53 protein-coding genes, 1 pseudogene and 1 riboswitch are annotated in these 57671 nt (G+C 41.7%); of the genes and pseudogenes, 20 read left to right on the top strand and 34 right to left on the bottom strand.

Features of this window, described 5'->3' with window-relative positions; translation table 11 throughout:
• Window positions 1–56 precede the first annotated feature (56 nt).
• Both gcvH and gcvT read right to left on the bottom strand, forming a co-directional pair.
• Entirely contained in the window at window positions 57–446 is a 390-nt protein-coding gene (gene gcvH / locus V7K79_RS26035; RefSeq protein ID WP_069072677.1) for a glycine cleavage system protein GcvH, read from the bottom strand.
• 124 nt (window positions 447–570) lie between these two features.
• Entirely contained in the window at window positions 571–1707 is a 1137-nt protein-coding gene (gene gcvT, locus V7K79_RS26030; protein ID WP_335051851.1) for a glycine cleavage system aminomethyltransferase GcvT, read from the bottom strand.
• Window positions 1708–1909: 202 nt separating this feature from the next.
• Here gcvT and V7K79_RS26025 point away from each other — a divergent pair, with 202 nt between their 5' ends.
• Window positions 1910–2407: a pentapeptide repeat-containing protein gene (locus V7K79_RS26025; protein WP_335051812.1), complete on the top strand. Its 498-nt coding sequence runs from the start codon at window positions 1910–1912 to the stop codon at window positions 2405–2407.
• Window positions 2408–2509: 102 nt separating this feature from the next.
• Here the strand turns inward: V7K79_RS26025 and V7K79_RS26020 are convergent, their stop codons facing one another.
• The 6 genes from V7K79_RS26020 to nfi form a co-directional block, all read right to left on the bottom strand.
• The gene (locus V7K79_RS26020) at window positions 2510–4276 is read right to left on the bottom strand and encodes a tetratricopeptide repeat protein (RefSeq protein WP_335051810.1); all 1767 of its coding nucleotides are present in this window, start codon (window positions 4274–4276) and stop codon (window positions 2510–2512) included.
• A 445-nt stretch (window positions 4277–4721) separates the two neighbouring features.
• Entirely contained in the window at window positions 4722–5252 is a 531-nt protein-coding gene (locus V7K79_RS26015; RefSeq protein ID WP_335051808.1) for a hypothetical protein, read from the bottom strand.
• Between the two features lie 525 nt (window positions 5253–5777).
• Window positions 5778–6509 carry a class I SAM-dependent methyltransferase gene (locus V7K79_RS26010; protein ID WP_335051806.1) on the bottom strand — a complete coding sequence of 244 codons (732 nt, stop codon included), beginning with the start codon at window positions 6507–6509 and terminating at the stop codon, window positions 5778–5780.
• Between the two features lie 329 nt (window positions 6510–6838).
• Window positions 6839–8797, bottom strand: coding sequence for an FHA domain-containing protein (locus tag V7K79_RS26005; protein WP_335051804.1), 1959 nt, complete (start codon window positions 8795–8797; stop codon window positions 6839–6841).
• A gap of 68 nt (window positions 8798–8865) precedes the next feature.
• Entirely contained in the window at window positions 8866–9417 is a 552-nt protein-coding gene (locus V7K79_RS26000) for an FHA domain-containing protein (RefSeq protein WP_335051802.1), read from the bottom strand.
• A gap of 107 nt (window positions 9418–9524) precedes the next feature.
• Window positions 9525–10190, bottom strand: a complete 666-nt coding sequence (gene nfi, locus V7K79_RS25995; protein ID WP_335051801.1) for a deoxyribonuclease V — start codon at window positions 10188–10190, stop codon at window positions 9525–9527.
• A 241-nt stretch (window positions 10191–10431) separates the two neighbouring features.
• On the opposite strand from nfi, the gene V7K79_RS25990 reads away from it, so the two are divergent.
• The 3 genes from V7K79_RS25990 to V7K79_RS25980 all read left to right on the top strand — a co-directional run bounded on the left by V7K79_RS25990 (window position 10432) and on the right by V7K79_RS25980 (window position 14275).
• On the top strand, window positions 10432–10950 hold the full coding sequence (locus V7K79_RS25990; RefSeq protein WP_335051799.1) for a hypothetical protein: 519 nt from the start codon (window positions 10432–10434) through the stop codon (window positions 10948–10950).
• Between the two features lie 148 nt (window positions 10951–11098).
• Window positions 11099–12259 carry a hypothetical protein gene (locus tag V7K79_RS25985; protein ID WP_335051797.1) on the top strand — a complete coding sequence of 387 codons (1161 nt, stop codon included), beginning with the start codon at window positions 11099–11101 and terminating at the stop codon, window positions 12257–12259.
• A 318-nt stretch (window positions 12260–12577) separates the two neighbouring features.
• Window positions 12578–14275, top strand: a complete 1698-nt coding sequence (locus V7K79_RS25980; protein WP_335051795.1) for a TonB family protein — start codon at window positions 12578–12580, stop codon at window positions 14273–14275.
• A 41-nt stretch (window positions 14276–14316) separates the two neighbouring features.
• Here V7K79_RS25980 and V7K79_RS25975 read toward each other — a convergent pair whose 3' ends face one another.
• The 3 genes from V7K79_RS25975 to V7K79_RS25965 all read right to left on the bottom strand — a co-directional run bounded on the left by V7K79_RS25975 (window position 14317) and on the right by V7K79_RS25965 (window position 19440).
• A complete protein-coding gene (locus V7K79_RS25975) occupies window positions 14317–15480 on the bottom strand; it encodes a PepSY-associated TM helix domain-containing protein (RefSeq protein WP_335051793.1) in 1164 nt (387 codons plus the stop codon).
• Window positions 15481–15510: 30 nt separating this feature from the next.
• Window positions 15511–18237: a TonB-dependent siderophore receptor gene (locus V7K79_RS25970; RefSeq protein WP_335051791.1), complete on the bottom strand. Its 2727-nt coding sequence runs from the start codon at window positions 18235–18237 to the stop codon at window positions 15511–15513.
• Window positions 18238–18429: 192 nt separating this feature from the next.
• Window positions 18430–19440: an AraC family transcriptional regulator gene (locus V7K79_RS25965; protein ID WP_335051789.1), complete on the bottom strand. Its 1011-nt coding sequence runs from the start codon at window positions 19438–19440 to the stop codon at window positions 18430–18432.
• A 309-nt stretch (window positions 19441–19749) separates the two neighbouring features.
• Between V7K79_RS25965 and V7K79_RS25960 the strand changes: the two genes are divergently transcribed.
• Window positions 19750–20715, top strand: coding sequence for an aldo/keto reductase (locus tag V7K79_RS25960; protein WP_335051787.1), 966 nt, complete (start codon window positions 19750–19752; stop codon window positions 20713–20715).
• A gap of 34 nt (window positions 20716–20749) precedes the next feature.
• Here the strand turns inward: V7K79_RS25960 and V7K79_RS25955 are convergent, their stop codons facing one another.
• The 3 genes from V7K79_RS25955 to lpxA all read right to left on the bottom strand — a co-directional run bounded on the left by V7K79_RS25955 (window position 20750) and on the right by lpxA (window position 24459).
• Entirely contained in the window at window positions 20750–22015 is a 1266-nt protein-coding gene (locus V7K79_RS25955) for a DNA cytosine methyltransferase (protein WP_335051785.1), read from the bottom strand.
• A 238-nt stretch (window positions 22016–22253) separates the two neighbouring features.
• Window positions 22254–23423 (bottom strand): lipid-A-disaccharide synthase, encoded by a 1170-nt coding sequence (lpxB, locus tag V7K79_RS25950; protein WP_335051783.1) that lies wholly within the window; start codon window positions 23421–23423, stop codon window positions 22254–22256.
• A 217-nt stretch (window positions 23424–23640) separates the two neighbouring features.
• A complete protein-coding gene (gene lpxA / locus V7K79_RS25945) occupies window positions 23641–24459 on the bottom strand; it encodes an acyl-ACP--UDP-N-acetylglucosamine O-acyltransferase (RefSeq protein ID WP_335051781.1) in 819 nt (272 codons plus the stop codon).
• Window positions 24460–24461: 2 nt separating this feature from the next.
• Here lpxA and V7K79_RS25940 point away from each other — a divergent pair, with 2 nt between their 5' ends.
• Entirely contained in the window at window positions 24462–24599 is a 138-nt protein-coding gene (locus tag V7K79_RS25940; protein WP_335051779.1) for a hypothetical protein, read from the top strand.
• A 173-nt stretch (window positions 24600–24772) separates the two neighbouring features.
• Here the strand turns inward: V7K79_RS25940 and fabZ are convergent, their stop codons facing one another.
• The 4 genes from fabZ to purC form a co-directional block, all read right to left on the bottom strand.
• Window positions 24773–25303 (bottom strand): 3-hydroxyacyl-ACP dehydratase FabZ, encoded by a 531-nt coding sequence (fabZ, locus tag V7K79_RS25935; protein WP_335051777.1) that lies wholly within the window; start codon window positions 25301–25303, stop codon window positions 24773–24775.
• A 98-nt stretch (window positions 25304–25401) separates the two neighbouring features.
• Window positions 25402–26247 carry a UDP-3-O-acyl-N-acetylglucosamine deacetylase gene (lpxC, locus tag V7K79_RS25930; RefSeq protein WP_335051775.1) on the bottom strand — a complete coding sequence of 282 codons (846 nt, stop codon included), beginning with the start codon at window positions 26245–26247 and terminating at the stop codon, window positions 25402–25404.
• 189 nt (window positions 26248–26436) lie between these two features.
• Window positions 26437–29106 carry a BamA/TamA family outer membrane protein gene (locus tag V7K79_RS25925; protein ID WP_335051773.1) on the bottom strand — a complete coding sequence of 890 codons (2670 nt, stop codon included), beginning with the start codon at window positions 29104–29106 and terminating at the stop codon, window positions 26437–26439.
• A 175-nt stretch (window positions 29107–29281) separates the two neighbouring features.
• Window positions 29282–30019 (bottom strand): phosphoribosylaminoimidazolesuccinocarboxamide synthase, encoded by a 738-nt coding sequence (gene purC, locus V7K79_RS25920; RefSeq protein ID WP_335051770.1) that lies wholly within the window; start codon window positions 30017–30019, stop codon window positions 29282–29284.
• Window positions 30020–30651: 632 nt separating this feature from the next.
• Between purC and V7K79_RS25915 the strand changes: the two genes are divergently transcribed.
• Window positions 30652–30927, top strand: coding sequence for a DUF7219 family protein (locus V7K79_RS25915; protein ID WP_335051768.1), 276 nt, complete (start codon window positions 30652–30654; stop codon window positions 30925–30927).
• Between the two features lie 54 nt (window positions 30928–30981).
• Here V7K79_RS25915 and V7K79_RS25910 read toward each other — a convergent pair.
• The 5 genes and pseudogenes from V7K79_RS25910 to V7K79_RS25890 form a co-directional block, all read right to left on the bottom strand.
• Window positions 30982–31503 (bottom strand): annotated as a pseudogene (locus tag V7K79_RS25910) (adenylate/guanylate cyclase domain-containing protein); the annotation flags it as partial.
• Between the two features lie 103 nt (window positions 31504–31606).
• Complete coding sequence (locus V7K79_RS25905; protein ID WP_335051767.1) at window positions 31607–32737, bottom strand: glycosyltransferase family 4 protein; 1131 nt, start codon at window positions 32735–32737, stop codon at window positions 31607–31609.
• Window positions 32738–32743: 6 nt separating this feature from the next.
• Entirely contained in the window at window positions 32744–33388 is a 645-nt protein-coding gene (locus V7K79_RS25900) for a DUF4291 domain-containing protein (protein ID WP_335051765.1), read from the bottom strand.
• 12 nt (window positions 33389–33400) lie between these two features.
• Window positions 33401–34555 (bottom strand): NAD-dependent epimerase/dehydratase family protein, encoded by a 1155-nt coding sequence (locus tag V7K79_RS25895; RefSeq protein WP_335051849.1) that lies wholly within the window; start codon window positions 34553–34555, stop codon window positions 33401–33403.
• A gap of 130 nt (window positions 34556–34685) precedes the next feature.
• Entirely contained in the window at window positions 34686–35213 is a 528-nt protein-coding gene (locus V7K79_RS25890; RefSeq protein WP_335051763.1) for a hypothetical protein, read from the bottom strand.
• Between the two features lie 313 nt (window positions 35214–35526).
• On the opposite strand from V7K79_RS25890, the gene V7K79_RS25885 reads away from it, so the two are divergent.
• The 3 genes from V7K79_RS25885 (at window position 35527) to V7K79_RS25875 (ending at window position 37962) form a co-directional block, all read left to right on the top strand.
• Window positions 35527–35880: a hypothetical protein gene (locus tag V7K79_RS25885; RefSeq protein ID WP_335051761.1), complete on the top strand. Its 354-nt coding sequence runs from the start codon at window positions 35527–35529 to the stop codon at window positions 35878–35880.
• A 78-nt stretch (window positions 35881–35958) separates the two neighbouring features.
• Window positions 35959–37470, top strand: a complete 1512-nt coding sequence (ycf46, locus tag V7K79_RS25880; protein WP_335051759.1) for a stress-responsive protein Ycf46 — start codon at window positions 35959–35961, stop codon at window positions 37468–37470.
• Between the two features lie 141 nt (window positions 37471–37611).
• Window positions 37612–37962 carry a DUF1257 domain-containing protein gene (locus V7K79_RS25875; RefSeq protein WP_094350625.1) on the top strand — a complete coding sequence of 117 codons (351 nt, stop codon included), beginning with the start codon at window positions 37612–37614 and terminating at the stop codon, window positions 37960–37962.
• Between the two features lie 104 nt (window positions 37963–38066).
• Here the strand turns inward: V7K79_RS25875 and V7K79_RS25870 are convergent, their stop codons facing one another.
• Window positions 38067–38453: a hypothetical protein gene (locus V7K79_RS25870; protein WP_335051757.1), complete on the bottom strand. Its 387-nt coding sequence runs from the start codon at window positions 38451–38453 to the stop codon at window positions 38067–38069.
• Between the two features lie 264 nt (window positions 38454–38717).
• Here V7K79_RS25870 and V7K79_RS25865 point away from each other — a divergent pair, with 264 nt between their 5' ends.
• Window positions 38718–39104, top strand: a complete 387-nt coding sequence (locus V7K79_RS25865; RefSeq protein WP_335051755.1) for a hypothetical protein — start codon at window positions 38718–38720, stop codon at window positions 39102–39104.
• Window positions 39104–39529: an HNH endonuclease gene (locus V7K79_RS25860; protein WP_335051753.1), complete on the top strand. Its 426-nt coding sequence runs from the start codon at window positions 39104–39106 to the stop codon at window positions 39527–39529. Before V7K79_RS25865 ends, V7K79_RS25860 begins: the two co-directional genes overlap by 1 nt.
• A 37-nt stretch (window positions 39530–39566) precedes the next feature.
• Here V7K79_RS25860 and V7K79_RS25855 read toward each other — a convergent pair whose 3' ends face one another.
• A complete protein-coding gene (locus tag V7K79_RS25855; protein WP_335051751.1) occupies window positions 39567–39953 on the bottom strand; it encodes a retropepsin-like aspartic protease in 387 nt (128 codons plus the stop codon).
• Window positions 39940–40203, bottom strand: coding sequence for a DUF5678 domain-containing protein (locus V7K79_RS25850; RefSeq protein WP_335051749.1), 264 nt, complete (start codon window positions 40201–40203; stop codon window positions 39940–39942). The genes V7K79_RS25855 and V7K79_RS25850 overlap by 14 nt, the downstream gene beginning before the upstream one ends.
• A gap of 234 nt (window positions 40204–40437) precedes the next feature.
• Between V7K79_RS25850 and V7K79_RS25845 the strand changes: the two genes are divergently transcribed.
• A complete protein-coding gene (locus V7K79_RS25845; RefSeq protein WP_335051747.1) occupies window positions 40438–41622 on the top strand; it encodes an AbrB family transcriptional regulator in 1185 nt (394 codons plus the stop codon).
• Window positions 41623–41704: 82 nt separating this feature from the next.
• On the opposite strand, the gene V7K79_RS25840 is transcribed toward V7K79_RS25845, so the two are convergent.
• The 3 genes from V7K79_RS25840 to glsA form a co-directional block, all read right to left on the bottom strand.
• The gene (locus tag V7K79_RS25840) at window positions 41705–42199 is read right to left on the bottom strand and encodes a hypothetical protein (RefSeq protein WP_335051745.1); all 495 of its coding nucleotides are present in this window, start codon (window positions 42197–42199) and stop codon (window positions 41705–41707) included.
• Between the two features lie 43 nt (window positions 42200–42242).
• Window positions 42243–43313, bottom strand: coding sequence for an FAD-dependent monooxygenase (locus tag V7K79_RS25835; RefSeq protein WP_335051743.1), 1071 nt, complete (start codon window positions 43311–43313; stop codon window positions 42243–42245).
• Window positions 43314–43511: 198 nt separating this feature from the next.
• A complete protein-coding gene (gene glsA / locus V7K79_RS25830) occupies window positions 43512–44486 on the bottom strand; it encodes a glutaminase A (protein WP_442938972.1) in 975 nt (324 codons plus the stop codon).
• 897 nt (window positions 44487–45383) lie between these two features.
• Here glsA and V7K79_RS25825 point away from each other — a divergent pair.
• A complete protein-coding gene (locus tag V7K79_RS25825; RefSeq protein ID WP_335051742.1) occupies window positions 45384–46487 on the top strand; it encodes a septal ring lytic transglycosylase RlpA family protein in 1104 nt (367 codons plus the stop codon).
• A 36-nt stretch (window positions 46488–46523) separates the two neighbouring features.
• Here the strand turns inward: V7K79_RS25825 and V7K79_RS25820 are convergent, their stop codons facing one another.
• Window positions 46524–46664: a hypothetical protein gene (locus V7K79_RS25820; protein ID WP_335051740.1), complete on the bottom strand. Its 141-nt coding sequence runs from the start codon at window positions 46662–46664 to the stop codon at window positions 46524–46526.
• 64 nt (window positions 46665–46728) lie between these two features.
• On the opposite strand from V7K79_RS25820, the gene V7K79_RS25815 reads away from it, so the two are divergent.
• Window positions 46729–48333: a bifunctional pantoate--beta-alanine ligase/(d)CMP kinase gene (locus V7K79_RS25815; RefSeq protein WP_335051738.1), complete on the top strand. Its 1605-nt coding sequence runs from the start codon at window positions 46729–46731 to the stop codon at window positions 48331–48333.
• A gap of 278 nt (window positions 48334–48611) precedes the next feature.
• Here V7K79_RS25815 and V7K79_RS25810 read toward each other — a convergent pair whose 3' ends face one another.
• Window positions 48612–49004, bottom strand: a complete 393-nt coding sequence (locus V7K79_RS25810) for a hypothetical protein (protein WP_335051736.1) — start codon at window positions 49002–49004, stop codon at window positions 48612–48614.
• A gap of 761 nt (window positions 49005–49765) precedes the next feature.
• On the opposite strand from V7K79_RS25810, the gene V7K79_RS25805 reads away from it, so the two are divergent.
• From V7K79_RS25805 to V7K79_RS25790, 4 genes are all read left to right on the top strand, one after another.
• Window positions 49766–50368, top strand: coding sequence for a superoxide dismutase (locus V7K79_RS25805; RefSeq protein ID WP_335051734.1), 603 nt, complete (start codon window positions 49766–49768; stop codon window positions 50366–50368).
• 261 nt (window positions 50369–50629) lie between these two features.
• Window positions 50630–50836 (top strand): hypothetical protein, encoded by a 207-nt coding sequence (locus tag V7K79_RS25800; protein WP_334914787.1) that lies wholly within the window; start codon window positions 50630–50632, stop codon window positions 50834–50836.
• 79 nt (window positions 50837–50915) lie between these two features.
• The gene (locus tag V7K79_RS25795) at window positions 50916–52052 is read left to right on the top strand and encodes an AIR synthase related protein (protein ID WP_335051731.1); all 1137 of its coding nucleotides are present in this window, start codon (window positions 50916–50918) and stop codon (window positions 52050–52052) included.
• A 455-nt stretch (window positions 52053–52507) separates the two neighbouring features.
• Window positions 52508–53194 carry a PHP domain-containing protein gene (locus V7K79_RS25790; protein ID WP_335051730.1) on the top strand — a complete coding sequence of 229 codons (687 nt, stop codon included), beginning with the start codon at window positions 52508–52510 and terminating at the stop codon, window positions 53192–53194.
• 346 nt (window positions 53195–53540) lie between these two features.
• On the opposite strand, the gene V7K79_RS25785 is transcribed toward V7K79_RS25790, so the two are convergent.
• The 3 genes from V7K79_RS25785 to cobG all read right to left on the bottom strand — a co-directional run bounded on the left by V7K79_RS25785 (window position 53541) and on the right by cobG (window position 56431).
• Window positions 53541–54245: a precorrin-2 C(20)-methyltransferase gene (locus tag V7K79_RS25785; RefSeq protein ID WP_335051728.1), complete on the bottom strand. Its 705-nt coding sequence runs from the start codon at window positions 54243–54245 to the stop codon at window positions 53541–53543.
• A gap of 2 nt (window positions 54246–54247) precedes the next feature.
• Window positions 54248–54874 (bottom strand): precorrin-8X methylmutase, encoded by a 627-nt coding sequence (locus V7K79_RS25780; protein ID WP_335051726.1) that lies wholly within the window; start codon window positions 54872–54874, stop codon window positions 54248–54250.
• Window positions 54875–54940: 66 nt separating this feature from the next.
• Window positions 54941–56431, bottom strand: coding sequence for a precorrin-3B synthase (gene cobG / locus V7K79_RS25775; protein WP_335051724.1), 1491 nt, complete (start codon window positions 56429–56431; stop codon window positions 54941–54943).
• A gap of 60 nt (window positions 56432–56491) precedes the next feature.
• Window positions 56492–56575, bottom strand: a riboswitch (adenosylcobalamin-variant (AdoCbl-variant) riboswitch).
• Between the two features lie 642 nt (window positions 56576–57217).
• Between cobG and V7K79_RS25770 the strand changes: the two genes are divergently transcribed.
• The gene (locus V7K79_RS25770) at window positions 57218–57604 is read left to right on the top strand and encodes a hypothetical protein (protein ID WP_335051722.1); all 387 of its coding nucleotides are present in this window, start codon (window positions 57218–57220) and stop codon (window positions 57602–57604) included.
• Window positions 57605–57671 lie beyond the last annotated feature (67 nt).

Below are 57671 nucleotides of genomic sequence, written 5' to 3'. Positions count from 1 at the left end.
AAGGGAGAAAATTTTAGCTTGTCCTCCTTGTCCCCTCATCCCCCACTCCCTACTCGTTACTCTCCTTCTACTTGGGCGCGATACTCATCTGCTGTCAAGGCATCCTCAACTTCGCCAGGGTCATTGACACGCACTTTCAAAAACCACCCTTCCCCGTATGGGTCTTCTGACACTTCTTCAGGAGAATTAATTAAAGCTTCGTTGCGTTCTATAACAGTGCCTGTTACTGGCGAATTCAGTTCTTCAACGGCTTTCACTGATTCAATTGTGCCAAAGTTTTCTCCCCTGGTAAGAGCGTCGCCAATTTCTGGCAGTTCCAAAAAGACGATATCACCCAATTCATGTACGGCAAACTCAGTAATGCCAATGGTGGCAATTTCACCATCGATTCGCACATATTCATGAGAATCCAGGTATCTGAAATCTTGAGGATATTCAAAAGACATATCACTTCCTCTCCCTTCTCAAAAAAATTATTTCCTTAACAGTCATCCAAGTTATATCTGGTCATGAACCTTAGTGTAGTTGAATAACTCACAACACATTATTCCTCAAAAACCTTGGCGCTTATCAGTTGATAACACGATTTTTTGACCGATAAAAGGGACGTTTAACTATAACTGCTGGATAAGCTTTGCCGCGAATTTCGACTTCTAGCTGCTGATTGACAGTTGCTAGCTGGGTGGAAATGTAAGCTAAGGCAATGGGATAACCTAGTGTAAGTGACAGAGTGCCACTAGTAACTTCTCCCACAACTTTACCTGCGGATAACACTTGATAACCATGACGGGCTATGTTGCGTCCTTGGGTTTGCAAACCTACCAATCGGCGCTGCACTCCAGCGGCTTTTTGTTGTGCTAAAACTTCCCGACCAATAAAATTGCCTTTAGTATCTAAATGAACTAGCCACCCCAAACCTGCTTCTAAGGGTGTGGTGATTTCATCGATATCTTGTCCGTAAAGTGCCATCGCTGCTTCTAGCCGCAGAGTGTCTCTCGCACCGAGTCCACAGGGGATAACACCACTTTTATGTAGCGTTTGCCACAATTCTACTCCCACATTCGGGTCTACCATCACCTCAAAGCCATCTTCTCCGGTGTAACCTGTGCGGGCCAAAAAGGCAGGTTTACCTAGTAGGGTCGCTTCTAAATGTCCGAAGGCTTTAATTGGTTGTAAGTCTTCTTGCACTAATGGCTGGAGGTATTTAATCGCTTTTGGCCCTTGCACGGCAATTAAGACTTTATCTGGTGAAAGGTCTTGGAATTGTAATTTATCCAAGTCAAGGTGTTGCAATAGCCATGCTTTATCTTTACCAGAAGTTGCTGCATTGACTATGATGAATGCCTTTTGTATACCAGTGGTGTCTTCACCTTGATAATAAACAATGATGTCGTCAATAATTCCGGCTTGGGGATTTAACAATACGGTATATTGTGCTTGGCCGGGTTGCAAACGACTCAAGTCGGAAGGCACTAGTGGCTGGAGTTGGGAAATCAGGTTTTTACCTTGGAGAGTAAATTTGCCCATGTGGGAAATATCGAACATTCCGGCTGTATTTCTTACAGCCTCGTGTTCGCGGCTAATTCCACTAAATTGCACGGGCATTTCCCAGCCGCCAAAGCTGGTAAGGCGTGCTTTGAGTTCTAAACCCAGTTGATATAAGGGGGTTCGCGCCAGAGATTGGGCGTTGTCTTCTTGATTAGCCACAGGTAATTTATTGCGATCGCACCTCAACATCTATCATCCTACGAGAGATTAGGGAAGAGGGGATAAGGGAGAGGTGACAGGGGACAGGGGACAAGGGGACAGGGGATAGGAAATAATCTGTACCCTGTAACCTACACCCTATTCCCTTCTGTAAGGTTTAATAGTTAATGGTGAAAGTGTTGAGATTTATTAAGAAGAGATTATGAAATATTGGCGACTGTTAGCTAGCTTTGTCTTAGCTATGGTTCTTTTTTTGTTCCCCCTATCGGCACAAGCTGCAAGTTCTTCCAGTATTACCCGTTCTGTGGGTAATGATGAGCTTAAGGGCAAGGATTACTCTGGTCAAAGCTTAATTGGTAATGAGTTTACCAATCTCAAATTAGAAAATGCTAATTTTAGCAATACTGACTTACGTGGTGGCGTATTTAACAGTAGTGTATTAGAGGGAGTAAATCTGCATGGTGCTGATTTTAGTGAAGGCATAGCCTATTTAACGAAGTTTAAGGATGCTGATTTAAGTGATGCTGTGTTGACTGATGCAATGATGTTACGTTCTACTTTTGATGGCGTAGATATAACAGGTACTGATTTTACAAATGCAATTTTAGATGGAATACAAGTGAAAAAGCTTTGTATTAAGGCAAGTGGTGTGAATTCTAAAACTGGTGTGGAGACTCGCAAATCTTTAGGATGTAAGTAAATTTTAACCCCTCTTCTTCGCTAGTGGAGAGGGGAAAATTTTTTGACGAATTACGAATTACGAATTACGCGCAGCGATCGCGTAGCGTGCCGGAGGCGATCGCTAGTGATATGCTTCTCTTAAAAAGCTGGCATGATTTGCCCGAACCGTCATAGTTGTCGGATGGCTCATACCTAAAGTCCGTTCGCAAATTTTCAAAGCTTTCTCAAATAAGGGTTTGGCTTTCCTGTAGCGTTTTGTATAACGGTAAAGTGCTGCTAGATTGTTCAGGCTAATGGCGACATCAGGATGGTTATTTCCCAGCAGCTGTTTACTGAGTTCTAAAGCTTGCTGATACAAAGGTTCGGCTTGCTTGTAACTTCCTGTAGATTCGTAAAGTTGTGCTAAGTTGTTCAGACTGGTGGCAACATCAGGATGGTTATCTCCTAGCAAGCGTTTTCTCAGTTTTAATGCTTGTTTGAGTAGGGGTTCAGCTTCACTGTAGCGTCTTGTATAACAGTACAATGCTCCTAAATTGTTCAGACTCGTGGCAACATGGGGATGTTCTTCTCCTACTAGGCGTTTCCACAGTTCTAAAGCTTGCTCATACAAAGGTTCGGCTTCGCTATAGCGTCCTGTAGATTCGTAGATTAATGCTAAATAGCTGAGGCTAGTGGCGACATCGCTATGTTCTTCTCCTAGCAGGCGCTTTCTCAGTGCTAAAGCTTGCTCAAGCAAGGGTTCGGCTTCGCTGTAGCGTCCTGTAGATTCGTAGAGTAATCCTAAATTGTTCAGACTAGTGGCGACATCGATATGTTCTAAACCAAGACGATTTTGAGTTATTTCTACACACCGTTGCAACCAAGGTTCTGCATGCTGATAAAGTCCTTGAGCTTGATAAAACCAGGCTAATTTGGTAAACAGAGTAATTAGATTTTCATCGCCCAGATATTCAGATAGGTAAGTTGCAACTTCTGTAATGTGCGGGATATGTGGAGTGATGTTGAGAATGTCTTCAGGGTTAACCTGTTGCGGAATTAGCTTTGCTACCTCTAACATCATGGCTGCAAATTTAGTTTTTGCTTCATCCGCTTCACCTGACTTATCCAACTTCATTTGGAAAAGTTGCCGAATCTGTGGATTTAGACGATAAATTCCTTTACTTTTCTGTTGTAGCAAATGTAATTCTAGTAAATCGGCTATGGCTTTCTCGTTGAGTTGTTGTTTTTTGTCATCTTCTACTGTCTCAACAGATAGAGGTATGTCAGCTAAAGCACACAAACTTAGCAAACAGCCAAAGCTTTGGGCATTTTCATCCAACTGTTCCCAACTCAATTCAAAGGCTTCAACTACACCGTATTCATCAGGGATCAATGAGTTAGTATTGACTACTAGTTTATGTTCCACTCGTTTCTTCTCTAGCCGCTTCAGCAGTGTTTCCAGAGACAAGTTTGGCATTTTATCTAGATATCGTCCCACTAACTCTAACGCTAAAGGCAAATATCCCAAAAATTTACAAATTCTTCTGGCAACCCAAGCTTCTTGTTGCAGTCGTTCCCGAACCACTAGCGATTTTAATAATTTCATCGCTGCTAATGGTTTGAGGACATCCAATTCGCTATTATATTTTACGCTTAGATAAGCTTGTAACTTTTCTAGTTTGTTTCGATTGTTGAAAGTAGCAAACTCAGGATTATTCTGGGCAAACTTGTCATATATCTCACTTACCCACTTTGTGAAAGCAGCAATATCAAAATTTAATTCACTGGCAAGTTTGACTTTAGTTTTACCTAAATTTTCTGTCTGAAAATATTTTGCAAAAGCTGCTGTTTGCTCTTGAGATAAGCCATTCTTAGCAGCTTCTTTTGCTATAAAATTAGCCCATTGCATAAATAGCTTGTAAAGTTTATTTTTATTCTAGTTTTATCTCTATTTGGAAGTCTCTTCTCTTTAGAGGATGTTTGAAAAGTCTAAGAGCGTGTGTTTCACTACCCTGGCTACCGAGAAACTGCCACGAGAGAATCGGAGTTTTGGGATTTGAGATTGCGCCCCTGAGTTGCACTTGAGGCTCAAGCCGACCCTTTTCAAACAACCTCTTAGGGTAAAAATACCATTGGCATAGTCAAGGCAATAGGGTTCGATTAGTTCTGGTTAAGCCCAAAAATGAAAATTTGTAGGTTGGATTGAGAAAAGAAACTCCACAACATATTGGATTTGTTGGATTTAACTTCGTTCAACCCAACCTACAAATATTCTTACTAAAACCGGATTGCGAGTTTAGGGATAATTGATAATTTGTTTTCCAAAAGAATTCATTTCAGAAATTAGACTGTATCTAGCTGTATCTTGCGGTTCCGGTAAGTACTATAGTTTGATATGACTGTAATTGTCCAAACAAGGGAGTACGAATAGTTCCTGATGTTCTTTCAGTAGTTAAAATGGCTTCGGTTTGAACAGAAGTTTCTCGAGTTCCAATCGGTAGGTTGATACTTGGTAAGAGTAAACTCAGTTTAACTACATTTCCTCCAAAATTAGGATTTGGTGGTTTGCTAATAATTATCGTCAGTAGTGTACCGATATCAGTAGGTAATGTCTGAATTTGGTCGCCACTGAAATGTTCAGAAATATTTTTAGTTTTGTAATCAAGTTCTGGAACTCCATTGAGGATTGAATACTTGATGTTAATACCTTTACCTTCAAGTTCAAATTCATTTGGTCGTTGTACAACAATTGCTTGTGCTGGCTTTATAGATTTAGTAATCAAAAAAGATAACAGTGATGTCGTGGTTAAGCCAGTCACAAAAGTGAGAGTAGTTTTGAGAATTTGACGACGGGGAAAATTTGGGGAGATGTTTTTAAGGTTCATAATCGTTGATCTAAATCGGTTATAAAGATATATTTCTCTTTTTAGAAAGAGATTAGGTTTGCGCTATCTGATAACAGAACGCGACGATTAGAAATACCGCTGCTACTGCTATAAGTATCCTAATCTAATTCTATATTATTTAGTTAGCAAGGTAGCTAAACTATAGACTTACACTATAAGTACTACTCGATTCGATTCTCGCTAGCATACATATTGTTGAGCGACGCATTGAACAGGATTTTCAATGAACTGGGTAATGTGAATAGTTGTATATGGAAATGTCGATCGTAATCGAGTGCGATGCCTGCGGTTTCTGCTAGGCTACGCGTGAATACTGATACTCATTCTCTATTGCATTCGTTAGAGGTTAAGGTAATTGCACATTTGTCAAAAGGATACAGGAAATGGAGATAAATCCAGCCTGGTGACTGGCTTTTGCATGGCTTTGACTACTCCTAAACTTTGATTTTATTTAAAGTTGATATGACAAAGTACTAAGGTGAGAAGTTCCCATGAAAAATCAGGTTAATTCTCACAACTTAGACCTATGATTAAGCAATTGTCTAAAAAATCTTGCCAGTAATCTTCTGTGTACTGTTCTATTGCTTGCTTTGGAATTTCTATAGAATGCCATGAAAACTTCTCAAACCTGGCTTCTGTCACAGCCCATTCATAAATAGATTGACTCCACCCAAAGTATTTAATCATAAATGGTGGATTTGTGTGAAATTTAGCTTCCGAATAAAAGCCTTCTGACAAAGGTTCCTGTTTGAGTACGGTAAGTCCATACTTTGTCGAATTTGATTTCTTCCGAGAAAAATTATGATTAATCGTCATGGCAACAAAACGCCCGTTTGACGCTAGATTTTTGCGGATATTACAAAGCATCTGTAGTAGACGCTCTTTGTTTTCTGCATAATTAAGAAGATAAACGGCAGTAACTAAATCAAAAGTGCCAAGCTTGTGGAGTTTGGCAATGTCTAACACTTGATATTCATTTCCAAGTGGATTTTTTATCTCTTGCTGGCGTGCAACGTTTACCATTTCCTGTGAGATGTCTACACCAACAACTTTTACAGATCCTTGTTCTTTCAACAATCTGCTATAAAAGCCAGTACCACACGCTAAGTCTAGAATGGTTTTTTCTTGAAAATTACCAAGAATCTTAAATAGTGTAAGTTTTTCGGCGATCGGTAATGTAGCTACAGTTTTAAACTGCTCGTAAACACCGCCAATAGTATCATATAGCTCAGTCATTAGAGCCTCAACCAATGGTAAGTTAAAGTAATTATCTCACTCTCCCTATTCGATGTTGTAGTGCTATGTATTATTCACATCTTTCTTAACAAAAAAGTGAAATGCTAGAAATTAAAATACCAGTTGTTCATTTTTAATTCTCCAGCTACATAAAAATAAATTTCTGATGACAATATTAAGTGATGTTGCAATTCATAAGCGATCGCACTTGAGCATCTGAACCTCGACGTTGCGCCTTTTATCCTCGAAGTTGGGATTTACTATTCAAAATAGCCAGATAAATACTCTATCCCCCCTGCCCTCTGCCCCCTGCCCCCTGCCTCCTAATACTAAGGCGACTGATTTAACACCCACTTCAACCACTGCCTAAAAGAACTTACAACATTCAACCTTTGAACTCCAGGCGCACGAGCGGCGGCGAGTCCATCAACGGCGACTAATGCGGCGTATTGCAAGCCTAAGAAACTATCAACTGCGGCATAAGGGCCACCTAAAGTAATCGCCCCAGCCGCATACATTTGACCTTGAGCGCTACGCATTTCTACTAGTTCAAAATTGTTCGCTACAGTCAATCGCCCCAAGTGGTTTACTGGAAGGTTGTAATGTTTCACCAAATCTGCTAACAGGGGATTGGCATCTACCTTGGCATCCAGTCCGGTAGCATCAACAATAAAATCAGCTAGCAATTTCATTTCCCCAAAGCTTTGTTCTCGGATACGGGTAATAGTCCGGTTTTGGGCATCTCGTTCTACATCCAGAACCTCACCGAAGGTAATTTGATACCAGCCTTCGCTTAACCCTTGAGCAGTAATTTGCTGCCAGTCGTGGCGGTCGGCGGTGGTAGTTCCACCCCAGTCTGCTAGTAAACGTTTGCGTTCATCGGGGGTGGCTTTTTCTAACATTGCCCGGAGTTCGCCGCCCCAACAGGCTTTCGGCCAGTTAAAGGGTTGAAATTCGTAGTGATTTTTGACTATGCGCGTGGCTCGTTGAAATTTATTACCTTGGGGTTTTGGCGATCGCATTAAATGCAAAACTGCAATATTCCGATTTCGCTTTCTGGCTTCATAAATCCGTTGCACAATCCGCGAAGCTACAATTCCCCGCCCCCGAATTAATACCGTACCACCATGTTGCTCTAGTTGCTCATAAATGCGATCGTGGGCTTCGTAAGCATTGACGACAGATGTAAAGTCTTGATATTTTTCCCTATAAGCTTGCAAATCTGGGAGAAACTGAATTGCTGGATACCCAGTAGCTAAATGTAAATAACGACTAACTAAAAAAGCATAATCTCCTGGTCCGCGAGAATAAGCTACGCAATATCTACCGTCATCAGTTTTGCGAATTACCCTAACTCGTCCATAACGATAAATTTGATTCCAGCCAATGCGCTTCGCCTCCCTATCTATGGAATCAAAGACATTACCCGCACGAGGAGTATAAGTTTCTGCAAATGTTGGTTCGGCAAACACTTGCCATAAATACTTGAATGCTGACTTTATCTCTCCCTTGGCTAAGTCTCCCCAAGCTTCACGCAAGGCATAACTAGGCCAACCCCAAATATTATCGGGACAAGAGTCAGAATTAGAACGCAGTCTTTCATATAAAGGAATTTGCGAATTTAAACAGAGGCGCTTGTAACGAGCATAAGGTTCCGCCTCTAATCCCAAAGCCACAATCTTCTCGGCACGCACACCACTAATTCTCAGCAAATCAGCCCATAAAAAGCTACCCAATCCCGCCCCGATCGCTAGATAATCAGATTCATCTACTGGTAATCCCGTAGCATGAAGTGCTTGCACAGAGACCTCTTGAGCCTGAAACGCCAATGGCGGGAAATTACTTGCCACGGGCATTGGCGGCTGAACAACAGGCAAGCTGGGGTCTGGGCGATTAGTCTTTGCGTTGAAGTGAATCGTTGAAGGGGGGGTGGTATCTGGTGCAGACGCGCCAGCACCAAATGTCACTGCGATCAAATATGGGCCAATTTGCAATGTATCGCCATTAACTAAAACACTGCGCGTTTGTGGTTGACCATTGACATAGACACCGTTAACGCTGCCTTGGTCAATCACTACTAAATGGTCTTGTTCCCAATCAATCAGGGCATGATAGCGAGAGACTTCATTACTGTTAAGTAGCATCCGAGAAACGCGCATTCCTCTATGTTCAGCAGGTAAGCGAGCAAATTCTCGACCAAAAGCGATCGGCATACTTAACAGTGGTTCTCGCCGTTCACCCGTCGCAGGTTCTTCCCAACTCAATTGGATTTGTAAGTCATTTGTCATTTGTCATTTGTCATTTGTTATTCTCCCCCTGCCCCCTGCTCCCCTGCCTCCTGCCCCCTGCCTCCTTCTCAACTACCCGGTGCTACCAACACACTCACAGCCGCAGCTAAAGATGTCCCACACCAATGACAGCCAATTTGTAGATTCTCTCCTGGGGAAACTTTATGACATTTGGGGCATTCTAAACCATAAATCCCTGGCGGTGGTGCGGAGGGTGTTGGTGGGTGATGGTGATGTTCGAGGTTTACTACTGGATTGGGTGGTAGCAAAATTGTTGCTGGAATGCTACCTGTGGAAACGCTTGTAACATTGAGTTTTATTTGTCCCAAAGAGATGCTAGTACCTTTAGTTAAAGGCATTTCACCTTGCACTAATTGCCGTCCATCGACAACCGGGGGATTTTGCGATCGCAAATTCCTGATATAAAAGCTCTGTTGCTGGTGATGAAAAAATATTTCAACGTGGAGTCCAGATACAGTAGGATGACTTAGAAGAATATCGCACCGGAGGGGATCGCGACCGATGCGGACAGTGCCAGGATTTTGACTTGGCTGTTGTTCGTAAATGTTCTGAGTTTTATCTTGACCTGCATCGTGCCACTGTAAAGTTAGTGCGTTCATGGTTCTAACTTCGTAAATCGTATTTAGCTACTTCAACTTCTTTCTGTGCGATTCCTAACACGATTGAGTCGGTGCAAGCAAGTATTTAGAAAAAACTTCAACAAGCTTTATTTTGCTGACGCTAGTTTATCAGCGATGCGTGTAGTTTCTGGCAGCCGATATTTGGGCGTACAGCGTAATACATAGTCAATCGCTGTCGGTAAACTAATTCGATGACCACTGGAGATATACAGAGGTTTTACTCCTGTGCGCGATCGCAAAACTGCTCCAATAATTTCACCGTTATATATTAGTGGTTGGGTGCTACCTTTAGTTTCTGCTAATTCTTCATGCTTACCTATCAACCTCGACTTAGCTACACCAATTGTCGGCATATCTATAAGTAACCCTAAATGGCTAGCTATACCTAATTTGCGGGGATGAGCAATTCCCTGACCATCACACAAGATAATATTTGGTGTTGTTTTAATCTTTTCTAGGGCATCAAGGACAGCCGGAATTTCCCGAAATGAAAGGAACCCAGGAACATAAGGAAAGGTTGTAGGACGATGTGCTAGGCTTGTCTCGATTACTTGCAAATCAGGAAAACTCAAGACTGCGACTGCTGCACGGCTAATAGTTCCATCAGCTTCAAAACCCATATCCACTCCAGCAACATACTCAATAGGTTCTTGCAGTCGGTCTTCAGTAATTACTTGATTTTGCAGCGTTTCTTGGATAACTATGGCTTCTTCTAGCGTTGAAGGCCAAGCATGATCTCCATAAAAGTTCATATTTAAAATTGAAATTAACTGATTAATTTTAATTCTGTTAATTTGGTAAGCACAAAAACAATATTTTGTAATGTTGATGCCAGAAAAATATTTTTTTGTAAAAGTCTGTGAATGACTATCTTTATACTAAATATTTTAGCCTAAGTTAGCCGATATCTTTCATCATCATGTTATTTAAGGCTGTTAAGAGGGAATCCTGAGAATATAAGTTTATTTTTCTAGATTTTCTCTTTTACTGGTTATGACACAGCCAAATATTCTAAAACTTGCAAAACAGGGAGATGCAGAAGCGATCGCATTTCTGATGAACCGCCACCTATACCCCAAAGGAATCGCTGCAAAGGTTATTTTCCAAGATGCTTGCTTGGAGGTAATGCTAGAATCTGCCGAAGTACCAAATCAGCAAATTTTAGTTGCATTTATCCGTAAAGGGTTAACGGCTTTAGGGGCTACATCTGTTGAAAGAGTCAAAGTTTTTGGACAACAAACAGATAAGAATTTTCCAGATTGGAGTCAAGAGTTTGATTTGGGCATAGCAGAAGCTCAACTAGAAGCAGTAGATAATGAATTTGCCAGTAATCCTCAACTTTTAACTATTTGTATTAATTTAAGTGGCGATACTGCACAAGGATTAACAAATCAAGATTTTGAGTTTATTGCTAATCAAATCAGTACTGATATTTTATCATCTTGTAGTGACGTATTTATTCAAAAAGTAAGCATTACTAATGGTTCTTCTGTGATTACAAAGGAACGTTAGTATTTCATTTTTTTTATGCAATCATATAAAAACAGTCTCATTTCTAGATTTTTACGTAGCGATATAACAAACTGACAATATTGCTTATAAATGTAGATACTCAACCATAAGATAGACAACAATTTATCAGTTTTTTGCACTTATTGTTATGAAACAGGTGAATAATCAAGACGTTACTAAGCAAGAACTACAAAAGTTTTACTGGCCATTATGGTTTCCTTATCCTAGTTCTTGGTTAAAAGCATTGATTTTGACTCTATTTTTAAGAGTTATTATATTTGTAGTCAAAAATGCTGGAAATATAGGCTATGATATCGTATCTTTTGTACACAGCCCGGAATTATTTTTTTTATTTACAATATTATTAATCTTATCTCCAATTCCGATAATTTCTTTTACTCATCATTACTTATACTTACTTATTAGTCGGTTTGTATCAGAAATTCAAACACCCGAAATAGGTCGAACACAAGGATTATTACCAGGAATAATGAGTTGGTGGGAAGGATTGTACGCTTGGCTTGTAATTGCAATCTCTACACTGATAGCAGCTTTCTTTTCTACAATACTTCTACCATTATTTTATCCTAGTTATGATAAACAAATTGAATACTATACACAAATAGAAAATATCAATAATAAGACAATATTAATATTTGAATTTTTATATGTTTTTGTCGCTGCATTAATTTATCAAATTAAATATTTGGTAAGACAGCAAATAATATCTGCTTATTCTGTTAACAAAGAAAAAAATACAACTGAATCAAATATTAATTTAAGTATAGATAAGGAATTTAATATATTACGTGGGCAAATGGGTTTACACACAATAAGATCAAAGAATTTATCGAATAATAAAAAAGTTAAAGTTATCGAGAATCGACGTAAGGATCGTAATTTAAATAAAAAGTTATTGTTCGTTTTTATAATATTTTTAATTTCTCTAGGAATATACTTTTCTTCAAGATTTGTAGAAATATTCCCCCTAACTTCTAAAAGTTCAACACAAATACCATTAAAGCCTGTATTAGTTATACCCTCACCAGTAACTTCAGAACCGCCCACTGTGTTACTTAAAGCTGATACATTCCGAGAGGCAGTAAATAAAGCAATTAATGCAGCTAACCTGACTCAATCAGCAAAATCTCCAGATGAGTGGAAAACAGTTGTGAGTCAGTGGCAAGCTGCGATCGCACTTATGAAAGCCGTGCCATCTTCTAGCCAAAATTATATAGTAGCTCAACAAAAAATCAGTGAATATCAAAGAAATTTAAACTACGCTGAGAAAAATTCCCTTGGTAATTAAGTAATGCGAGCGCACCTGAAAGATAAACTATAAAAAGCAGTGCATAGCTTACCGCCGTAGGCATCGCTCGACTGTCTGGATCAAAATAAAACCCTATAAAGACCAAAACATTAACAGCCATTCTTTACGAAGAAGAAGGTTTGGATATTGCTGAATGTCCTGAAATCGGCACAGTTGAGCATTTCAGCTCAATCGAGTTAAAAAAAGATATTATCCAATATCTCGTTGTTTTGCTTGAATCAGATACGATATCCTCTAAGTTAGAAGACAGTAAATAGACTGTTGAGGCTGTTATCTATCACGCAAAAGCACAATAACATGGCTTTTTCTTATGAATTTCAACGCTATCGGAGCGTGGGCCCCCTCGATATCCTCCCAGGTCTAATTGGTTCCATCCTTCTACACTCTATTTTACTGATGGGGAGCAAATATTGGTTCACAGCTTTTGTGCCTGAGCCGAAGCAAGAGATTCCAATTGAGGTAGTTGAAGTTTATCCCGATGAAACACATATACCCCAAAAAACCCTATTCCGGGCTACCAAAAATTCAATTGCAGGTGGTAAAGCTTTACCGAAAAAACCTGTTTCTGCGGTGAAGTCAGTTAATTCAGATGCAGATAAAGCCTCTAGCAAGAGTCCTTTTGACTCAACAACCTCATCTTCAGCAGAGGTATTCCGGCCAGAACCAAAGCAGCAAAAACCGGAATCACCAAATCTATCTCTTCAACAACCCAAAGTTGAGCCAACAGCGATCGCAAAAGCAACTATCCCACCAGTACCCAAAGTTGAGCCAACAGCGATCGCAAAACCAACTATCTCACCAGCACCCAAAGTTGAGCCAACAGCGAACGCAAAACCAACTATACCATTGGCAGCTAAACCACAGCCAACAGCGATCGCAAAACCAACAATACCACTAGCAGCTAAACCACAGCCAACTGCGGTCGCAAAAGCAACTATCCCACCAGCACCCAAAGTTGAGCCAACTGCGATCGCAAAACCAGCAATACCATTGGCAGCTAAAGTTGAGCCAACTGCGATCGCCAGACCAACAATACCATTAGCAGTTAAACCACAGCCAACTGCGATCGCCAGACCAACAATACCATTAGCAGCTAAACCACAATCAACAGCGATCGCAAAACCAACTATCCCACCAACACCCAAAGTTGAGCCAACTGCGATCGCAAAACCAACAATACCATTAGCAGTTAAACCACAGCCAACTGCGATCGCCAGACCAACAATACCATTAGCAGCTAAACCACAACCAACAGCGATCGCAAAAGCAACTATCCCACCAGCACCCAAAGTTGAGCCAACTGCGATCGTAAGACCAACAATACCATTAGCAGTTAAACTACAGCCAACTGCGATCACCAGACCAACAATACCATTAGCAGCTAAACCTAAAAAAATAGTAGTAGCGCCTAATACTACACCATCGTCAGCCCTACCCCGAAAAACAGCGCTTGCACCTGCTATTAAATCACCAGTATCCAATCCTAAGAAATTAAGCCAGTCGGGAAGACTTTTAAGTAGGCGAACTCCTATAGCTCAGTCATCTCGGAAAACAGGTGCAGCAAGCTTGCTGAGTGGTACTCAAAGTGTATCTAGTCGGAATTTTAGCGGTAATTATCTAGCAGCCTTACCTAATTCCAACCGAGATAACCAAGCTGCTTCTGGTATTGATGCCAGCAGTCAAGATATAGATATGACCTCTTACTTAAACCAATTAAAGCAACAAGTCGAGCAGCAGTGGCTACCAGAAGTAAGCCAGTCTTCCCGGCGAACAGTACTTAACTTCACTATTAAACGTTCCGGGCAACTAAGCAATCTCCAGCTTGCACAAACCTCTGGATTCAGCGTCACCGATCAAGCGGCGCTCAACGCTATACAGCGATCTGCACCCTTTGCACCTTTGCCCACAGGATATATTAGTAACCACATCAATATTCAATTTACATTTGATATCAATGTCTATGGGCAGCTAGATTTATCGGGGAACGGTGGCTAAGAACAGGTAAATAATAGTCAGGAGTGCGAAACATCGCTTTTCTACTTTTGAGCGTTTTTGCTTAAGGTTTTTATAAATATTGCTTCTTTGAGTAATTTACTTGTAGATTTTCTGCGATACCACCACATCACAAAGCCAGTGATAAATAAAATTAATGGTGCAAGTCCAACAAAGATATAGAGGATGCGCGTAGGTAATCTGCCAAAAGTGCCGTAGTGGAGTGGTTCAAAAGAGTTGAGAACCCGATCGCCTAACGGTATCTTCAATATGTTATCTACTCGCAACACTTTACCACTGTACTGGTCGAGATAAACATAGCTTTGCCCATTCTCATCATCATCCTGGGGTAGCTTAAAGCGAATACTCAAAGCATCTTCTGGTTTACGAGGAAAGTAAATTGTCCCCAACATTGCATTTGGGAATGTAGCACGAGCAGTTTTTAGTTGGTCTGTCAGCTTCAGTGGAGTTTTGCCAGGAACACCTATAGAGACAGGTTCCGATGCTGGCTTGTGGGTAAATGTCACTGCATAAATGATCGGTTTAGTGAAATCAGAAAAATTCCAGCAGAAACCAGTGAAGCCAGTGAGGGCAAGAAATATAGCTGTAACAATACCTGCCACTTTGTGAATATCAAAGTTAATCCGTTTGGGATGAGCATTAAGTTTGATTTTGAAGCCATTAAGTAGTTTTCTCCAACCAGGCCAAAGGAGGAAGCCTGTAATACTGAGGATACACATCAATAAGGCAGCAATCCCAGCGATCGCATATCCAGTTTTGCCTAATAACAAAGCGTAGTGCAGTTCGTAGACAGCATTGAAAAATTTTTCCGAAAAAATTTCTTGACTGTTTCCAATCACCACCCCAGTGTAAGGATTGACATAAAGTTCAGCCAAATCGCTTTCCTGTTTCCTGGGAATAATGATCGCGGGAGCATTTGGCTTTGCAGATATATAAATCCGATCGATTGTTACGCCTAGTTGACTTACATAGGATGTTTTCACCTGATTGAGGATAACTTCTACAGGTAAGCGCTCACCTTGTGGAGTAATAGTTCCAATTTGGCGATGCAATAAAAATTCACTAATTTCATCGTGAAAAACTAACAAACTACCCGTTAGACCGATGATAATTGCAATCAAACCTACAGCTAACCCGATATAACGGTGTAGCCTGAATACAAAGTCTCGGAGTTTTTTTGAGTGCATGAAAGAATACTCCTTTGTATTCTAATTGGGTTAAAACTGCCACGAAATTGTTCCCTGCACCGTTAGCGGTTCGCCAGGAAAGACTCTGAGAATGTCAGAAGATGATTCGTAGTAATCAACGTTGAAGAGATTTTTGATGCTGATGGCAGTTCGCAAGCGATCGCGTTTGTAGAAAATGGAAGCATCTGTGCGAAAATAGCTCGGTAGGGTAAAATTATTATTCAAATCCCCTTCTCGTTCTCCAACATAGAATAAACCCAAGCCTAACCCCCATCCTTCTAAACTGCCGGATTGAAATTTGTAGGATGTGAACAAACCAAAGGAATTTTCTGGCGCATTAACTAAGCGGTTGCCTACAGGATAATCGTTGTCCTCACTGATGCGAGCATCAATGTAGGCATAACCAGCTGCAATGCTCCATCCTGGCAGAATTTCACCACTAATGTCCAACTCGATGCCGCGACTGCGTTGTTTCCCAGTTTGGATAGAAAAATTAGAATTATTGGGATTGGGATCGGTCGTCAGCACGTTAGAGCGAGTCAAGTCAAATAATGCTAAAGTTGCAGACAGTTTGTTACTCAAATCTCCCTTAATACCCACTTCATACTGAGTTCCAGTTTCTGGCTTAAATAAATTGCCATTGGCATCTGTACCACTGCTGGGATTGAATGATTGGCTGTAGCTAGCATAGAGAGAAATCGGCTGAATGGGTTGATAGACAATCCCAAATCGGGGGCTAAATGCTTCATCGGATTGGCTTGTATTAGTGTCTGCGATCAAATCCTTCGACTCCTGATTAGCCCAGTCATACCGTCCGCCTAGCACTAGTTTCAAGTTATCTGCTAAAGCAATCTGATCTTGGAGATAAACCCCAACAAACCCCCCTGATTGAGTACTATTACCTCTATCTTCAACAGCACCTCTGGGAGAGCCATACACAGGGTTAAACAGGTCAAGCGGTGCAACTTCGCCAATGATATACTCAAAATTAGTGCGTTTAGTGTTATATACCTCGGTTCCAAACAGAAGTGTGTGCTTAATCGACCCAGTTTGGAATTTACCAGTCAAGTCAGTCGCTACAATAAAGCCGTTTGTGGTATCATCTGTTTTTGGGTTTGGATCATCAAAGTAAGAGCGGCTGAGAGTTCGACCATCAGGGTCAAGGCTACTACCACCAGTAAATCCACCCCCTCCTCTTTTTGAAATTTCGTACCTAAAGACATTTCTTACTGACCAATTTTTGCTGAACTGATGCTGCAAATCATACCCAATTCTGGCATAGGAGAAAGTCTCGAAGTCATTTGGTTCACCTATAAAGCGATTGATGGGAATTTTACCATTAGGATTGGACAGCACCGTACCCATAGCAGGTAAGCCGGCAGAAGTTTGACTGACTGTTTTCGACACATCTCCTTCAATGGTAAGTTTGGTATTCGGGCTAATTTGCCAGCTAACAACCGGATTAACTAACCAACGATTATTACGACTAAAGTCAATGAAGGTATTTGAGTCTTGGTAAAAAGCATTTAAACGATATAGCACAGTTCGGCTATCGTTGAGTGGGCCAGAAAAATCCACTGCACCCCGGTAGAGGTCGTAACTTCCAGCGAGAAACTCAAGGTTATAGAAAGGGTCGCGTAATGGCTGTTTGGTGACAATGTTCACTGCACCACCTAAAGATCCCTGACCATATAGCACAGAAGCCGGACCTTTCAAGATTTCAATACGCTCTATGTTTGTGAGATCGTTTCTAGAGACTGAGCCGGAATCGACTTCTCTGACACCATTTCTGAGAATATTCGAGCTATAATCAAAGCCCCGAATAGAAAAGGCACTTAACCCTGCTTCATAGGAGGGATTGGAGGGAATCACACCGCTCACCGTTCTGACGGTATCATCCGGGTTGGTAACTACCCGGTCTTCAATCACCTGTCGGGGAACTACCTGAATTGATTGGGGAATATCGCGAATGGGTGTGTCAGTTATAGTTGCAGATGAAGCATCAGTTGCACCATATCCATCTTGTTCACCCGTTACCACCAATTCAATTGGGTCATCATTTTGTGCTGATGGTTGACTTGGCGGTGTCTGATTCTCCGGGTGAGGTTGCGTTTGAGGTTTTTGTGCCGATGATGCAGCAGTTGTCACAGAGAATATCACACCCTCATCAGGACTATCATACAACTCAACAGTAGGCATCGCTTCACCTATCACCGTCACCCGGATTGTATTGGTATCAAAGTTTGTGACTGTGATTTCTGTAACCCCTTGAATTGGTTTTTCAGAACGGAATGTGTATGCTTCACCATTAAGTAAACGCAGTTGAGCATTGGGAATATCAGCAATAAAATTATTGCCAGCACTGCGGTTTGTGATTTGCAACTCTTGCCCTTTGCTAGTCTGTAAAATCACCTCCACACCCTTGGAGGTAGGGTTTGCTTTAACTCCTGTCACTTGCACTAATTCAGAAGTTGGCACTGTTTGTGATGTTGGCGACTGCACTAGTAACATTTGGGCATTGCTGATAAAACGCTTTATCTGCTTAAGTTGCTGAATCTTTTTAATCGGTTCAACAACCTGTCCTTTGGTAGTCAGTTGAGTAGATTCTCCACTAGCCTCAGTGGATGCTGTAATAGAAGCAGTTCTTGTATTTTGCGCCCAAACAGGTTGAGCAATAAGTGACATCAAGACACTCGTGATGCATCCAGATAAACTGACAATAAAACATAATAAATTAGGCGATCGCTGAACCTTCATAGCTCCTCACACACAAAAAAAGCCAATACACTCCTTAGCAAGTCATCTAGGAAAACTTCCTATCTGACTTACTAATTTGTTGAAATTAATTGGCAATTAATTAAGTTATACGGAGCATACAGGATTTCAATGACTATTTCCGCTCACAGAAGACTGCTTACAACTCAAAGAAGACCAAATGTTTGATAAATTTCAAATAGCAGGTTTTTCTCCTAAACGACAGGCGCTAGGACTAATGCTATACTTGCGTTTGAAAGCCACAGCAAAATGCCCAGTATTGGCGTAGCCCACTATATTTGCCACTGTCGCTACGCTCAACTTACCTTCATAAAGCAACTGCCGCGCTTTTTCCATACGATAATCGTGCAGGTAGCCAAATACAGTTGTGCCAAAAATTTCACGAAACCCTCGCTTGAGCTTGTTGTGATTTATTCCAGCTTGCTTTGCCAAGTCTAGTAAAGATGGTGGATTATCCAGATGTAACAATAAAATTTCTTTAGCATTATAAATGCGGTCAATATCAATAGACTTGAGGGTTGTAACTAAATTTAAACCTTGTTCGCGCTTAACGGTTTGCTCTAGGTACAAAACCAATAATTCTAAGGCTTTGCTTTCCAGATATCGCTGTTTAATCCATCCTCGATAAGGGCAAGTTAAAATTTGCCTAATTGCTAGCTGCATCGCTGGGGTGGTTGTTCCTAGCAGATTAAAATCATCTTGCTTGTTTCCCTCAATCAAATTTTTTAACTGCAATGGTAGAGAGTCAAGCTGATTGCTGCCGTATGATTTGAGGAAAGAAGGCTCCATGCAAATCTGGACTCTGAAAATTCGTTGATTAGCAGGCCATTCTTCTGTCTCCATCGCAGAGCCAAATCCGAAACAATTCTGTCCGCTAATTTCGTGAAAGTAGTCGTTTGTATTGTGAATTACCACTCCAGCATCGCCGGAAATAAAAAATGTTAAGACTGATGCCGTCCATCCTTCTTCATAATCATCACAACGAATAAATTCTCGGCATTCAAATTCCCGAACGCGAAGCCAGAACCCATCCTGAAGCCAAATTAATCGCCTGTATCCTGTTCCTAACTGTTTAGGGTAATCAAAGATATCATCGAAGTCGTCTGATTGGTATAAACGATGGGTATTTTGCAAGCTCTGCTCCCATAGTTCATCATAGTCTGAGGCTGAAAGGGTAATTGTCATTGTTGCAGTTATTATCAAGTTTATTTTCAAGCTTATTGAAAAATAATCTTATTTTTTTCTAACTAGTTGATAATGGAACTCAGGTACAACACGAGCGGTGAGAGGTTGAAGTCGGATAGCATTTGTCAATACGCAATAGTACTTAAAACATAGTTAAAAATTGGCTCGAAAACACAATTTTTGAGCAGGCGATCGCATTTAGTTTGATATAAACAGTAGAGTCAATAGACAAAGCGACTTGGCAGTTCAAACTCGTGTGTCAGCATTTACGGTCTTAGAATAAAAGTAATTTTGCACCCAAAGCCAATCATGACAGAAGCAAAGACGCGGCGTAATTTTCTAATTACCAGCATTGCTGTAACAGGAGGTATTGTGGCAACTAATACCTTACAGCAAAATACTATCAACACTGCAACACCGCCAGCAACTATACCAGAACGCCTGCTGGGACGCACGGAAGCAAAACTGCCTATTTTTGGGTTAGGAGGAGCAGGACAAACGCCGCTATCCTGGGAAGGAAAAGAGAGTGATGCTACGGCAATTATTCAAAGAGCGCTGGAACTTGGGATTCGTTATTTTGATACAGCACCTAGTTATGGGCCAAGTGAAGATTATTTAGGTAAAGTGCTACCACCCCATCGCTCAAAGCTGTTTCTAGCAAGTAAGACAGATCAAAGAGATCGGGATGGTGCATGGCGAGAATTGGAGCGATCGCTTAAACGTCTGAATACAGATTATCTCGATTTGTGGCAGTTGCATCACGTTTCTTTTTCTGAAGAACTCGACACTATCTTTAGTCCATCGGGTGCAATTAAAGCTTTAGAAGAAGCTATACAACAAAAATTGGTGCGCTTTGCTGGTATTACCGGACATCACGACCCTCAAGTAATTGCTGAAGGTTTGCGTCGCTATCCTTTCCACACTACACTGATTCCTGTGAATGCCGCCGACAAACACCACCCACGTCCATTTATTCCGGTAGTTTTACCAGTGGCTAGAGAAAAAAATATCGGTGTGATTGCGATGAAAGTCCCAGCTTATGGTCGCCTGTTTAAATCAGGTGGGTTGACAGGTATGGAAGAAGCTTTAGGTTACACACTGTCTCAACCTGGAGTTCATTGTTGCGTGATTGCAGCAGAGAATGTGGCACAATTAGAGAATAATGTCAAGATAGCGCGGGCTTTTGTACCCCTGAAGGAGCAAGAATTGACAGCGATCGCTCAACGGACTGCTAATATCTGGGAGGATAGTACATTCTTCCGTGCTTGGACTTAGCCCAACCTTGCACATATTACAAAGTATATTTTGATTAATCACACTGATAATATTGTGCCGCTTGCGACATATTCAATTGTAGTAACTTCTCCTCTGATAACTTATATTGGAAACTCGGCTTAAAAGGCGAAATATTCAAACTACGAATAATTTCTGACGCCACAGCCTTTGCTAGTAAAGGAGGTACAGAGTTACCAACTTGCCGAAATCCATGCCATTTGGTTACATGAAATCTAAACCAATCTGGGTAAGAATGCAATCTCGCCGCTTCTCTGACTGTGATACAACGGGGCGTAAATGGATGAATTGGTCTTGGAGATGTGAAAGAACCCCTATACTTATCTGTTCCGGCTCTTAAAGTATTACAGACACCACCAGGATGTAGCTTAAAAAAACGACTAATTTTTTCTCTTTCGCCTTGTTGAGTTTCCTGAAAACGTTTAACAGTTTCCGCAGAATGTTTTGTGCTTAAACTTGAAGAAAGTATTCGCAAATCATATTCTCGTTTGTAAGAATAATCATCGTCTAGGCATTCGATACCGCGAAGTATAAGAGCATAGTTACTAGGCTTTTCGTATTCTGCTACAACCCAATCTCTTGTTAGTAACTCAGGATAATTTTCTATTTTAGGTAAATCTCCAATAGCATCCCATACTGTAGGACTCAATGGAATATCAGATATTTTTTTAGAAATTAAATTATTTAATAACGCTTTTTTAGTAATTGGCTGAGGATATTTCGGTAACTCTACATCCTCCCTTGCACCTATGAGAAATAATCTCTCACGGGACTGAGGTACTCCGTAATTTGCAGCATTGAGAATTTGGTAATTTTCTTCTACTTGATAGCCAGATATTTTAAATTCGCTAATTAAAATTTGCAGGATTTGTTTATGTTCGCCAACTGTGATTCCCCGAACATTTTCCATCACAAAGAATTTTGGTTTTAGCTCAAAAACCAGCCGATGAAAGTGAAACACCAAAGAGTTGCGTGGGTCATCAACAGCCCGTTTACCAATTAGGGAAAATCCTTGACATGGTGAGCCACAAATGACCACATCAATTTCACGATCGCCAATCTCAGACCGATTCCTAATTTCTTCCCCGGTTATATCCACAACACTTTTACATAACACTGAGCAATAAGGGAAGTTAAACTCATGTGTTGCACAGTGGATCGGGTCGATTTCCACAGATGCCAGTACGTCAAAACCAGCTTGTTCAAAGCCAAGAGTCATACCACCCGCGCCAGCAAATAAGTCAACTGCGATCGCTCTTTGTTTTTTCATCTCATAAGCCATGATGCCTCAAAAGGGATTAGGGATTGGGTATTGGGGATTAGGGATTGGGGATTGGGTATTGGGGATTAGAGATTGGGAATTGGGTATTAAGTACCGCGTATTAAATATACAAAATTTTCCCAGTCCCTAGTCCCTAGTCCCCAATCCCCAGTCCCCAGTCCCCAGTCCCCAGTCCCCAGTCCCCAGTCCCCAGTCCCCAGTCCCCAGTCCCCAGTCCCCAGTCCCCAATCCCCAGTTCCTACTCTCCAGTCCCCGATCGCATTTGCAAAATTTCTTGAGCAGCGCGATCGCAAACCCCAACTTCTCCTAAACTTTGTCGCATTTCTTCATAATCTAGTAAAGTTTGCTGTCTGCGACTGGGATTGAGTAGCAATTCCATCGCTGCTTGGATAATATTCTCTGGTGTGGCTTGCTCTTGTAAAAATTCTGGCACAATCGGCTTCATCACTACTAAATTAGGTGGCGATGCAAAGGTTACTGAACCTTTAAGGATTTTCCGAGCTATCCACGCAGTCAGACGACTGAGGCGATAAACTACAACCTGTGGCACATTCAACAGAGCGAGTTCTAAATTGACAGTACCAGATTTGCTAATAGCTAAATCAGCTGCGGCAAAAACTTCTTTGTGTTGATCTGATAGAACTGTAGCCCGTAAACCATAACGCTTAATAGCCTCCTCAATTGGCTGTCTATAGACTTCCAGCGATAGGGGAATCCAGAAACGAACCTCAGGTAATTTAGCTTGAATAGTTTGGGCAGCTTGAAAAATAATTGGTAAAAGATATTTTAGTTCTTGGCGGCGAGAGGCGGGGAGGAGTGCGATCGCAATTTCTTCTGGTGCAATCCCCAGTGTTGCACGAGCGGCTTCCCTACTCGGAGCATCTTGCATTCGGTCAACCAAAGGATGTCCCACCCAACTAACATTTGCGCCTTTCTCGCGAAAGTAACGGGCTTCTTGTGGAAAGATTGCCAACAGCTTATCTGTAAAACCAACAATCCGCTTAGTTCTACGCAAACTTATTGACCAAGCCCACTCTTGCGGAGCGATGTAATACACCACTGGCACATCTGGTAATTGCTGTTTCATATAAGTCCCAATTTCCAGATTGGGAGTCATATAATCGATCAGCACTACTAAATCCGGTGGATTTTGTTTTAGGGAAGCGATCGCCCGTCGTTGCACCTGGAGAGTCGGTAAAACATAAGGCAGCCCTTCTTGAATACCCACTGAGCCAATACTACTGGTATTTCCCAACAGAGTTGCTCCAGCCTCTACCATTTTTTCGCCACCCAGTGCCACAATCTCTAACTCTAACCCAATCGCCACAGCTTGACGCTTCAGCGCTGAAATTAGCAGTGACCCTTGTAAATCGCCAGAGACTTCACCAGTGCTGATAAATATCCGCATTTGATAATTGGTAATTAGTAAAAATTAAGAGTTAGGAGTTAAAAATTCAATTCATCAACTCATAACTCATAGATTATGATGTCTGGAAAACTAACCACAATTTCTGGTAATCCCACCCCATTAGCTACGCTTTTGTTTCCCTCCTCGCTTGCGAGGACGGGTTGAGGTGGGGTGCTTTGATTATGGGTAATTCGACAGACATGATATATCTTACATCTCACGATTCATCACTTGCGCCTTTTTTGCCTTTACTAGGAATCAAGCCACGTCTTCCAGGCATCTGAGAAAGTAGAAGGAAGCGTCGCAGATGCTGCAATTCTTCGCTATCTCCTAACAATTCCAACTGTTCCAAAGCATCCTTAAAAGACAGATTAGAACGATAGAGAATGCGGAAGGCTTTTTTCAGCATAAGCAAATCTGCTGAGTCCATACCAGACCGTTTGAGTCCTACAAGATTGAGGGTTCGCACCCGCGATGGATTTCCCTCCACCAACATATATGGGGCTACATCCCGGTCAATACGTGCCATACCTCCCACCATTGCTTGTCTACCAATATGCACAAATTGATGGACACCTAAAACTCCACTTAACCTAGCGCGTGATTCTATATGGACATGACCAGCTAACGCCACAGAGTTAGCAATCACTACTTGGTCTTCAATGACGCAATTATGAGCTACATGGACATAAGCCATCAATAGGTTCCCATCACCAATTACCGTCGCTTCACCAGCACCGGTAGCGCGGTTAATGGTAACGTACTCACGAATCAAGTTGTTATCACCAATTTTGACCCAAGTTGGTTCTCCCACAAACTTCAGATCCTGGGGTTCCATGCCGATGGCTGCACCTGTAAAAATTTGATTTTGCGCCCCAATTTCACAAGGTCCCTCTAGCACTGCATGAGCGCCGATTATTGTTTCAGGGCCCACTTTGACATGCGCTCCAATCACAGCATAGGCACCGACTTGCACTGTATGGTGGAGTTCCGATTTCGGATGAATTACAGCAGTTGGATGAATTAGCGTTTTCAAGTGTGAATCTCCAGAACTGTCTTAATAATCCAGCGCCAGGCGGGGTTTTTGAGGCAGCGCGTTACTCTGGTTTAGAGAGTTGTACCGACTACCGCCCCATTGAGGCGACTGGCGTTGTTGAGCGTGAAATATTTCAGTGAACGAAAGTGTCGGGCAAAGCAAGTTAAGTGTGTTTGTGAGTGCTTCTCGTAGAGAGGGCGGCGAAAATCAAGAAATTATCAGATGCTGTTGTGGATATCTTTTAACTGTTATCCTTTTTCAGGATTCAGCAAGGGCACTTCACGGCTATACCCAATACCACGAAAGCAAACTTTTAGCTAACTAAAGAAAACATTAATTCCCCTTCACAAGCAAGTTGACCATCAACTTCGGCACGACCTTGCATCTTACCGAAACGACGTTGTTTTACCCATAACAGTTCCACCGTCATTACTAGTTGATCCCCCGGCACGACCTGGCGGCGAAAGCGGACTTTATCGATACCAGCGAAGACAAACAGCCCGCCTTCTACCGAAGACATTTGAGTTAGGACAATGCCCCCAACTTGTGCCATTGCTTCAACAATTAGTACCCCTGGCATCAGTGGACGTTCGGGGAAATGCCCTTGAAAATGGGGTTCATTGATAGTGACATTTTTAACCCCAACAGCTTTTTTACTTGGAACGTAGTCAATTATTTTGTCTACAAGTAAAAATGGGTAGCGGTGGGGTAGCAATTTCTGAATTTCTTCAGATGTAAAAGTTGTTTTAATCTCAGAAGTGATTGTAATCTCATTTATCGCCTGTGGTTCGATAGATGTTGGTGTAGTCGTATCGATGGTATTCACTTGGGTAAGGATTGACATTGGCCGTGTAATTGATTTTTTATCTGAAAGTTGAGTAGGTAGGCGTATATCCAAAGCTTAATAAGCTTAGATTTTAGGTTTTAGTTCTAATTCAAAATCTAAAATCCCAAATCTAAAATTTTTTGAGCCAGTTGAATGTGTAAATTATGACTGGCTTTATACGCTAAAAAATGAGCACGAGGAAAAGTCCCTAGTAAACTCAAATCTCCTACTAAATCCAAGATTTTATGACGGACTGGCTCATTTGCAAATCTCAACGGTGGATTTAGCCAGCCTTCTGGGCCACAAACGAGGGCATTATCTAAATTACCACCTTTAATTAACCCTGTTTTTTGTAAATGTTCAATTTGATGCAGTAACCCAAAAGTACGAGCAGGAGCAATTTCCGCAGCAAAGCTAGCAGAAGCTTTTCCTAGTTCAGGAGTTAGTGACCAGCTATACCATTGATTCCCAATTGCGGGTAGGTCAAAATCAATACCATAACTGAAGCGGGTTTCTGGTGCTGGGAGGGCACATACAAAGGCATCCCCTTGATAAACCCATATTGGTTCTGTAACAGCCTGAACTTGGTTGTCAACGGGTTGTGAGACTAAGCCAACTTGGGTAATATTGGTTGTCCACACACTTGCTGAACCATCTAAAAGTGGGACTTCTGGGCCATCAATTTCAATTCGGGCATTATCCACGCCCATACTCGAAAGTGCTGCCAACAAATGCTCTACCGTGCGAACATATATCTCACCCTTACCCAACTGAGTTGAGAGAACAGTGTGACTAACTGCCGCAACTTGGGCTGGAATTATCGGCAAATCCGGTAAATCCACCCGCACAAAGTAGCGTCCACTTCCCACCTCAGCTGGTAGTATCCGTACTTGGGTATTCACACCGCTATGCAATCCCACCCCTATTTGGGTGATTTGGGCTGCTAGAGTGTGCTGTCGCATAGCCGAAAAGTTAATATATTTCCTTTAGTATTGTTCATCGTCTGTTTTGGTAAAATCCCTGATATTCCCTGAAAAATCTCATTAATCCCTTTATCGGAACAGTATTGAGGTAAATGTAACAATTAGCAAGCTCATTAGGAAAGAGAATTGTCATTAGTCCTTTGTTATTCACTAATCACCAATGACTAATTAGAATCTTTCGCCAATACCGAAATTAATCCGGCTATCACCATCATCGTTGATACCGTAATCAATCCGAATTGGCCCCAGTGGAGACTGGACGCGAACGCCAAGACCGTAACCGTAGCCACTGCCATTTTTGTTCAACACTTCAGCGGCTCTAGTACTAGTTCCCAGGTCACTGCCGAGATCAAAAAATAGTGCGCCACTGACTACTGAAAAAACTGGAAACCGATACTCAAGTGATGCTTGCACATAAGAGCGTCCACTACCTAATGCTCCTTCTTCATAACCCCGGACGGAGTTGCTACCTCCAAGGGTAAAAGCTTCGTAGGGAGGCAAGTCACCAAGGATGGTTCCTGCTTGCAGGTTAAATGCTAAGGTTTGTGCCCCTTTGGTGAGGCGAATTAGCTTAATGGGTAAATATTGGCTGTAGCTACCCCGCAATCTAGTTAGGAAGATGTTGCCTAACCCTACAGGGACTGACTGATCGACTCCAAAGCGGAGATAAGAACCGCTAGTGGGTTGCAGGGGGTTATTACGGAGATCGCGCTGTGCTCCTACTTGAAACAGTAGTAAATCGTCTTGACCGCCGCTAGAGAGGGTCAATGGAATTTCATCACTGATGCGGTTTCCAGTATCATCATCAAATACCGCTCCTGTTTTTCTAAGATTGCCATCAGCATCACGGGCAGAAACTCGTTGATACTGTAAACCTGCTGAGGCAGTCCAGACAGAAGTTTTATAAGGATTGGGAGAGAGAGGACGGGTAAAGGTGACACCACCGCCTACACGGAGAATGCGGGGGCGATCCTGAGAACTTGTATCAGTGGGATTATCTGGAGTAAACGTCCTAATGTCTTCATCTTGACCATCGAAAATCAACGAAATAGAACTGCGGCGGAAAATATTGGTTGTGTAGGAAGTCCGGTAAGGATCTCCTGCGATCCAGGGGTCAGTATACCGGATGTCAAACAGCAGTTCCCGTTCTCCTACCTGTATTTCTGTCCCCAGTTTTTGGTTCCTACCGTTCAGGTTTTGCTGTTGATAACTTACTGTTCCAAAAAGTCCGCTAGCAGAACTAATCCCTGCCCCAGCCGCAATCGAACCACTGCTACGTTCAGCAACATTCACGACTACATCCACTTTGCTGGGGTCAGTACCAGGGTCAAGGGACACATTCACATCTTCAAACAGCCCTACCCCATACACGCGCTGTAGGTCTTTTTGGACTGTGTTGCGATTGAACACTTGTCCTGGCTTCAACTCCAATTCTCGTGTAATGATATAATCCTGTGTCCGTCCCCGAATCGGTTGTCCCTTCTCGTCTGTCTCTTGACCATCTTTATTGCGGAACCGAACTCTAATATTTTCTACTACACCTTCTGCTACTTGTAAGGTAACAACTCCATTTTCAGAGACTTGTGGCGCTCCAATCACGTTGGCTAGTACGTAACCTTGGTCTTGATACCGCTTGTTTAACTGCTTGATGCCTTCTTGCAACTCACGCAAGTTGAGGATTTTGCCATACTGCTCTCGAAATACTTCATCCACAGTATTTGCTGGTAGCACAGAAGCAACACCAGTTCCAGGATTGGCTTGCACTTCTACTTTATTGAGGATGGGGTTAGGTTGCACAACAAAGCTTACCCGCACTCCCAAGGGGGTATCTTCTGGCGCTGCTTGGACGTTAGAGAAGAAGCCAGTACCAAAAATGGCATTAATATCTTCTTGCAGTTGGCTGCGGGTAGTCGTCTGTCCTGGTTGGGTACGAATTACTCTGTAAACTTGGCTTTCCAGTTCTGGTGATAGTTGCCCAGCCTGGGTTCTAACTACTACTTCCGATACCAGTACGCGGGGGTCATTGGCTTCTGGGGCTGTGTTGGGTTGAGTATTGCCCGGAGTTGTCGGTGGATTAACATTCTGCGGACTGGGTGTAGCGCCTGGCAATGGAGTATTGCCCGGAGTTGTCGGTGGGTTAACATTCTGCGGACTAGGAGTAGCGCCTGGGAATGGAGTATTGCCCGGAGTTGTCGATGGATTAACATTCTGCGGACTGGGAGTAGCGCCTGGGAATGGAGTATTGCCCGGAGTTGTCGATGGATTAACATTCTGCGGACTGGGAGTAGCGCCTGGGAATAACGTAGGTGTTCTTTGTTGACTAGCTGGGGGGGGAATATCTGGAGTATTTGATGGTTCTGGAGTTGTGGGTAATAAAGGTTCTGTTGTCGGTGGATTTACATTTTCTGGAGCTGGAGTGGCCTGAGGAGTTGGGGAAGACGTTGGTTGTTGAATTTCTGGCGGTGGAATGTCTGGAGCCGGAGACGGCTGTTGAGTAGGACTGGGATTAGTTTCAGGGGTTTGTGCAGTTTTTGGCGTTGTGGAGGTTGGCACAATTACCTTTGGAGTCGCGCTTGCTGCTGGGTTGGCAGGGTAAATTGCGACGACGCGGGATTGGGGACGCTCTGCCTCTATAGTTTGTGTAGATTTAGGTTGAGATTCTAGACTTTTACTAGAGTTAACCTGACCAGTGTTCTTTTCTGAATGCTGATTTTTTTCTAGTGTGAAAACTTCTGTTGTTTGTTTGGGATTGTTGGCGGTTTCTGCATTCGCACTCAATGAGCCACCCAAAGGGGCTGCAATTGCTAATGCTGCCAGCAATACGGGAGATAAACGCATTTTACTTATATTCCTCTTCACGACCACACACACACCATCACAAGGCAATAATGCCCTCATGCCTAAAGTAAAACTCAAAAAATAATTTTTTTCTTTTGCTTTTTTACTTTACAAGGCAAAAGGCAAAAAGCAAAAGTTAAATATAATTCCTTCTGACCCTTTAGTTTTTACCTGGTTAATTTGTAGTTTCTACTGCTTTTAGCACTCTTTGTAAAACCTCCTGGTAGGCATCCTCTACATTTCCTAAGTCTCGGCGAAAGCGATCTTTGTCCATTACCCGTCGATTTGTGTCCTTTTCTGCCGTATCCCACAAACGGCAGGTATCGGGGCTAATTTCATCTGCTAAGAGCAACTGCTGTTGTAAGTCCAAACCAAACTCTAGTTTGAAGTCTACTAGGGTAATGCCACACCGCTGCCAAAAGTTATTGAGAAATTCATTGATTTGCAATGCTAGATGTGTAATTGCGTCTACTTGTTCCGCAGTCGCTAGTTCTAGTAGGTACAAGCGATCGCGTGTCAACAAAGGATCTCCTAATTGATCGTTTTTGTAATAAAATTCAACCAAAGGCTGTTTCAGAATTGTACCCACTGGTAATCCTGTTTGCTGAGACAGACTGCCAGCAGCAATGTTTCTGATCACTACTTCTAATGGTAAAATCTTTACAGCCCTCACCCGCATTTGATTCGGAGCAGGACTGTCAATAAAGTGAGTCTTTATACCATAAGTCTCCAACTGTTTAAAAAGTTGGCTGGAAATGCTACAATTAATTTTTCCTTTACCTTCGATGTTGCCACGCTTTTGGGCGTTAAACGCTGTGGCATCGTCTTTAAAATCAGCCAACAAGACTTCTGGATCGTCCGTTGTATAAAGAATTTTCGCTTTGCCTTCGTATAACTTAGAATTAACAGACATAGTGACAGGTAAAGTTTTAGGCGATGGACAAAAGTTGTCCTTTGAGGCTTCACCATTTTATCTTTAGTTATTAACTATTAGCCATTGATGACTATTTAAGAGGAAGCAAAGGCAGGATAAAATAATTAATAACCAATTTCCAGCCTAATTTCCTCCTCCCCATCGCTGCTTAATAACCAGTTACCAAAAATTTAAAGCTAAATCTCTAACTTTTAACAGAGGACAATTAGCTTTGATATATAATATTTTAATCTAAGTAGTTTTACTATCAAAAATTTAATTATTTTTAAAGGAAAAGTTACAAAGATATACTGCTATGTTTTAATAATTTGTACCTTAAGCTTTGGACTGAAGCTAATTACAATTTGAACTTCATAAATTAAGATGAGATAAATTAATAACCGGGAGGAAAGTCAAATAGTTTCTCTATTTACGAAAGTTGAAACTTGTTTGTAATATTTACAACATAAATAATTCAAGCTTTGTCCTCTAGTCGCAAAATCTAAATCAATCAAATCCTGCATCACCAATTGCAAAAGGAGTTGGATGATTTGATTTCCTCTAATTTGAGGAAAAAAAGATTAGGTTAGTTAGTGAGCTTCAGAAATCCAAATATAAGGTGAATTGAATAAATGGAGAAAAAAATAGTGAACAAGGATGATTTTCTCTACCCTCGCGGTCGCTACTACGGTCAGGTTAAGCCAGAAAACTTGGTTTTTAACGCAAATCTCCAGGAATTTGCTCAACGCGTAAGTTACATTTGCAACTTAGAAACAGCTGGAAAAGTTCCTCCGGGTGCAGCTTACGAACAAATAAAGGACATGTGGAAACAATTGAAACGCTCTAAAAAAGAGCTAGGAATTGGCGAAGATCCCTTTCAAAATGACCAGGGAGAGGCTGAAAGTTAAATAGGCAATGGGGAATGAGGTATTAGAAACTGACCAATGACAAGTGACAAATGACTACTTAGTAAGCATTGTCCAGACACCATCCCAAGACTCTGGTGGTGGAGTTTGTTGATAATTACGCGCCCGCTCTAGGTGGATATCAACAGCTTGGTATTGGGATTGGATGGATTTGGCGGACTCGAAACAAGCGATCGCTTGTGAAAAGTTGCGCGATAAATAAGCAGTGCGTCCAGTATGATAGTGAAATAAAAACTCTTGAGTGTTGGCATCTAAGGGAGTATTGCGATCGCCAATTAACTCGTAAATATTAACTGCCTGGTGTTTCCCTTTGACTCAGATTTTATCTAACTGGCGCACCCAAATGCGATCGCTGCACGATTGGTAAGTAAATTCACTTAAAAGAATATCACAACCGTAATCCTTAGTTACCGCTTCTAAGCGCGAACTTAAATTTACACCATCTCCAATGACGGTGTAATCTATCCGTTTACGAGAACCAATATTACCCGAAACCACATCTCCAGAACTAATCCCAATGCCAATACGAATTTGTGGCTGTGCGTGGATAATTTGTCGCTTTAAGGATTGGGGATTGGGAACTGAGGATTGGGGACTGGGGATTGGGTATTAAGAAAAGTTTTCTCCAGTTCCTAATCTCTAATCCCCAGTCCCCAATCCCTTATTTTGCCAACTGTTCAGAAAATATCACTTTTTGATAGTAATCTTGTAACTGCTTGGTGGCAGCTGCCCAACCCCAACTTTCTGCTTCTTGACGAGCATTTTGGCGAATGATATCTCGTTGTTGTTTTTGTTCTAAGAGGCGAACAGTGGCAGCTAACGCCCCTTGAACATCTGCTGTTGGCTCAAAAAGATATCCATTTACTCCATCTGTCACAATATCAGGAATTCCCCCAGAACGGGCTGCTACTACGGGACAGCCAGCAGCCATCGCTTCTAGTAGTACTAAACCTAGTGTTTCTGTACGGGAAGGAAACAAAAAGGCATCAGCACTGGCAAAGGCAGAACCTAACTCTTGCCCCCTGAGATACCCAACAAAATAAGTGTTTGTGCCAGCAAAGTGTTTTTGCAAAGCTTGACGGTGCGGCCCATCTCCAACCAATGCCAACCGCGCTTGGGGAATTGCTTCTAAAATTGGTTTGATACGCTCAATTTCTTTTTCAGCCGAAAGTCGCCCAACGTAAAGTAGCAATGGACTTTCTGGATGATTTTGTGATAGACGCGATCGCATCTCTACACTAGCTAAATCGGGGTGAAAGAATTCTGTATCCACCCCACGCTGCCATAAATCTACACGTTCAATACCGTGTGCTGTCAATTCCTCTATCATTGCTGTGGAGGTACACAGATTTAAAGCTGCTTGATTATGAGCGCCTTTTAGCAGTTCCCAGAGAAAACCTTCCAACATCCCCAAACCGTAATGCTGGAGATATTGGGGTAAATGGGTATGGTAAGACGCTACTAAAGGAATTTTGAGGATTTTGCTATAAAATATGCCAGACAAACCCAAAACGGCTGGATTCACGACATGAATAATATCAGGCTTAAACTCTTCTAAAACATAACCAATGGCTGGGCGGGGTAAAGCCATTTTCAATTCTGGATACAATGGCAGAGGAAAGCCAGTAACGCCATAAACTTTAGCGCCTTTGTGTTCAGTGATGCCTCCATCAGGGGCGATGACCAACACTTGATTACCAATGCGCTGGAGATGATCGACAGTATGGCGCAGGCGCGTTACAATGCCGTCAACCTTGGGTAAAAAGGTTTCGGTAAATAGGGCAATTCTCATAAAAAACTATTCAGTCCAGGCAGATAATCTCAGCTTTGCTTGCATTTCGGTATCAAACACACAATAGACTCTCTCGCGTGGTGTAATCAACTCTGCACAGTCAGACTTAATGTTTTGCCGCTGTTTTTGTACAAAGTCTGAGATATCCTCAATGTTTAAAATCCAATCTTTGGCGTAAGTAGCTAGCACTTGACCACGTAACCCTAATTGAATAGCGCGTCGTTCTAATTTTTTGCCAGTTGGGTGATGGTCTGGGTCCCATTGTAGGCAGACTTGTGATTGCTTCAATGCTCTTTGCCATGCACTTTTCTCGGCATAAAGTTCTGGAACGTAGCTGGAATGAACAGCCGCCGCTAAAATTTGATCGAAAGCCGAACGCTTAATCCAAATAGCTAACACTACCTCTTGCCCAGTTTTTGTACCCCATCCAGAACGGTACATCATCCAGAGGAAATTAGGTTTGATCCAACTCATACGGTCAAAACTAAACTCACCACCAAAATAACCGTAGGTAGCGGCGAAGTCACCAATAGCAGCACGATACGCCTGATAAACAATAATTGAATGGTCGTCATATTGTGCTAAAATATGACGACCATTATTTGGCCAATTACTGACTTGAGTTAAATAAGGTTCTGTTATCAGCCGCACGCAGAGTCTACCCTAATTTCTGTGCCAAGATACTTTGGGCATAATTTGTTTGTGATCGACTCGCTTTTGATACTTAATGGCAAAGTTTAACAGAGAATCGAGTAAAGAATCAGAGAGTAAGTGAGGCTGTAAACCTAAATCAAGCAATTTAGTGTTTTTAGCGTTGAAGTAATGTTCTTCTTTTTCGACTCTGGGATTATCTAGGTGATTGATTTCTACATTCAATCCCATAGCATTACCAGCTTTTTTCACCATCAATGCCAAGTCACCGACGCTGAATTGTTCGGTAAATTGGTTAAATACGCGGAATTCGCCTGACTGTGCAGGATTAGCGATCGCTAATTCCACACATCTTACTGTATCCCGAATATCCAAAAACCCCCGAGTTTGTCCACCTTTACCATAAACAGTTAAGGGGTGTCCAATTGCTGCTTGAATACAAAAGCGGTTCAATGCTGTACCAAACACACCATCATAATCGAGTCGATTAATCAATAGTTCGTCCATCCCCGTTTCTTCGGTTAAGACGCCATAAACTATACCCTGATTTAAATCTGTTGCCCGCAATCCCCAAATCCGGCAGGCAAAGTGGATGTTATGACTATCATGGACTTTGCTTAAGTGGTACATCGAACCGGGTTGTTTGGGATAAGGTAGGGTATCCTTGCGTCCATTGTGTTCAATGGTAAGATACCCTTCTTCGATGTCGATGTTGGGTGTACCATATTCACCCATCGTTCCCAGCTTCACCAAATGACAGTCGGGGAAATCTTCCCGCATGGCGTACAGCAAGTTCAACGTCCCAACTACATTATTGACTTGGGTAACAACTGCGTGTTCGCGGTCAATCATGGAAAATGGAGCCGAACGCTGTTCGCCAAAATGCACTAAGGCATTTGGCTGAAATTGATGTAATGTTTTTTGGAGAAATTCGTAATTCGTAATATCGCCGATGAACAAGTCGATAGATTTACCTGTCAAATCTTGCCAGCGCTGGAGACGTTGTTGAATTAGTGCGATCGGAGTGAGAGTTTCGACACCAAGTTCATTATCCCAGTGCCGCCGCACCAAACTATCTAAAATTCCAACTTCATAACCTCGATTGGAAAGGTAAAGAGCAGTTGCCCAACCGCAATATCCATCACCACCAATAACCAGGACTTTCATCTTCACCAGTTTTTACTCGCTGATAGCTAAATCTATCAGGTTTCTGTACCTTCTTAATCATTATTCTGGGGGAGATGTAGATTTTGGGGGATAAAGAAAATAACCATACCTATGCCCTATGCTTCATATTTCAAGACATTGAAATCCGATACTGCTGGGCTATGTAATAAAACAAACGATAGTAATCTGGAAATTCTTGGCTCTTGCTTCGTCCCTGCAAATAGTATTTCACTTGACTATGAGTTAGTGTCAGTGTCATCGAACCTACTTGTTGATCGACTTTTACAACCATTACCCCTGGTACTCCTTGGGCGGTTTTAAAATTGGGTTTTATCTTTTTATCGGATTCGTCTGTAACAATTGAATTTGGTAACTGCTGGCTTGCCCAGCCCCGAATTTCCACTGAGTTCTTTTGTGGTGAAATAAACGCAATTCCATCACCATTTTCTGAGGCTGCTAAAGAAATCCAGTTACTCGGATATGGAAATTCAAAGCCATAACGGGAGTTGCTATAAGTTTTCCAGGCGATCGCTTGGGCGTTAAAATCACTTGCAGTACAACTCCACAAAATTACTAATAGGGCAATGACTCCGCTAACGCTGGCGGCAAACCGATAAATTCTTCGCCCCAAACTACAGATTTTATTAGCAGTAGCCATTTACATCACACATTTTGCCAAAGTTACTGATTTTATAGAAATATCAGAAACTCCGATATTGCACCATTCTCAATCAGCCAACTAATAGTCTGCCACATCAATCTTAAGAGGTTCAGAGTGAGGGATTTATCTCTCAAATACATGGGTTAGAGCCACTAATGATGAACTATAACCCATCAAATATTATGACAAGCAAACCCAAAATATAAATAAATGTAACGAAACTAGCGTTAAAACGTTTTACTGTCTTGACAACCAATAAAAGAACCGATAACTTGATATACATACCCGGGTAAGACCGTTAAAGAGTTATATGCAAACGCAAACTAAGCAAAAGGTCACTTTGTATTTATCGTCAGAGTTGCACAGGAAACTAAAAATTCGTTCAGCAGTTGATTCCGAGCCAATGTCAGAACTTGCCGAACGTGCCCTTGGTTTTTACCTATCCAATCAAGAATTGGTTGATGAGTTAGAAGATTCTTCTTATGGGCGGACTCATAGAGTTTATTCATGCCCAACTTGTGATAGTTCGCTAGTCTTACGCGATGGGGAACTGGTTGCTTTAGGCAATCAACCAGGAGTAGTTGGTCAAGAGCGTCTTTCTCTTGGTGAGATGGATGAAGATGAAACCAATCCCAAGGGTGAGGAAGAATTAGTTCCTTGCTAAATAAATATTCATGATTCGGTTGTCTTTACCAGAAGCAATGTCTCTACTGTCTCTATAAGGTCTCAAGTAGGTCGAAGTATGAACGAAGAGCTCAAGATCCTAATTCAAGCTCAATACCCTTTAATCTACCTTGTTACCTCCGAGGAAGAGCGGGCCGAGCAAGCAATTACCACAATCGCCCAGTCGTTAAAGCCCCAGCGCCGAGTGTTTATTTGGACAGTAACACACGGAATTGTTGAGTATGGTCAACCCCGGAATGTTACTCAACATAATACCGTGTCTCCAGAAGCAGCGATTGAGTGGATCATCCGGCAGAAAGAACCAAGTATATTTATTCTTAAAGATTTACATCCCTTTATAGATGCGCCTGCAACTAACAGATCGTTACGTGATGCGATCGCTAGTTTCAAAGGTATGCAAAAGAACATCGTTCTGATGTCTCCGATGCAGCAAGTACCTATAGAACTGGAAAAGGAAGTTGTTGTTCTCGACTTTACATTGCCAGATATGGCTGAGTTGAATAAAGTCTTAACTCACCATATAGAGCAAAATCGTGGTCGGCGACTGACAACAGAAGCCAGAGAAAAACTTCTAAGAGCTGCTTTAGGTCTAACTAAAGATGAAGCTGAGAAAGTCTACCGTAAGGCACAGGTAACTAAAGAGCGTTTAACAGAAGATGAAGTAGACATAGTTTTATCTGAGAAAAAGCAACTAATTAGGCGCAATGGCATCTTAGAATACATTGAAGAAGATGAAACCATTGATGCTGTAGGTGGCTTAGAAGAGTTAAAAAGATGGCTCAAGCAACGCTCTAACGCTTTCACAGAAAGAGCCAGAGAGTATGGTTTGCCTCAGCCAAAGGGGATGTTAATTCTAGGAGTTCCCGGTTGTGGTAAGTCATTAATTGCTAAAACTACTTCTCGCCTCTGGGGTTTACCATTGTTGCGGTTGGATATGGGGCGAGTCTACGACGGCTCGATGGTGGGACGAAGCGAAGCAAATCTGCGGAACGCCCTGAAAACAGCAGAATCTATTTCCCCAGCGATTTTGTTTATCGATGAATTAGATAAATCCTTTGCTGGTAGTGGAGGTTCCTCTGATTCTGATGGGGGGACTTCAAGTAGAATCTTCGGCTCTTTCCTCACCTGGATGCAAGATAAGAAATCACCAGTGTTTGTGATGGCAACAGCCAATAGAGTAGAACGCTTACCTGGCGAGTTTCTGAGGAAAGGACGCTTTGATGAAATTTTCTTTGTCGATCTGCCAACACCGGAAGAACGGCAACACATTTTCAATATTCATCTGACCAAGCGCCGTGAAGACATCTCTCGATTTGATCTTGAGCAACTAGCTAAGATGTCTGATGGCTTTTCTGGAGCAGAAGTTGAACAAGCGATCGTTGCGGCAATGTATGAAGCTTTTGCCCAAGATCGGGAGTTCACCCAACTAGATATTATTGCTGCACTGAAGGCAACATTGCCGCTGTCTCGAACGATGCAAGAACAAGTAACGGCCTTAAGAGATTGGGCCAGACAGCGCGCACGCCCCGCAGCATCCTCCGTAGCTGAATATCAGCGAATGGAGTTTTAAAAGCTTTCCTCTGCCATCCCAGGGGGAAAGGCTAGCAGAAAATGCTAGCAGTTATAACAAAAGCCGCATCCTGTTAAGCGCGGCTTCGCCCAAAACAAACCGTTGTCGTTTTTCTCAATCTTCTCATTGGAGGAAACCCAAATGTCTCACTTTAGCACCCTGCGTACCAAAATCACCGATGCCGAAATCCTCAAGGCTTCCTTGCGCGACCTCGGTATCAGCGTAAAGACTGAAGCTGATGTCCGTGGTTATAACGGTCAGCGTGTCCGTTCTGACATCGTTGCTGTGTTAGAAGGCGAATATGACCTCGGCTGGTCTCGCAATGGCGATGGTTCTTTTGACCTAATCGCTGACCTGTGGGGCGTTGCTAAGAAGCACAACCAAACCGAGTTGATCAACTCAATCAACCAAAAGTATGCCGTTAACAAAACTTTGGCTGAAGTGAAACAACGCGGTCTGCAAAACGCCAATGTGAAGTTGGTATTGCAATAACAATTTCTCTGCGCGTTCCCAAAGCTGCACGGGTTAACCATATAAATAGCGGTTAACCCGCTTTTTTATCGGGACTGAGATGTATTTCTCAGTCCCGATTTTGTTTATGATTCATTTTGTCTAAAACGGAGAATCACTCCCTTCTTACCTTGAAGATAAATTGATTTTAGTACGGGTGTGTAATTGAGAGGTGGCTTGTAGTAACTTATAGACTGCTTTTCCAACCTCATTAGAACCTCTCTCAAATTTGAGATTTTAGTTGATACATCCTCTGCTAAAACACGATAATATATGACAGCATTTTGAATTTTGTCAAACTGTACTTGGCGATGATGGGTTAAGTGCCGCTTTTTCAAGTTATGTGCAAGACCGATATACATAACTGGGCAATCATGATTACCCACATAATAAATTCCAGGTGCTGATGGCAGTTCTCTCCGATGAATGTAGGATAAAACTGGCATATCCCTATAATTTAGATTTAACTTCATAATTTTTATTTCTGTCTAGTGATCAAAAGTTACTCACTAAGTTATTTTTCCCAAACAGTAGGACTAAAACCTTGAAAATTTTGAATTTATTTCTCATTAAACTTGACTTACAGCTATTTTCAGGTAAATAGCTGTAAATCCAAAAAAACTAGAAAGCGACGGTTTTCTGCTCAATGTCCTAAATTACATTCTTCAGTTTTTGTTATCCTGAAACACATAATTACTAATTGCAAGTGATAATAGAGAGGAGTATTTACAAAAGCTATGAGTACTCAAATTATCATTACCCTCCCAGACGATATTTACCAACGCGCAGAACGCTTTGCACGGTTGGCGAATCGTGATGTTGCCAGCATTTTAGTAGATACCATTCAACTTTCAATTCCGCCCGTCAGTGGGGACATTAGCGATATCGAGCCTGTCTCTGTGCTTTCTGATGAACAAGTTCTGGTGCTGACCGAACTACAAATGCAACCAGAACAGGATGCCCGGTTAAGCGAACTGCTTGATCGCCAACAATCAGGTACTCTTACTGAAGGCGATCGCTCAGAGTTACAAACTTTGATGCAGGTTTATCAAGAAAGACTTTTAAGAAAAGCCACTGCGTTAAGCGAAGCTGTCAAACGTGGATTGGTTGACCCCTTAAGCTAGTGAGCCAGATTCCTGAACAAGTCCGGGCGCAGATACGGATACAGGCGAATGATCAGTGTGGTTATTGCCTCAGTCTCCAAAAGTATGTTCTAGGAATTTTAGAAATTGAGCATATCATTCCCAAAGCAGCAGGCGGTACTGATGATGAGGAGAATCTATGGCTTGCCTGTAGGTTATGCAATCTCTACAAAGGTATTCAGACCCATGCCAGAGATCCAGTAACAAACCGTAAAATTAAACTATTCAATCCTCGTCAACAAAAATGGTCACGTCATTTCACTTGGGTAAACAACGGTATCCAGATTACAGGTTTGACTGTCTGTGGTCGTGCAACTGTATTAGCTTTGCAACTGAATAATCCTTATGCTGTAACTGTCAGGCAAGCTTGGGTGTCTGCTGGCTGGCATCCACCAACTGAAGTTTGAGCAAAATTAGAGGCAAAGTAAACGTTATCCTACTTTTTTATGACTTCAAACTTTCACGCCACGTAAAAATAATTTGCTCCTCAGCTTGCCTAAATTCAATATTAAATTTATCAAATACAACTTCTCGCCCTAAAAGCAATTGTTCTCCGCCTGTATTGGTTTGTAACCATGCTACAGGAGTAATCAAATTGTGTTCATCAATTGTCATTTCGACATTGCGTAAAACGTACTCAACTCTGCCACCTATCGTTTCTGCCAACAAAGTTGATTCTGAATCAGCTAAAGTATAGCCTAAATCTTGACCAACTTTTAATGAAATTAAACTTAATTCAGCACCATAATCTACTAACATTGTTGTACGAGATTCTATATCTCCGTGCTTTAAAATAACACTATAATTTGGTTGCCAATCATGTCGAGCCACGGTGCGGAAGCGAATTCGTAAAATTTATTTCTATAGAAGCAGTCTGACGAGGAACTAGGTAAATTAAAAAAGGCTGTTTTGCAGCATTAGCTAATGCTAAAACTTCGCGTAAGTTTTCGCTGTGAGCAATTATTCCATTTGCATTGTAAGCGATATATTGATTTTTATATAAATCTAATAACATCTGGCGGTTACGATTTAACCACTTGAACATTTCATCTGTTTCTCTTTTAGAGGGAGTTGTATTCATATATTTAATTTTGTCTGTGGATGTAGAATATCTCTGGCACTATTTTAATTGTCTGGTGCAAGAGGTGAGCTACCAAACCTGACTTAAATTTAAATCTAAAATAAACACGCTACTAAAACCAAAGCCTACATCTGTAACATTTTGCTTATTTCTGGTAATGTGTAATGTGCGATCGCATCGCAGGAGATCGACTTTTGCACCTATAGCTTAGACTTAAAAAAAAGCTTAGTATCGATGAACCAAAGTCTAAGTGGTACTCCCAGCCTGGAAAAACACACTCATGAAAATCTTGTTGTTACCAAACAACAGCCATTTAAAAAGCAACTAATTGTCCTTACCTTGGAAATGCTTCTGGCATTACCTCTGGGTTTACTCCTCGCAAAGTTCCAAATTGGTAGGATTGCCTGGATATTTGGCGGGATTGCGGCTGGTACAGTGGTTCTCCAAGGGTGTCGAATTTTTTATCAATATTCTCCCCAACCTAACCGTACTGCTAGAAAAGTAGGAATGGCACTTGTCGGCTTAACTGTCGGCGCTTCCAATGCCCACGTTAATCTAGCTAGTATTGCTTCTTGTATTCCCATATTTATTTTTCTTACCTTATTTCTGTTGATTAGTGGAGGCTGTATCGGTTACATTTACTCCCGCGTCAGCAAAACCAACCTATTTACAGCTATGCTGGCTACAGTTCCTGGTGGTGTAGGAATTATGGCTGCGATCGCTGCCGATTACAATAAAAATGTTAGTTTGGTTGCCCTAGTTCAGGCGATTCGCGTCACCTGTGTAGTTGTTCTAATTCCTTTCATCGCTAGGACATCAACTGGTAATTACTATCCGCAAACACTCCCAATCAACACTGCTTGGCTCAATCTCGATCCATCTCAATTAGAATTACTCTTGTTAGTACTGCTAATTACTGGATTAGTAGTTTATTCAGCTATATTATTTAAAATTCCTGCTGGCGATTTCTTTGGTGCATTATTGATTGGTATTGGGTTTAATCCTTTGCTACATTGGCTGCCTTTTGTGGGTGATATTAGCTTTAGCCCGCCGCCTTTAATTAACTTAGTGGGTCAAATGCTCCTGGGAATTACTATTGGTGAATGTTGGGGAGATAAACCTAACTTTAAAAAGCGGACTGTTGCTTATGCCTTAATGTCTGTAGGGATGACTCTTGTAGCCGGAGCGATCGCTGCTATACTTGCGATGCAATTAACCTCTTGGGACTGGTTAACCTGTCTGTTAGTCACAGCACCAGGAGGATCGGCAGAAATGATCTTAGTTTCCCTAGCATTGAATCATAATGTTGAAATTGTCACAACTGGTCATTTGGTGCGACTAATTGCGATTAATAGTTCTCTACCTCTTTGGCTGTTTTTGTTTCGCCGTCTGGATGAGCAACTTTCTGAACCAGTTTAATTCTTCTTAAAATAAAGGTCAAATTAACCAATTTTGCTCGATTGGAACCTTCCTTGCTCAAATCTAGGACTATCTAATCTATTTAAGAAAAACGAGTTTCTTCAATAAAGGAGATGCCATCAAAAATGCCATCTTTAAAAGCTTGCGTACTACGAACTCGGTGATTTTCATCGAGTAAAGTCATTGTTTCTATAAATGTAATCAGCACATTATCTTGAGTTTTCGTCATCCGAAAGCAAATCGTGTCCTGACCCGCATCCCAAGCGATTGAGGAAAAATCAGAATAACTGCTAGAAAACAATTTCAGAATCCTATCTTCAAAGTATCCTTCAAAATTAAGCTGGAGATGAGAGCCATCTGAGTATTCATAATTGTTAACTTGTCGGTACTGACTCCCTTCAATAAAAATGGTAAAACTACCGAAAAAGCTGCGAGAGAAATTTCCGCGTTTATCAGTTTTAATATACTCACCTTTCCAAGTGCCAATATGACGTGTAAAAATTTCTGGAACTTTCTCCAAATCAGGAGATATCGCCGGGGTGATGATATTTTCGCTAATTATAGGATTGTTACTCATTTATTTTAGATAAAAACTAATTTTACTTTAAGTTTCGCGTTGACTAACGACGACCAATTTTCTGGCTCATTTCACGACTCGTGCGTTGATATTCGTGGACAATGGGTAATCTTTCTGTCTGATAATTTTCTAGAGCTTCGGCAATACTAGCACTAGACGTGAGATATTGCGTTAAAGACAAACCATCTTCCCAACCTGAAGTCATGCCTCTAGCGCGAGTCGAACTTTTCGCGTGAGCTGCATCACCAATTAAAATAACACGACCATCATAGAGTTTCGGCAGGGGATCGATGTCATAGGAATAACGACAGATAATATTTTCTATAGGGGTTGACTCAATCACATTTCGTGCATCCTCTGGGAGTTTGGCTAATTCTTCGGGAGGAGTAGATATATTAGCCGGTTGTAGTGCGCCTATTTCAGAATCCATCTGCTTTTTTTCTACAAAGAAACCCCAATGAGTCAGATTTCCACCAATATGAAAGAAATTTGCATAAATTCCCCGACCGCGTACATAAACAAAAAAGTTTCCTTCTGGACAAAAGCTATTATCTGTCACAATCCCACGCCAAACAAGATCGCCTAGATAGCATAGTTCTACATTCGGAACTACAAACTGCCGAACCTTAGAAAGAATGCCATCAGCACCCACTATCAGATCCCCTTCCCAGTAACTTCCATCTTTAAAGTGTGCGATCGCGCTATTATCAGTCTGCTTTATCGAAGCTAATTGAGCGTTAAAATGAATATTGTTAAGGGGTAAAGTATCGAGAATTGCTTCTAAAATCACCTTTCGGTGTACAAGCATTCCTGGTAGTTCATTTTCTGCATAAGTGACAGCTTCTGAATTGATCAATCCACCTTTAAGGTTGCGAAACTCGAATAATTTAACACGATCGCCTGAGTTAATAATTTTTTGGCTGATTTGAGGGTTTCCTTGATCAAGTGCTTCCATACCTGATTGGACAATAAGAATGCCACATCCATCGGTACGCACTACGGGAGCTTTTTCAAACAAGTCAACTTGAAACCCTTCTTGAATAAGTAAACTTGCAAGATAAGCCCCTGATGTCCCTGCACCGATAATACCTATCTTGCTGTTGGAAGAAACCATCTGTGACTCTCTTGATTTAATCTTGTTTAAATGATGCTTGATTGAGATATTATCTTAAATAGTAAGCCAAAAAGTTGTTTATAAAGGGTGATGCCTGCGGCGGGCTAAACCTACGCTAATAGGTAAATCGAGCTTTTTGGACTTGTGTATACTATTATAGACCAGCCAAGAGAAGCAAGAATCAGGCTCCTCCACCTTTCAATCAAATTTCGCCTCTTCACCTGAACAATCAAATAGATGTAAACCTAATCGTTGGGAAAGTTCTTCACACACCTTCACCCCCCGCACACTATTACCACGCGCATCCAACAAGGGTGAAAAAACTCCAATGCCCATCTTATTGGGTACAACGGCGATAATCCCACCACAAATGCCGCTTTTCGCCGGAATTCCAATTTTATAAGCCCACTCACCTGCAAAGTTGTACATTCCGCAGGTATACATAACACTCAAAATATCTTTAATGTAGCGCTTATCTACCGCCTGTTCTTTGGTGATGGGGTTAATACCTCTGTTTGCAAGAGTAGCCGCCATCACGGCTAAGTCTTGGCAATTCACCATCACAGCACACTGCTGAAAATAAAGATCCAGCGACTCTTCAATATTCCGGTCAATCATGCCAAAGTTCAGCATCAAATGCGCCATTGCGCGGTTACGATGCCCTGTACTGCGTTCTGAGGTAAAAACTGAAATGTCAACGAATACGTCGCGGCCAATATATCGACGAAACATATCCAGCATTCGGTTGAGGCGTTCGGTAGGGCCAGAACCTTTGATTAAGCTTGTAGTTGCGATCGCTCCTGCATTTACCATTGGATTTAATGGTCGATTCGATTGCTCATCCAAAATAATTGCGTTGAATGCATCCCCCGTCGGTTCCACGCCAACTCTAGTTAAAACATAATCTAGTCCATGATCTTCTAAGGCAAGTCCATACGCAAACACCTTGGAAATTGACTGAATAGTAAAAAGTTGCTCGTAGTCCCCAACTTTGTAAATCTGACCATCCACTGTCACAATGCAAATGCTGAACAAGTCCGGGTTTGTCTTTGCCAATTCCGGAATGTATTTCGCGACTGCACCCTCCCGCAGAGACTTGTACTGGGAATGCAACTCGTTGAGAATAGCTAATAATGGCGATGGATCTATTTCTATATCTCCTTGATGTGTCATTAGGCTGATAGCATTTCCCAAAATACTTACTATATATAGTAGAGGTGCAGCTGTACATCCCTACAGTCGCAAAATTTTTGAAAAGACGACTTGCTTTAAAACATCATACTAGAGCAACTACCTAGATATAAAAATAACTAATGCATCTTTTAATACAAGCAAGGGTAAATTTAGAAGCGATCGCAAAGTTTTCTTAATTTTTAAGTCATTAATCCGGAAGAATATTAACTTGAGTATTACCCTTTTTTTATACTCAGTAATACTGTATCGTAGAGTTATATTTATCACAAACATTAGTCTAGTTGTGGAAAATAAAAGTAATATTGATGTAACTAGAAAAAACTTTGAAAAAAGATATTAGACTCAAACTAATTTGCATAACTATTTAAGATGTAACTCCGATCACAACTTATTCTTAGTCAAATCTGAATATTTCCTTAAATAAATAATTTAAAGTATTTATGCGGATGACATTTAATTAAAGTTATATTAGCTACTGAAAGCAGATAGCAAAAATGTATGTAATCTAAAATACACGAGTATTTGTGAGCCTTTACAACTTATGTGAATAGGGTATCGTCACTTTGACCTGAAATAGATATAAAGTTTTTTGAAGAAATTTTTGACTTACACAAAAAAGCGTTACATAGTCAAAGTCCGCTTTTGAGAAAGGTTTCGCCCTTCAAATTGGAATTGGAATTTGAGAAAGCGGGCAATAGTTACGCTAAAACCCTGATCCCCAAGCCAAAAGGTTCATGTTAGTCTGTTGCAGTTATAAAAAACCAAAGTGAAAACGGAACGAGTTCGAGTTTTTCAAATAGGGAAATCATTTTCATCAATGAAAAATCCCGCAAGTTATAAAACTTAACTTCTACAGTCGCTTTCAAAAACGGACGCATGAATCAAAGACATTTGTGGACTATTGTTACCCTGTTTATGGCTGTTTTGGGATTACCCTCAGTCGGTTGCACTCAAACCATCAAGGGAAATGCGCTAGCATCCCAAAAATCACCCGCCCCTGATGTCGTTAAGGTGGGAGAGTACCAATCAACAGCAGGGAAACAAACCTTGGATGCTGTGATTACAGAAATTCATCCTCACAACATTAAAGGACGTAAGGCGGCAACCCTTTTTATCAGAAATATACCTGTTCTCACTTTTTTAAGTTCTGTATCAAATACGAATTTTGAAACTAAGAAAGTTGGTGCAATTGGCAATACTGAGGGCGTACAAGGGTACGCCCTTATTAGTAGCAATTCATTAAATGCATTAAATACTGGGAACGTAACAGATGGGAGTAACCAGATTAGCTCCGTTGACGATGACCCGGTTGAGATAGCTAGTGTAATAGCAGCTAAGATTAACCAGTTGAATCGGGAAAACGTGGACGCGAGTAAGATTACCGTCAGTTGGAAAGCAGGGGAAAAATCTACTGCCAATCAAGCGCAAAACAAAAGCCTCCCTGTCCAAGAAGATGGCGATCGCTATGTAATCAAAATTAATGACGAAGAGTTGGTAGAAATCAACCAAGGTACGCGATTAGCAGGTACCACCAACGATCTAGCGCAAGATGCGTTGCAAGCAACCAATCGCCTGCGGAGGCTACTAGGCAATGCATCTCCCTTAAAAGAAATTGCTAATTTACCAGTACGTCTACCAGTATCGATACCAAAGCTACCTCAACAGATTGCCGTCGGTGTAATACGAGCCACCTTAATCGGCATGGCTTCTTATTACGGTTATGACGGTTCTGGAAATCGTACTGCTAGCGGACAGAGATTCAATCCAGAAGAAATGACTGCCGCCCATCGTAGCTTACCTTTTGGTACGCAAGTGCGTGTAACTAACACCCGCAACGGTCGTTCTGTAGTGTTGCGGATTAATGACCGCGGCCCATACATTCGTGGTCGAATCATTGACGTGTCTGCCGGGGCGGCTCGGATTTTGGGAATGATGGGCAGTGGTGTTGCACCAGTAAATATTGAAGTTTTGGGGAAATAATCTAGGGACTGGGGACTGGGGATTAGAGACTAGGGACTAGGAAAAAGTATTTTCAATACCCAATCCCCAATCCCCAATCCCCAATCCCCAATCCCCAATCCCCAATCCCCAATCCCCAATCCCCAATCCCCAATCCCCAATCCCCAATCCCCATAACAATACCCCTAGTTCAATCAACTCTTCCCTCTATTTCAGATATAAACTAACGGGGGAGGGATCGATAAGAACTAGGGGTATTTTTGTGCGCCTGCTGACAACAGTCGCAGCTTTACGCTGCTATTTAACTAAACACTGCTCAGAAAACAAGCTGATTGCAGTTACTGAGGATCTGAGATTAGATGAGATGACTGCTTGGTATCAGACGGCAGTCGGTCTGGTGCCAACGATGGGAAATTTGCATCAAGGTCATTTAAGCTTGATTCAACGGGCGCGGCAAGAAAATTCGACGGTGATTGTGAGTATTTTCGTCAATCCCTTGCAATTTGCTCCTAACGAGGATTATCAACGCTATCCTCGCACTTTAGAGCAAGACCAAAAACTTTGCGAACAAGCTGGGGTTGATGCCATTTTTGCACCGACTCCGGAAGAGATGGCAGTTTCTCAGAAGAGTATACAAGAATCAAAGGTTACACAAGTTATCCCGCCATCTGCTATGATAACAGGCTTGTGTGGTCGTTCTCGGCAAGGTCACTTTCAGGGTGTCGCTACGATTGTTACCAAACTTTTCAACTTGGTACAGCCTGACCGTGCCTACTTTGGTGAAAAGGATGGTCAGCAACTAGCAATTATTAAACGCTTAGTAGCTGACTTAAATTTGCCAGTAGAAATTGTTGCTTGTTCAACAGTACGGGAAGCGTCGGGTCTTGCTTTGAGTTCTCGCAATCAATATTTGACGGCAACGGTAAAAGAGCAAGCAGCGGTGTTATATCGAGGCTTGCGACGAGCCCAAGCTGCATTCATTGCAGGCGATCGCAATAGTAACAAGTTGATAGCAGTGGTACAGCAAGAAGTGGCAATGGTCAGCACGGACTGTGTGGAATATATTGAATTGGTTGAACCGACTACGTTGATGTCTTTAGAAAAACTTGAGGAGGAAGGAATGTTGGCGATCGCAGCTCGTTTTGGTGCTACACGTTTGATTGACAACATCATATTGCGCGATCGTCAACCTATTATCGCTATTGATGGCCCAGCTGGTGCTGGAAAATCCACAGTGGCGCGGCAAGTGGCAGCAAACCTGAGTTTAGTGTATTTAGATACAGGAGCGATGTACCGTGCTGTCACTTGGTTAGTATTGCAAAAGAAGATTGCTATTGAGGATGAGTGTGCGATCGCCGAATTAACTAATCAGTGTAAAATTGAACTTACTCCCACCCAGGATTTACAATTGTCCGTGCGGGTTTGGATTGACGGCACTGATGTTACCCAGGCAATTCGTACAATTGAGGTAACATCTCAAGTATCGGCGATCGCGGCACAAAGCGCAGTCCGTCAAGCACTGGTTAAACAACAGCAAAAATGGGGCAAAAAAGGTGGTTTAGTTGCTGAAGGTCGGGATATTGGTACTCACGTATTCCCCGATGCCGAAGTGAAAATCTTCTTAACCGCTTCTGTGAGTGAACGCGCCCGTCGCCGTCAGCAAGACTTTAACACCCAAGGTCAACCTGAAGTGAGTTTAGAGCAGCTGGAACACGATATTGCTGAACGTGACTGGAAAGATAGTACACGCAAAGTTTCACCTTTGCAAAAAGCAGCAGATGCGATCGAAGTGCAAACTGATGGTTTGGACGTGTCTGAAGTCACGGCAAAAATTGTTAACTACTACCAGCAACGTCTATCTGAGTAGTAGTCATCAAAGAGAGCAAGGAGACAAGAAAACAACCATTTAATCAATCTCTGCTGCTGTCACCTTGTCTCCCACTTTTAGTTGTACTCTTCTGGTCACTAATAAAAAAAATACCTGTAATCGGGATTATTGCCCAATACAGTTTAGTTAAGCATTTCTTTATTCTCTTTGCGTCCTACCCTGCGAGAAGCCACTTCGTGTCTACGCGTTCTTAGCAGTTTGTTAAAAAAATTGATTTTAGCAAAGAATTTTAGCCTTAACCCAAGCGTATTGGATTATTACCGATTTTGGCTTCTAATTAAGAGTTGTTCTATACTTGTCAGAATGACCAATGGCGCGACAGATACTCTGGCGATCGCCTCTATTGCCCAGTTGTGATTCACCAAGTCAGGTATCGCTATAAAAAGCGTCAATCCAATGATCAGTAAAAATAAAATTATGTAAAAATTCCGATCCCAAGCAGGTTTATCGCGCAGTCTCTCTTGCCTGCTTATCAAGCCTTGTCGCCAAAATCGAAAGGTACTAAGGACGGCGACAAGGTATAACAGTCCAGCATTAATTAGCAGGGTTATTTTATGGTTTGGAGTGATGTCAGGATGCCCAAGTGCGATCGCCGTTAAGCAAACTCCCGCTACTAGATACAGAAAAGTAAACAGGGTAAAGTGTTTCATTAGTTTCTTTTTGTGCTTTGTAAAGAGGGCAGACTCTAAAACAAACGCATCCAAATTATACTTCTTTCTCATAACCAAGGTTAAGAATCAACGAAAAAAACAGTATTTACTGTTTTATTTAATTTTCTAAGCCTCAAGACAATCTCCAAAATCTTTGTCAAGAAGCAGAGATTAATCAGATGGTTTTGGAGTTTATTGATAATGAAATAACTTTATTGATATGATGCGACTGCTCTGCCCTGCCTTCCTAACTCTAGATTTCCTGCACCCAGAGACAGTGCCAAAATTTAGCCAATTATTTTAATTAGTAACTTCTTTTCAAATTAATTCATCCAGCCTTAGACTGATTATCTAAATAACAATTAATCTTACTACAGGTAGAAGTTTCAAAGCTTTAATTGCTGCTTTTAATTACTTAATACCAATTGTCATCGCACTCCTGAATTATTTCTGAACTAAGAAGTCTGCTAATTATAAGAGAATTCCAAAACATAAGCTTTGCGATTGATGTGTTTCAAATCAGATTGTAATATATGTCTTTAGATATGAAATATTAGCCATTTTTATTTGTAGTGATTGCATACGAGCGATTTAACTTATTAGAGAAAGACTTTGTTTTTCGTTTCACTTTGGTAGTAGAATGACGATGTTAAGTTTTATGTTCCACGATCAAAGACATAAAACTCTTGAAAATAAAGCTATTAATTTCCAAGCTTCTGCAATAGCTTAAAAATGGAAACCGATAAAGAGAGGATGACACAATGGCATTTGTACAGCCCCCACTGCCCTTTGAAAAGGATGCTCTAGAGCCTTACGGCATGAAAGCTGAAACTTTCGAGTATCACTATGGTAAGCATCATAAAGCTTATGTAGACAATCTTAACAAGCTGACTGAAGGTACAGAACTTGCTGATAAGTCTCTGGAAGAGGTGATCAAAATTTCCTTTAAAGACTCCTCGAAAACGGGAATCTTCAACAACGCTGCCCAAGTTTGGAACCACACTTTTTTCTGGAATTCCTTGAAACCACAAGGTGGTGGCACACCCACTGGTGAACTCGCAGCCAAAATCGATAAAGATTTTGGTAGCCTTGACAAATTCAAAGAAGAGTTCTCTAACGCGGCTGCAACTCAATTCGGTAGCGGGTGGTCTTGGCTGATCGATGATGGTGGTACGCTGAAAGTGATCAAAACACCGAATGCAGAAAATCCCTTAGCTCATGGTCAGAAAGCACTCCTAACCTTGGATGTTTGGGAACACGCCTACTACATTGATTTTAAAAACGCCCGTCCAGCGTTCATTAAGAACTTCCTAGACAACTTAGCAAACTGGGACTTTGCTGCTGAAAACTTGGCTAAAGCTTAATTAATTTCGGTTTTGAACTGAGTGCGATGCCTCTTAGTAAACTGCTTCTTACCTTTTGAGAATGGCAAAGCTAAATACGTCTACTCCGCTTGTGCCAGACTATGTAAAGTAGAAGTAATAAGTTAATTTACAAAATTTGAAGCAGAAAGCCCAATAGTAAAGGGAGAAGTTCTTTTTAATTTCTCCCTTTTCTGTTTTCCAGTAGTCGGACAGACATCGCCTAAATAAGAGTGGTGACATGAAAATCAAAATATAAAATATATGGATAGCAAAGAACTAGCGCAATATATCGAAGCAACAAATAGCATCTCTAAACCTTGGGTATTGATACAACTACGCCTCAAGAAATTGCAAGAGCGTCGAGCTACCCTGACAAATGATGTCTACATCAAAGAATTAGAAGATATTTATCAAGACTTGATGAATTTGGGGGAATGGTGGCGCGGTATTGAAGATGAGGTATTTTGAGGTATTTTAAAGTTATGAGTTATGAGTTTTCTTAACTTTTAACTGCTAACTCTTAACTTCTAACTTAAAACGTAACCTGATGGCTCAAGCTCTCGATCAAGTCGATTATGATACTCTCGATGCTGCAAAACGACGCTTTATCGATGCCGCAAAACGCACACTTGGCTTTGCAAGCGCTTACGGCATCGTGCCCGCGTCAGGTCTGGGAGCAAGCGCTAACGCTTTTAGCTTCAACCTCGCTCCGTTTTTGGAGGTGGGGGCTAGAGAACTTTCGATGACGCTTGTCCCGGAAGGACTGGGCACAGCAGACGATACCCGCCCTGACGACCTTTCTGAAGAAGAACTTCGACGATTCTGGTGGAATATTGGTGTCAAGATCATTTCGTGTCTGACTAACGATGCTGCAACTTCAGGTATGCAGACTATACTTCTCGGTCTTTATCTGCCGTCGAGTACTCCTGAAACAATTTTTACCCCTGCTTTTCTTGATGGGTTTCTGGATGGAGTCGTTGAAGGATGCAAACGAGTAGGATGTGTCTATCTTTCAGGCGAAACTCCTCAACTAAAAACTAAGATGATTCCAGGGCGGCTCGACATCGCCGGCTCGGTTTTTGGGGTTATGCCGGCTGGTGTCGCTCCCATTGATAGTTCGCGTCTGGATGTCGGCAATACTATTGTTCTCGTCGAAAGTTCTGGCCCCCATGAGAACGGCTTTACCCCGTTGCGAAAGCTTGCTGAGTCGCTCCCTGATGGTTATAGAACAAAACTCCCAAGTGGGCAGGAGTTCTGGGAAGCAATGAATGCTGCGTCGTATCTTTATACACCGTTTGTACAGGGCGTGCTTAGTGAGGGAATTCGTCCCACGGCGATGGAAAATATCACTGGTCATGGCTGGCAAAAACTGATGAGGTCGGTGAAGCCGCTTCGGTATGTCATTGAAACGATACTGCCAGTACCAGAGATATTTACATTTGTTGAGAGTCATCTTGAAGGTGGGGCTGAGACGATGCTTTCAGTGTTCAATTACGGTGCAGGATTCGCATTCTATACAGAGTCTAAACAGGATGCAGAGAGAATTGTTCTACTTGCAAGAGAACATCAACTTTCGGCTGTGATTGCCGGCAGAGTTGAAGCGTCTGTTTCCCGCGAGGTAGTGGTAGAACCCCTTGGAGTCACTTTGAAGGGAGACTCTTTTGGAATTGCGCGAGGGGTATAATGGACGCCGCACTGTACTAGTTTTCTCAAAGTGTAGACTCACTTAGCCGATACCTGCGGTAAATGCTCGCCTACGCTAAAGTCATTATGGGTGAGAAAAAACACGTAATTATTGATATAAATAGCATTTTCTATACCCAAAACTATTTAGTATTTCAGACTTATTAGAGATAATTACTCTATAAAAGCATTATTTTATAAGTCATTTACACAAATACTAGAAGCATATTTATTAAAATTTAAATGTAATATTTATCACTACTTAAAATTAAAGTAGTTCAAACTACCCATGACTACTGAGATTAAGATTTGCTAACGTAGTCTTAACATATTGAAAAATTTGCTGAGAAAGCTGAGAAAGTAGCAGCTGATACTAATTTTTAGTGTTGGTTCTTTCTCATCTAAAGATGTGGTGTTTTGGTGTGTTAAGAAAATATATTTTTCTTCAGGGGGGTTATGGTTGTAAATTTGGCCCGTACTACAGCTTCGGCAGAACTTTTGAAGCAAGTATTCCGTAACATTGATGCACATAGTTGTCCAAAGTTATTCAACTTTCACATGCACACTGTCCACTCGGATGGAAGGTTGCAGCCAAATGCATTGATCGAGCAGGCGATGACTATTGGGCTAAAAGGTTTAGCCATTACCGATCATCATGGTATTATCGGCTATCAAGCGGCCCTTGCTTGGTTAGAAGATTGGAAGTGGAATAATCCTAATGTAAGCATTCCTTACCTGTGGAGTGGCGTAGAAATCAATGCCAACCTTTTAAATATAGAAGTTCACATTTTGGCTTATGCTTTTGCAACAGAACACCCTAGTATGAAACCTTATCTGCAAAGAAAGGCAACTACAGGCCAAGAATATCAGGCAAGTAACGTGATTGCGGCTATTCATGAAGCTGGGGGATTAGCAGTTCTGGCTCATCCAGCTCGTTATAAGCGATCGCTTTTTGATTTAATTCCAGCTGCGGCGCAAAATGGGATCGATGGTGTGGAAACTTTCTACGCTTACAATAACCCTAACCCCTGGAAACCCAGCACCTTGGAATCAGAACAAGTGCAAAAGTTAGCTGATGAATACTTTCTTTTCAATACCTGTGGTACTGATAGCCACGGTTTAAGTCTGCTACAACGCTTGTAAAGATGAATCCATTTTTTTCAACTCTCCTGGTTCAATCTGCCAGGAGGTTATTCTAAGCTGTTACGCATTTAATTTGTATATTTAGTCGTGAGAGTTGTCATTGGTCATTGGTCATTAGTCATTTGTATTTCAAAGTCCAGATCACCAATTGACTTAGGACGATCTGAATGCAAAAAGGTACAATTCTTTTCGCGCATTAGCTTATTTACAGTAGTTTGCAAGGAAATGAGGTACAAAATGCAAGACTCAACATCATTTCTACCTCCTGCCTCCTGCCTCAAAACCCGTAACTTTCTACTTCATGCAAAACAAAACTGTTGTAAGATTTTCGATATTCATCAAAAGACTATAGTCGATTCTTGGTAGGAATCACAATCATTGAGAAATAGGGTACTTCATCTGGATTAACTTCATCTAAGGGTACGATGCGTTGCTGTGATGTTGATGCCCGTTCAATATATCTTGCCCGTGATGCTAACCCTAATTTATGCAGGATATCTCGTACTTTAGGAAAGTGACGACCTAATTTCATAATTGCTGCTGCATCGGTCATCAGCAGATGTGTAGTCAATTCTTCTGCTGGTAATGGTGCTGGTAGGACGGTGAGAATATCGGTGTAGTAGGTGAAAGGTACACCCAAAGCTACCGGACAAGCCATCAGCGAAGAAACTCCAGGGACAACTTCTGTTTGGTACTGATCGCATAACCGCGTGAACAGGTACATAAATGAACCATAGAAAAATGGATCGCCCTCACATAGCACCACAACATCTCGACCTGCTGCTAAATGATCGGCGATTGGTTCAATTTCCTGGTCATAAATAGACTTTGCCTTTTCTGGTTCTAAAGCGCGGGGGAGGTGAAATAGCACCTCGATTTGATTGCCAGGAAGATACTGCGCCACGATCGCTCTAGCAATACTTTCTTTATTTGTGGCTGATTGATAAGCTACCACAGGAGCCGCACGTAATAACCGCAGCGCTTTCAGGGTCAATAGTTCGGGATCGCCTGGGCCGACACCAATTCCATAGAGACGACCTTTGGATTGCATATTCATTCTTCCTCCGTTGCCAGGGCGTTAACTGCTGCTGCCGCGATCGCACTTCCACCGCGCCGACCGTGTAAGGTTAAAAATGGTACATTTCTGCTGTCTGCTGCCAGTGCGGCTTTCGATTCTGCTGCACCGACAAACCCCACTGGAAAGCCCAAGATAATCGCAGGTTTGGGCGCTCCTGCATCGAGCATTTCTAACAACCTAAACAGGGCTGTGGGCGCATTGCCAATTGCGATTACTGAGCCTTCGAGGTGCGATCGCCATAATTCTAGAGCTGCTGCCGACCTTGTAGTACCCATACTTTGGGCAAGTTTTGGCACTTCTGGCTCATTTAGGGTACAGATAACTTGATTGTTTGCAGACAACCGCCGTCTGGTGACACCATCGGCAACCATCCGGCAATCGCACAGAATTGGCGCACCTGCGGCTAATGCTGCTCTTGCGGATTGTACTGCTGTTGGTGAATATCCCAAGTCAGTGACAATATCCGTCATTCCACAGGCATGAATTAGACGCACAGCAACTTTTGCTACATCCGGTGGCAATATATCTAAGTTTGCTTCTGACCGGATGATTGCAAAGGAATTACGGTAAATTTCGTTGGCATCTCGGATATAATTGGGCATTAAATTTGGGATTTTAAATTAGGGATTGAGCTATAAAAATCGAAAGGCTTAGACTGCCGACTTCTCTCAAAAGTTAGGAATCTTGTTATTCACGAATGATTGAGGAATAATATTAAACAATTGCTGTAATTGTGTCAGTGGATATCGATTAGCAAATTCCCCAAAGGACTCATCAGAATTTAAGCGTTGAATTTTATATACATATAGCATCTGCTCTATTAATGCAGGTAGTTTGGTAAAAGTTACATATTGATATAGTTCGCGTCCGAATTTATGGTTGCTGTTACCAACATAAATGTGATACCTCTCTACAGTTTCATTGTCTGCATTGATGCTGACACCAAGCAGAGTAATATCACTCTTGCTATGTTGGGCACAAGATTTTTCGCAGCCAGTGAAGTGGATATTAACTGGGTAATCGAGAGTAACGCGAGTTTCAAGATACTTTGCCAATGTCAACGCATGACTTTTGGTATCCGTAGCAGAAGCGGCGCAACCCTTTTTTCCAGAACAGGCAACTAACCCACTCTTGATGTTGGTTGCAGAGGAATTTAATCCTAAGAAAGCAACTTCACTTTGGACATCAGCAACCCATTGCTGAGGAATATCTGTAAGCAGCAAATTTTGCCAAGGCGTTAACCTAAGAGTTCCACTACCATATTTCGCTGCTAAATCTGCTAAACCCCGCATCTGTCTACTTTCCAATCGACCAAGAGGCAAGACAACACCAATGTAAAATAAGCCTTGCTGACGTTGGGGATGGATGCCAATATAATGATATTTCTCTGCCTTGCCTTGCTGGGGGAGTAAGTCTTTTTTTATTTCAATGTATAAAAGAGAAAAAGGTAAACGCTGTTGAACTTCCTGGAGATAATTTTCACAACCCAAAGTATTCAATAACTCTCTCAAACGTAGCCGCCGTTTACTCGAAGTATGACTATAAGCTAGATAGACATTTGCCAAGGCTGCCAAAACGGGCAAACATTCCTCTGGTGGTAACAAAATCCCTGTATCGCTAGGCGGTTGCCCCTTATCGCCGACACTCAGATAGAGGCGAAAGTAAACATTATCCTTAACTAAGACAGCTGCAAAGGCGATATCATTCAAGCGATCGCTCACCTGAATTATCCCACCGCCATCAAAGCAAACGCTAAATTTGGCCGACAGTCCCGAAAGCGCTGGATGTGCTGCAATATAATCATCCCAACCTTGGACAAAAGGGCGAGTGTCGATTAATTCTTGGGGATCGATACCAGCAGTTGGACTGGTCATAATATTGCGGATTTGGTCTACAACACTATTGTCAGAACCCAATCCCATATTTTGTAGGTACTTCAGAACCTCAGCATTTATTCCAGTGCGGATTTCACGAACTTGTAGATTAGCTCGATTAGTCACATCTATATAGCCGCCACCGTGCTGTTCTGCTATATCTGCGATCGCACGGCACTGCTGGCTACTAATAATTCCACCTGGTATTCTTATGCGAGATAATATACCATCTGCGGCGGGTGTGGCATAAAACAAGCCAGGACAAGTGGTAAATCCAGAAAGCAAACTTAGAACTCCTTCCCTGTGCAACGCAGGGAGTAGACGGTGAGTGTGTCTTGAGGAATCCTGAGAGTTGGCATTCTGACTTGGGTAATCCCATCACAGCTGCGGCACAGTCCCGGAATTTCACCGGAGTTTCCCAATTCTCAGCTTTAGTAATTTAGACTTTGTTTTGGTTAGAGATTTCAACCAGACATCATCCAGATAATCATCTTACATTACTAAAGCCAGAAATTTTACCTGAGTTTATCCACTACCGAACTACCAATCGAAAGATATAGCTCTGGAAGCTAGTCTATAAATTAAATTTAGTCATGGCTCAGGCAGGAATGCTTGAGCCTTTTTGCTGCAAAACTTGCTTTAGAAAAAGTTAGGCCGTCTAAGTTGAAGTTTTTTCGGACTGTATATTCACAAATTAAATGTCGTTACTTAACAAATTAATGTCGCTAACTTTAACTTGCAAAAACCTTGCTCTACAAGGTTTTTATTCATTTATATGATTGATCAAAATTGACTAGATATTTTCAAACTTTTCACAAATTGAGGTCGCAAAACCAGAAAATTCACATTTTAATGGTCGTTTATTTTATTCTCTGAAAAAGTCTGCTATTAAAGGACTTCACAAATTAAATGTTGCATTCTTGATAGCGGCAATGTGTTTATTTATGTAAAAGGTAAAACCTGAGTAATAGTGGTATAGACTGCATCAGTGTTGGAAAATTAACTGCGTTAGTCTGTTTCAGTGTATAACTAAAAAATTAGGTATTAATATTACATAATAAGGTTTCAGCTGTGACGTTTGAACCTGACGACATTCTGGAGGGTGGCCATTCAATTCGTCCTTTTCTTCCAGAACTTTTAGGAAATGATGCGGTTCAAGTAGACAAACAATTGGCTGAACTATTAGCACAAGCTAAAGCTGGACAGGAAGTCGATAAGCAGATTTTAGAAATCTTGAAAAGTCAGGCAGACACTCGCAATTGGATAGCGGAGTTTCTTAGTGAGAAGCAGGTATCAAAGGGTTTTGAGCCACTTCCAGGTAAAGGTCAAGCAATATCTTCTCAAAAATATATATGTCCTCAAGGAGACTACGTTTGGTATCGCCGCATTGTCGGAGCGACAATACCAATCTGTCCTACTCATGGTGTCGTGCTTAGGCATCATGTAAAAATAACTTGAACAATTTACCGAATGCTTAGATCATCAGAATGTAACCAACTTAAAGGCTTATATGTCTGATAAGCAC

Origin of the sequence: Nostoc sp. (assembly GCF_036917575.1) — a bacterium.
GTDB lineage: Bacteria > Cyanobacteriota > Cyanobacteriia > Cyanobacteriales > Nostocaceae > Nostoc.
Note: the sequence above shows the minus strand (reverse complement) of the source record. Positions and strands in the feature narration are given on the sequence as shown.

Coding starts and splice junctions, on each gene's coding strand:
- V7K79_RS26015 (WP_335051808.1), bottom strand. CDS start 5,252: ATGAACCTTAAAAACATCTCCCCAAATTTTCCCCGTCGTCAAATTCTC.
- V7K79_RS25785 (WP_335051728.1), bottom strand. CDS start 54,245: ATGCAATCCAAAGGTCGTCTCTATGGAATTGGTGTCGGCCCAGGCGAT.
- V7K79_RS25960 (WP_335051787.1), top strand. CDS start 19,750: ATGACAGAAGCAAAGACGCGGCGTAATTTTCTAATTACCAGCATTGCT.
- lpxB (WP_335051783.1), bottom strand. CDS start 23,423: ATGCGGATATTTATCAGCACTGGTGAAGTCTCTGGCGATTTACAAGGG.
- lpxC (WP_335051775.1), bottom strand. CDS start 26,247: ATGCGACAGCACACTCTAGCAGCCCAAATCACCCAAATAGGGGTGGGA.
- V7K79_RS25840 (WP_335051745.1), bottom strand. CDS start 42,199: ATGAGTAACAATCCTATAATTAGCGAAAATATCATCACCCCGGCGATA.
- V7K79_RS25990 (WP_335051799.1), top strand. CDS start 10,432: ATGACACAGCCAAATATTCTAAAACTTGCAAAACAGGGAGATGCAGAA.
- V7K79_RS25790 (WP_335051730.1), top strand. CDS start 52,508: ATGGTTGTAAATTTGGCCCGTACTACAGCTTCGGCAGAACTTTTGAAG.
- V7K79_RS26005 (WP_335051804.1), bottom strand. CDS start 8,797: ATGACAAATGACTTACAAATCCAATTGAGTTGGGAAGAACCTGCGACG.
- ycf46 (WP_335051759.1), top strand. CDS start 35,959: ATGAACGAAGAGCTCAAGATCCTAATTCAAGCTCAATACCCTTTAATC.
- V7K79_RS25965 (WP_335051789.1), bottom strand. CDS start 19,440: ATGACAATTACCCTTTCAGCCTCAGACTATGATGAACTATGGGAGCAG.
- V7K79_RS25955 (WP_335051785.1), bottom strand. CDS start 22,015: ATGGCTTATGAGATGAAAAAACAAAGAGCGATCGCAGTTGACTTATTT.
- V7K79_RS25905 (WP_335051767.1), bottom strand. CDS start 32,737: ATGAGAATTGCCCTATTTACCGAAACCTTTTTACCCAAGGTTGACGGC.
- V7K79_RS25835 (WP_335051743.1), bottom strand. CDS start 43,313: ATGGTTTCTTCCAACAGCAAGATAGGTATTATCGGTGCAGGGACATCA.
- V7K79_RS26000 (WP_335051802.1), bottom strand. CDS start 9,417: ATGAACGCACTAACTTTACAGTGGCACGATGCAGGTCAAGATAAAACT.
- V7K79_RS25810 (WP_335051736.1), bottom strand. CDS start 49,004: ATGAAACACTTTACCCTGTTTACTTTTCTGTATCTAGTAGCGGGAGTT.
- V7K79_RS25925 (WP_335051773.1), bottom strand. CDS start 29,106: ATGCGTTTATCTCCCGTATTGCTGGCAGCATTAGCAATTGCAGCCCCT.
- V7K79_RS25850 (WP_335051749.1), bottom strand. CDS start 40,203: ATGAATACAACTCCCTCTAAAAGAGAAACAGATGAAATGTTCAAGTGG.
- V7K79_RS25795 (WP_335051731.1), top strand. CDS start 50,916: ATGGCTCAAGCTCTCGATCAAGTCGATTATGATACTCTCGATGCTGCA.
- V7K79_RS25915 (WP_335051768.1), top strand. CDS start 30,652: ATGGAGAAAAAAATAGTGAACAAGGATGATTTTCTCTACCCTCGCGGT.
- V7K79_RS25875 (WP_094350625.1), top strand. CDS start 37,612: ATGTCTCACTTTAGCACCCTGCGTACCAAAATCACCGATGCCGAAATC.
- V7K79_RS25885 (WP_335051761.1), top strand. CDS start 35,527: ATGCAAACGCAAACTAAGCAAAAGGTCACTTTGTATTTATCGTCAGAG.
- V7K79_RS25825 (WP_335051742.1), top strand. CDS start 45,384: ATGAATCAAAGACATTTGTGGACTATTGTTACCCTGTTTATGGCTGTT.
- V7K79_RS25865 (WP_335051755.1), top strand. CDS start 38,718: ATGAGTACTCAAATTATCATTACCCTCCCAGACGATATTTACCAACGC.
- V7K79_RS25845 (WP_335051747.1), top strand. CDS start 40,438: ATGAACCAAAGTCTAAGTGGTACTCCCAGCCTGGAAAAACACACTCAT.
- V7K79_RS26020 (WP_335051810.1), bottom strand. CDS start 4,276: ATGCAATGGGCTAATTTTATAGCAAAAGAAGCTGCTAAGAATGGCTTA.
- V7K79_RS25800 (WP_334914787.1), top strand. CDS start 50,630: ATGGATAGCAAAGAACTAGCGCAATATATCGAAGCAACAAATAGCATC.
- V7K79_RS25970 (WP_335051791.1), bottom strand. CDS start 18,237: ATGAAGGTTCAGCGATCGCCTAATTTATTATGTTTTATTGTCAGTTTA.
- V7K79_RS26010 (WP_335051806.1), bottom strand. CDS start 6,509: ATGACTGAGCTATATGATACTATTGGCGGTGTTTACGAGCAGTTTAAA.
- V7K79_RS26025 (WP_335051812.1), top strand. CDS start 1,910: ATGAAATATTGGCGACTGTTAGCTAGCTTTGTCTTAGCTATGGTTCTT.
- V7K79_RS25895 (WP_335051849.1), bottom strand. CDS start 34,555: ATGAAAGTCCTGGTTATTGGTGGTGATGGATATTGCGGTTGGGCAACT.
- V7K79_RS25985 (WP_335051797.1), top strand. CDS start 11,099: ATGAAACAGGTGAATAATCAAGACGTTACTAAGCAAGAACTACAAAAG.
- V7K79_RS25975 (WP_335051793.1), bottom strand. CDS start 15,480: ATGCACTCAAAAAAACTCCGAGACTTTGTATTCAGGCTACACCGTTAT.
- V7K79_RS25780 (WP_335051726.1), bottom strand. CDS start 54,874: ATGCCCAATTATATCCGAGATGCCAACGAAATTTACCGTAATTCCTTT.
- purC (WP_335051770.1), bottom strand. CDS start 30,019: ATGTCTGTTAATTCTAAGTTATACGAAGGCAAAGCGAAAATTCTTTAT.
- nfi (WP_335051801.1), bottom strand. CDS start 10,190: ATGAACTTTTATGGAGATCATGCTTGGCCTTCAACGCTAGAAGAAGCC.
- glsA (WP_442938972.1), bottom strand. CDS start 44,486: ATGACACATCAAGGAGATATAGAAATAGATCCATCGCCATTATTAGCT.
- V7K79_RS25890 (WP_335051763.1), bottom strand. CDS start 35,213: ATGGCTACTGCTAATAAAATCTGTAGTTTGGGGCGAAGAATTTATCGG.
- fabZ (WP_335051777.1), bottom strand. CDS start 25,303: ATGTCAATCCTTACCCAAGTGAATACCATCGATACGACTACACCAACA.
- V7K79_RS25870 (WP_335051757.1), bottom strand. CDS start 38,453: ATGAAGTTAAATCTAAATTATAGGGATATGCCAGTTTTATCCTACATT.
- gcvH (WP_069072677.1), bottom strand. CDS start 446: ATGTCTTTTGAATATCCTCAAGATTTCAGATACCTGGATTCTCATGAA.
- V7K79_RS25805 (WP_335051734.1), top strand. CDS start 49,766: ATGGCATTTGTACAGCCCCCACTGCCCTTTGAAAAGGATGCTCTAGAG.
- V7K79_RS25980 (WP_335051795.1), top strand. CDS start 12,578: ATGGCTTTTTCTTATGAATTTCAACGCTATCGGAGCGTGGGCCCCCTC.